This is a genomic window from Chryseobacterium sp. LAM-KRS1 (assembly GCF_013184525.1).
GTDB lineage: Bacteria > Bacteroidota > Bacteroidia > Flavobacteriales > Weeksellaceae > Chryseobacterium > Chryseobacterium proteolyticum.
In genome coordinates this window covers 575,484-633,154 of record NZ_JAAOIZ010000004.1, presented here as the reverse complement: position 1 = coordinate 633,154, position 57,671 = coordinate 575,484, and the positions used below count along the sequence as shown (strand labels likewise).

At 37.3% G+C, this 57,671-nt stretch carries 50 protein-coding genes (2 of these 50 cut by a window edge); 27 read left to right on the top strand and 23 right to left on the bottom strand.

The window, feature by feature from the left end:
- The 4 genes in view from G9C87_RS13990 to G9C87_RS13975 are tightly spaced (at most 29 nt apart) and all read left to right on the top strand, a layout consistent with a single transcriptional unit that may run on beyond the window.
- On the top strand, window positions 1-2,036 hold the 3' portion of the coding sequence (locus G9C87_RS13990) for a glycoside hydrolase family 38 C-terminal domain-containing protein (RefSeq protein WP_228457013.1). Its footprint begins 1,291 nt before the window's first position; 2,036 of the gene's 3,327 nt are visible here — the last part of the coding sequence; its start codon lies off the left edge, out of view; the stop codon is at window positions 2,034-2,036.
- Window positions 2,037-2,044: 8 nt separating this feature from the next.
- Window positions 2,045-2,968 (top strand): ROK family protein, encoded by a 924-nt coding sequence (locus tag G9C87_RS13985; RefSeq protein ID WP_172282163.1) that lies wholly within the window; start codon window positions 2,045-2,047, stop codon window positions 2,966-2,968.
- Between the two features lie 29 nt (window positions 2,969-2,997).
- Window positions 2,998-4,752 (top strand): class I mannose-6-phosphate isomerase, encoded by a 1,755-nt coding sequence (locus tag G9C87_RS13980; protein ID WP_172282161.1) that lies wholly within the window; start codon window positions 2,998-3,000, stop codon window positions 4,750-4,752.
- A gap of 6 nt (window positions 4,753-4,758) precedes the next feature.
- Window positions 4,759-6,102, top strand: a complete 1,344-nt coding sequence (locus G9C87_RS13975; RefSeq protein ID WP_172282159.1) for a sugar porter family MFS transporter — start codon at window positions 4,759-4,761, stop codon at window positions 6,100-6,102.
- 51 nt (window positions 6,103-6,153) lie between these two features.
- Here G9C87_RS13975 and G9C87_RS13970 read toward each other — a convergent pair whose 3' ends face one another.
- From G9C87_RS13970 to G9C87_RS13905, 14 genes are all read right to left on the bottom strand, one after another.
- Complete coding sequence (locus G9C87_RS13970) at window positions 6,154-8,265, bottom strand: glycoside hydrolase family 97 protein (RefSeq protein ID WP_172282157.1); 2,112 nt, start codon at window positions 8,263-8,265, stop codon at window positions 6,154-6,156.
- 75 nt (window positions 8,266-8,340) lie between these two features.
- Window positions 8,341-8,838: a phosphoheptose isomerase gene (locus G9C87_RS13965; protein ID WP_172282155.1), complete on the bottom strand. Its 498-nt coding sequence runs from the start codon at window positions 8,836-8,838 to the stop codon at window positions 8,341-8,343.
- A 34-nt stretch (window positions 8,839-8,872) separates the two neighbouring features.
- Complete coding sequence (locus tag G9C87_RS13960) at window positions 8,873-11,143, bottom strand: GH92 family glycosyl hydrolase (RefSeq protein ID WP_172282153.1); 2,271 nt, start codon at window positions 11,141-11,143, stop codon at window positions 8,873-8,875.
- A 12-nt stretch (window positions 11,144-11,155) separates the two neighbouring features.
- A complete protein-coding gene (locus tag G9C87_RS13955) occupies window positions 11,156-12,022 on the bottom strand; it encodes an ROK family protein (protein ID WP_172282151.1) in 867 nt (288 codons plus the stop codon).
- A gap of 185 nt (window positions 12,023-12,207) precedes the next feature.
- Window positions 12,208-14,595 (bottom strand): endo-beta-N-acetylglucosaminidase H, encoded by a 2,388-nt coding sequence (locus G9C87_RS13950; RefSeq protein ID WP_172282149.1) that lies wholly within the window; start codon window positions 14,593-14,595, stop codon window positions 12,208-12,210.
- Between the two features lie 55 nt (window positions 14,596-14,650).
- A complete protein-coding gene (locus G9C87_RS13945) occupies window positions 14,651-16,975 on the bottom strand; it encodes a glucosamine-6-phosphate isomerase (protein ID WP_172282147.1) in 2,325 nt (774 codons plus the stop codon).
- Between the two features lie 48 nt (window positions 16,976-17,023).
- Complete coding sequence (locus G9C87_RS13940) at window positions 17,024-18,451, bottom strand: glycoside hydrolase family 125 protein (RefSeq protein ID WP_172282145.1); 1,428 nt, start codon at window positions 18,449-18,451, stop codon at window positions 17,024-17,026.
- A 32-nt stretch (window positions 18,452-18,483) separates the two neighbouring features.
- Window positions 18,484-20,715 carry a GH92 family glycosyl hydrolase gene (locus G9C87_RS13935; protein ID WP_172282143.1) on the bottom strand — a complete coding sequence of 744 codons (2,232 nt, stop codon included), beginning with the start codon at window positions 20,713-20,715 and terminating at the stop codon, window positions 18,484-18,486.
- A 104-nt stretch (window positions 20,716-20,819) separates the two neighbouring features.
- A complete protein-coding gene (locus tag G9C87_RS13930) occupies window positions 20,820-21,791 on the bottom strand; it encodes a glycoside hydrolase family 130 protein (RefSeq protein ID WP_172282141.1) in 972 nt (323 codons plus the stop codon).
- A 42-nt stretch (window positions 21,792-21,833) separates the two neighbouring features.
- A complete protein-coding gene (locus tag G9C87_RS13925) occupies window positions 21,834-23,126 on the bottom strand; it encodes an MFS transporter (RefSeq protein ID WP_172282139.1) in 1,293 nt (430 codons plus the stop codon).
- Between the two features lie 169 nt (window positions 23,127-23,295).
- Complete coding sequence (locus G9C87_RS13920) at window positions 23,296-24,930, bottom strand: SusD/RagB family nutrient-binding outer membrane lipoprotein (protein ID WP_172282137.1); 1,635 nt, start codon at window positions 24,928-24,930, stop codon at window positions 23,296-23,298.
- A gap of 15 nt (window positions 24,931-24,945) precedes the next feature.
- On the bottom strand, window positions 24,946-27,906 hold the full coding sequence (locus tag G9C87_RS13915; RefSeq protein WP_172282135.1) for a SusC/RagA family TonB-linked outer membrane protein: 2,961 nt from the start codon (window positions 27,904-27,906) through the stop codon (window positions 24,946-24,948).
- Window positions 27,907-28,331: 425 nt separating this feature from the next.
- On the bottom strand, window positions 28,332-29,210 hold the full coding sequence (locus G9C87_RS13910; RefSeq protein ID WP_172282133.1) for an AraC family transcriptional regulator: 879 nt from the start codon (window positions 29,208-29,210) through the stop codon (window positions 28,332-28,334).
- A 243-nt stretch (window positions 29,211-29,453) separates the two neighbouring features.
- Entirely contained in the window at window positions 29,454-30,449 is a 996-nt protein-coding gene (locus tag G9C87_RS13905) for a glycosyl hydrolase family 18 protein (RefSeq protein ID WP_172282131.1), read from the bottom strand.
- A gap of 344 nt (window positions 30,450-30,793) precedes the next feature.
- Here G9C87_RS13905 and G9C87_RS13900 point away from each other — a divergent pair, with 344 nt between their 5' ends.
- The 7 genes from G9C87_RS13900 (at window position 30,794) to fabF (ending at window position 36,864) form a co-directional block, all read left to right on the top strand.
- The gene (locus tag G9C87_RS13900; protein WP_172282129.1) at window positions 30,794-31,666 is read left to right on the top strand and encodes a helix-turn-helix domain-containing protein; all 873 of its coding nucleotides are present in this window, start codon (window positions 30,794-30,796) and stop codon (window positions 31,664-31,666) included.
- An 89-nt stretch (window positions 31,667-31,755) separates the two neighbouring features.
- Entirely contained in the window at window positions 31,756-32,172 is a 417-nt protein-coding gene (locus G9C87_RS13895; RefSeq protein WP_172282127.1) for an OsmC family protein, read from the top strand.
- A 46-nt stretch (window positions 32,173-32,218) separates the two neighbouring features.
- Entirely contained in the window at window positions 32,219-33,199 is a 981-nt protein-coding gene (locus G9C87_RS13890) for an alpha/beta hydrolase (protein WP_172282125.1), read from the top strand.
- Window positions 33,200-33,299: 100 nt separating this feature from the next.
- A complete protein-coding gene (locus tag G9C87_RS13885) occupies window positions 33,300-33,905 on the top strand; it encodes a TetR/AcrR family transcriptional regulator (protein ID WP_172282123.1) in 606 nt (201 codons plus the stop codon).
- Window positions 33,906-33,916: 11 nt separating this feature from the next.
- The gene (locus G9C87_RS13880; protein WP_172282121.1) at window positions 33,917-35,185 is read left to right on the top strand and encodes an acetyl-CoA C-acetyltransferase; all 1,269 of its coding nucleotides are present in this window, start codon (window positions 33,917-33,919) and stop codon (window positions 35,183-35,185) included.
- Between the two features lie 9 nt (window positions 35,186-35,194).
- Entirely contained in the window at window positions 35,195-35,620 is a 426-nt protein-coding gene (locus G9C87_RS13875) for a PaaI family thioesterase (RefSeq protein ID WP_172282119.1), read from the top strand.
- 2 nt (window positions 35,621-35,622) lie between these two features.
- On the top strand, window positions 35,623-36,864 hold the full coding sequence (fabF, locus tag G9C87_RS13870) for a beta-ketoacyl-ACP synthase II (RefSeq protein WP_172282117.1): 1,242 nt from the start codon (window positions 35,623-35,625) through the stop codon (window positions 36,862-36,864).
- A 52-nt stretch (window positions 36,865-36,916) separates the two neighbouring features.
- Here the strand turns inward: fabF and G9C87_RS13865 are convergent, their stop codons facing one another.
- The 3 genes from G9C87_RS13865 to msrB form a co-directional block, all read right to left on the bottom strand.
- Complete coding sequence (locus tag G9C87_RS13865; RefSeq protein WP_172282115.1) at window positions 36,917-37,297, bottom strand: hypothetical protein; 381 nt, start codon at window positions 37,295-37,297, stop codon at window positions 36,917-36,919.
- Between the two features lie 55 nt (window positions 37,298-37,352).
- Complete coding sequence (locus G9C87_RS13860; RefSeq protein WP_172282113.1) at window positions 37,353-38,111, bottom strand: murein L,D-transpeptidase catalytic domain family protein; 759 nt, start codon at window positions 38,109-38,111, stop codon at window positions 37,353-37,355.
- 354 nt (window positions 38,112-38,465) lie between these two features.
- Window positions 38,466-38,909 carry a peptide-methionine (R)-S-oxide reductase MsrB gene (msrB, locus tag G9C87_RS13855; RefSeq protein WP_172282112.1) on the bottom strand — a complete coding sequence of 148 codons (444 nt, stop codon included), beginning with the start codon at window positions 38,907-38,909 and terminating at the stop codon, window positions 38,466-38,468.
- A gap of 105 nt (window positions 38,910-39,014) precedes the next feature.
- Between msrB and G9C87_RS13850 the strand changes: the two genes are divergently transcribed.
- Both G9C87_RS13850 and G9C87_RS13845 read left to right on the top strand, forming a co-directional pair.
- Complete coding sequence (locus G9C87_RS13850; protein WP_172282110.1) at window positions 39,015-40,259, top strand: DUF445 domain-containing protein; 1,245 nt, start codon at window positions 39,015-39,017, stop codon at window positions 40,257-40,259.
- A 29-nt stretch (window positions 40,260-40,288) separates the two neighbouring features.
- On the top strand, window positions 40,289-41,173 hold the full coding sequence (locus G9C87_RS13845) for a hypothetical protein (RefSeq protein ID WP_172282109.1): 885 nt from the start codon (window positions 40,289-40,291) through the stop codon (window positions 41,171-41,173).
- 43 nt (window positions 41,174-41,216) lie between these two features.
- On the opposite strand, the gene G9C87_RS13840 is transcribed toward G9C87_RS13845, so the two are convergent.
- From G9C87_RS13840 to G9C87_RS13830, 3 genes are all read right to left on the bottom strand, one after another.
- Complete coding sequence (locus G9C87_RS13840; protein WP_172282107.1) at window positions 41,217-42,239, bottom strand: quinone-dependent dihydroorotate dehydrogenase; 1,023 nt, start codon at window positions 42,237-42,239, stop codon at window positions 41,217-41,219.
- Between the two features lie 99 nt (window positions 42,240-42,338).
- Entirely contained in the window at window positions 42,339-43,034 is a 696-nt protein-coding gene (locus tag G9C87_RS13835) for a pseudouridine synthase (protein WP_172282105.1), read from the bottom strand.
- 74 nt (window positions 43,035-43,108) lie between these two features.
- Complete coding sequence (locus G9C87_RS13830; protein ID WP_172282103.1) at window positions 43,109-44,164, bottom strand: alpha/beta hydrolase; 1,056 nt, start codon at window positions 44,162-44,164, stop codon at window positions 43,109-43,111.
- Window positions 44,165-44,377: 213 nt separating this feature from the next.
- On the opposite strand from G9C87_RS13830, the gene G9C87_RS13825 reads away from it, so the two are divergent.
- From G9C87_RS13825 to G9C87_RS13765, 13 genes are all read left to right on the top strand, one after another.
- A complete protein-coding gene (locus tag G9C87_RS13825) occupies window positions 44,378-45,919 on the top strand; it encodes a glycine--tRNA ligase (RefSeq protein WP_172282101.1) in 1,542 nt (513 codons plus the stop codon).
- A gap of 83 nt (window positions 45,920-46,002) precedes the next feature.
- The gene (locus G9C87_RS13820) at window positions 46,003-47,130 is read left to right on the top strand and encodes a serine hydrolase domain-containing protein (RefSeq protein ID WP_172282099.1); all 1,128 of its coding nucleotides are present in this window, start codon (window positions 46,003-46,005) and stop codon (window positions 47,128-47,130) included.
- A gap of 7 nt (window positions 47,131-47,137) precedes the next feature.
- Complete coding sequence (locus G9C87_RS13815; protein WP_172282097.1) at window positions 47,138-47,752, top strand: YdeI/OmpD-associated family protein; 615 nt, start codon at window positions 47,138-47,140, stop codon at window positions 47,750-47,752.
- Between the two features lie 191 nt (window positions 47,753-47,943).
- On the top strand, window positions 47,944-48,444 hold the full coding sequence (locus tag G9C87_RS13810; protein ID WP_172282095.1) for a M15 family metallopeptidase: 501 nt from the start codon (window positions 47,944-47,946) through the stop codon (window positions 48,442-48,444).
- Between the two features lie 188 nt (window positions 48,445-48,632).
- A complete protein-coding gene (locus G9C87_RS13805) occupies window positions 48,633-49,670 on the top strand; it encodes a patatin-like phospholipase family protein (RefSeq protein ID WP_172282094.1) in 1,038 nt (345 codons plus the stop codon).
- A 307-nt stretch (window positions 49,671-49,977) separates the two neighbouring features.
- The gene (locus G9C87_RS13800) at window positions 49,978-50,550 is read left to right on the top strand and encodes a DUF2589 domain-containing protein (RefSeq protein ID WP_172282092.1); all 573 of its coding nucleotides are present in this window, start codon (window positions 49,978-49,980) and stop codon (window positions 50,548-50,550) included.
- Window positions 50,551-50,617: 67 nt separating this feature from the next.
- Complete coding sequence (locus G9C87_RS13795) at window positions 50,618-51,301, top strand: hypothetical protein (RefSeq protein WP_172282090.1); 684 nt, start codon at window positions 50,618-50,620, stop codon at window positions 51,299-51,301.
- Between the two features lies 1 nt (window position 51,302).
- Entirely contained in the window at window positions 51,303-51,860 is a 558-nt protein-coding gene (locus G9C87_RS13790; protein ID WP_172282088.1) for a hypothetical protein, read from the top strand.
- A gap of 190 nt (window positions 51,861-52,050) precedes the next feature.
- Window positions 52,051-52,224, top strand: a complete 174-nt coding sequence (locus G9C87_RS13785) for a hypothetical protein (protein WP_172282087.1) — start codon at window positions 52,051-52,053, stop codon at window positions 52,222-52,224.
- A gap of 271 nt (window positions 52,225-52,495) precedes the next feature.
- On the top strand, window positions 52,496-53,416 hold the full coding sequence (locus G9C87_RS13780) for a helix-turn-helix transcriptional regulator (protein WP_172282084.1): 921 nt from the start codon (window positions 52,496-52,498) through the stop codon (window positions 53,414-53,416).
- Window positions 53,417-53,472: 56 nt separating this feature from the next.
- On the top strand, window positions 53,473-54,102 hold the full coding sequence (locus G9C87_RS13775) for an energy transducer TonB (RefSeq protein WP_228457011.1): 630 nt from the start codon (window positions 53,473-53,475) through the stop codon (window positions 54,100-54,102).
- A complete protein-coding gene (locus tag G9C87_RS13770; RefSeq protein ID WP_172282082.1) occupies window positions 54,095-54,706 on the top strand; it encodes an energy transducer TonB in 612 nt (203 codons plus the stop codon). The genes G9C87_RS13775 and G9C87_RS13770 overlap by 8 nt, the downstream gene beginning before the upstream one ends.
- A 4-nt stretch (window positions 54,707-54,710) precedes the next feature.
- Window positions 54,711-55,142 carry a nucleoside deaminase gene (locus tag G9C87_RS13765; RefSeq protein ID WP_172282080.1) on the top strand — a complete coding sequence of 144 codons (432 nt, stop codon included), beginning with the start codon at window positions 54,711-54,713 and terminating at the stop codon, window positions 55,140-55,142.
- Between the two features lie 2 nt (window positions 55,143-55,144).
- On the opposite strand, the gene G9C87_RS13760 is transcribed toward G9C87_RS13765, so the two are convergent.
- The 3 genes from G9C87_RS13760 to G9C87_RS13750 are packed head-to-tail and all read right to left on the bottom strand — an operon-like array spanning window position 55,145 to window position 57,436.
- The gene (locus tag G9C87_RS13760) at window positions 55,145-56,101 is read right to left on the bottom strand and encodes a hypothetical protein (RefSeq protein ID WP_172282079.1); all 957 of its coding nucleotides are present in this window, start codon (window positions 56,099-56,101) and stop codon (window positions 55,145-55,147) included.
- A 46-nt stretch (window positions 56,102-56,147) separates the two neighbouring features.
- Window positions 56,148-56,660: a GNAT family N-acetyltransferase gene (locus G9C87_RS13755; protein ID WP_317168559.1), complete on the bottom strand. Its 513-nt coding sequence runs from the start codon at window positions 56,658-56,660 to the stop codon at window positions 56,148-56,150.
- Window positions 56,661-56,674: 14 nt separating this feature from the next.
- Complete coding sequence (locus G9C87_RS13750) at window positions 56,675-57,436, bottom strand: type III pantothenate kinase (protein ID WP_172282076.1); 762 nt, start codon at window positions 57,434-57,436, stop codon at window positions 56,675-56,677.
- 224 nt (window positions 57,437-57,660) lie between these two features.
- Here G9C87_RS13750 and G9C87_RS13745 point away from each other — a divergent pair, with 224 nt between their 5' ends.
- On the top strand, window positions 57,661-57,671 hold the 5' portion of the coding sequence (locus tag G9C87_RS13745; protein WP_172282075.1) for a bacteriocin-like protein. It continues 163 nt past the right edge of the window; the window shows 11 of its 174 coding nt (coding positions 1-11); the start codon lies at window positions 57,661-57,663; the stop codon falls past the right edge of the window.

The window sequence follows — 57,671 nt, the reverse complement described above, 5'->3', positions numbered from 1 at the left end:
GTGGCCCCAATTATCTTGGAAAAACCAACCCATATCTTGGAGACCGGGTCGGAAATTTTGTAAAAAACTGGGGTGATAAACCAGTATGGTGGCAATCGCCTTCGGGTAAAGAAAAAATATTATTCTGGACAGCCGGAAGAGGTTATTCTTCATGGCACGGCATCCATCCGGGTGGTGTATTTGAAAACGGGCAAAGAAAGATTGCCGAATATCTTGATGACCTTACCAAAACCAATTATCCTTATGATATGGTACAGTGGCGTTATAATATTGTTTCTGATAATGGTCCTATAGATCCTTCAATATCAAAGTTTGTAGATGAGTGGAATAAAAAATATATCTCGCCTAAAATCGTTCTCAGTACGAATGAAAAGATGTTTGAAGTTTTTGAAAAGAAATATGGAGATCAGCTTCCAATAGTAAAAGGAGATATCAGTCCGCATTGGGAAGACGGAGCAATGTCTACGGCCAGGGAAGAAGGGATTAACCGAAACAGCAGCCTTAAGCTACAACAGCTAACCACCCTTTACTCAATGCTCAATCCTACTCAATATAACAGCCAAAGTTTTTATGAAGCATGGAGAAATGTCATTTTATTTCATGAGCATACCTGGGGAGCCTTTAACAGTATTACTGCTCCTGACCTTCCGTTCGTTAAAGATCAATGGCAGGTAAAAAAGCAGTTTTCTACTGACGGAAGTTCTTTGGCTAACAAACTGGAAGCTGATTTACTAAAGCCTATAACCAATCCTGTATCCAAAACCATTGCAGTTTTCAACACCTCATCATGGTTACGAAGTGGTGCGGTAATTATTCCTGGAACATCATTGGGGAATGCCGTCCAGGATGCATCAGGTCATACAGCTCCTTTACAAAAGCTGCAGGACGGAACTATGGTATTCATCGCAAAAGATGTTCCTCCACTAGGGTCAGCAAACTACATTATCATTAAAGCAAAAGTATCTTCCGCAAAGCCTTTTTCTGTTACTAACAATAGTATTTCTAATGGAAAGGTTGCTGTGACCTGGGATCATAAGACTGGAAGCATTACCCAGTTTACCGATAACAACAATATTAATTACGCAGGAATTTTTAACAACCAAGGGTTAAACAGTTATTGGTATGTTCCTGGTTCTGATCCAAAGGAAGCTCAATCCAATATGAATGTGCAGGTAAAAGTATTAGAGAATGGACCTGTTATGAGCAAAATCTCTCTGATATCAGAAGCACCAGGTGCTAATAAACTGGAAAGAATTCTTACTTTGTTTGCGGATAGTGATGAAGTAGGATTGGAAAATATTGTGGATAAAAAACCTATACCTACCAAAGAATCGGTTCACTTTGGTTTTCCCTTCAATGCTGAGTTCAAGAATATAACAGTAGATGCAGGTTATGGTATCATGAGATATCTTACTGATCAGCTTCCCGGTTCCAACATGGATTATTGGTATAGCCGACGATGGATAGATGCTTCTTTTGGACAAAAGGGAATGCAATGGATGGTTTTAGAAGCACCCCTTATTGAAGCTACTGAGATGATCGACGAAAGAATGGTTATTGATAACAGCCACAAAAAATGGAAAGACAAAGGAACTCCCGGCACTACCAATTGGTTCAGCTATGCAATGAACAACTATTGGCACACCAACTATAAAGCAGATCAGGAAGGTCCTGTGCATTACCGCTATGCTCTACGTCCACATGGATCATTTGATTCGGTAGAAAATGAAAAGTATGCGTCTGCTTTTACGCAACCTCTTATTGCCGTTTCTGTCGATGAAAAATTCAAAGTTGGCGGAAGTCTTTTCAAAGTTGGCAATGACAAAATTGTTGTGACAAGTGTAACACCACAAGAAGATCACAGCTTTATTATAAGACTATACAATCCAGACGAGCGGGAACAGACAACAACATTTGCCTGGGAAAAGCTAAAACCATCTCAGCTCATTGATGTAAAAACTGGTAAAACAATAACACCTGACGAAAAACTTAGTTTATCAGGAATGGATGTTATTGAAATTAAACTTATTCCTTAATTAAAGTTATGTCGAAACCGGTTATTGCCATAGATATGGGAGGCACAAAGATTAAAATCGCCATTATGCAAGATGGCATTTTACTGGATTCCACCTCTATTGATGCCTATTCCGCAAATGGTCTCAGATCCAGGCTTCCTTATATCCGGGAAGCTGTAGAAAATTTATTAAAGCCGCAACAACTTTCTTTATCGGATCTGGGTGGATTAGGTATTGCTTCTCCCGGGATCGTAGACAGCCACCGGAAAAAAGTACTTTCTATCGATAAGAAATTTGGAGATGCTCCTGAAATCGATTTAGAGGAATGGAGCCAGAAGATGTTTAATCTTCCTTTTTTCATAGAGAATGATGCCAGGAGTGCGTTGGTAGGAGAATGGATATATGGTAATGCACAAAATCATGACAATGCAGTTCTCATGACACTGGGAACTGGAATAGGCAGTGCGGCTATCATAGAAGGAAAATTATTGAAGGGGAAACATTTTACGGCGGGTATTCTTGGAGGACATTCGGTGATCAATTATAAAGGAAATGTATGTAATTGTGGCAATAAAGGTTGTGTAGAAACGGAAGCTTCAACATGGAATCTCGCAAACATGCCTAAATCAGAAGATCTGCCAGCTTCTTCGGTAGTTGATTTTGAAATGATCTTTACTCTGGCTGAAGAAGGAAATACAAAAGCATTAGAGATCAGGAATCAGAGCCTTCAGGCATGGTCTGCATGTGCTGTTAATCTGATTCATGCTTATGACCCCGAAATACTGGTGCTTACAGGCGGGATTATGGGTAGCAGTTCTTCTATCATACCCTATTTACGGAACTATATTGAAACTTACGCATGGACACCCTGGGGAAAAGTTCATCTTACTGAAGGAAAATTCTCCGGCACAGCTGCCCTATTGGGCATAGCCCATCTCATCAACAACCAATAAAATAATATGACAGATAAACATTGCACAAGATGAAATCAAACTTTAATAAATTTCCCGTCATTGAAATCAAAGGCCACTCTTGTTTTTCAGGTTGGCAGAATATTACTGAACAAATAAAAGAAAGTAATCCTAGAGTTATCGCGATTGAGTGCTATCCAGGGGTTTATCTGGAAGAGGTCATCAGCTCATTGAAAGAGATACTAAATCCTGAATTGGTGATCAATACCATTCAGGCCATGAAACCGGAAAAAGAAATTGCAGCACTGGTACAGCCTTATGTAACGGATGATCCTGTATTTGGCTATATATCCTCCCTAAAACTGGAAGATTATTTTGATTTTAAAAAGATTAAAGATCTCAAAAGCCTTCTATCAGAAATCGGGGATTGTGCTGTGATCATAGGCCCTGGTGCCACTTTAATTGCAGACGAGGCAGACCTTTCCATGTATGCAGATATGCCTCGATGGGAAATACAAATGCGTTTCCGAAAAGATACAGCCTGCAATCTGGGCAGAACCAACTATACTGATTCTTTTGCATATCAATACAAACATGCTTATTTTGTAGACTGGCGCGTTAGTGACCATTATAAGAAACAAATATTGAATAAGTGTCAGTTTCTTCTGGATACGACCATACCACATCAACCTAAAATGATAAGTACTGTTGCTTTATTTGATGCATTTCAGCAAACGGTAAGCGCTCCTTTCAGGGTTGTCCCGTTTTTTGATCCCGGCCCATGGGGAGGCCAATGGCTAAAAGAGGTATGTGATCTGGACAGAAGTTTTCCGAATTACGCCTGGGGATTTGATTGTGTCCCTGAAGAGAATAGTCTCTTATTGGGTTTCGGAAACCAGGTTGTAGAAATACCTTCTTCCAATCTTGTTTTTTTCCAGCCAGAAGCTTTGCTGGGAAAAGAAGTATATGAGGGATTCGGGGATGAGTTTCCTATCCGTTTTGACTTTCTGGACACTATGGAAGGGGGTAATCTGAGTCTACAGGTACATCCACTTAAGGAATACATCAAAGAAAAGTTTGGGATGCCCTATACACAGGATGAAAGTTACTATATGCTGGATGCTAAAGAAGATGCTTTTGTCTATTTGGGGTTAAAAGAAAATATTGACCCTCAGCTTATGATGAAGGAGCTGGAAGCTGCGCAACATGATCAGGTTCCTTTTGACGCAGAGAAGTATGTACAAAAATGGCCGGTCCGCAAACATGATCATCTATCTATTCCTTCGGGCACTGTACATTGTTCGGGAGCGAATTCTGTGGTATTGGAAATCAGTGCAACTCCTTATATTTTTACTTTTAAATTATGGGATTGGGGGCGTATGGGACTGGATGGCAAACCGCGTCCCATATCATTGGCACATGGTAAAAATGTTATACAATGGGATCGAACCACTTCATGGACCAAAGAAAATATACTAAACCTTACAGAACCTATTGCTGAAGGAGATGGCTGGCGGGAAGAACGTACAGGTTTAGATGCATTATCATTTATTGAAACAAGAAGACATTGGTTCACTAAAAAAGTAGTTCATCATACCGGAGGTGTGGTAAATGTACTCAACCTTGTTGATGGAAGGGAAATTATTGTGGAAAGCCCAGAACATTTTTTTGAGCCTTATGTTATTCATTATGCTGAAACATTTATCGTTCCGGCTCATGTAGGACTGTATACCATAAGCCCATATGGAGAGAGTGAAGGAAAAGAATGTGTGACTATTAAAGCAAGCATACGTACTCAGATGATTTCTCAAAAAGTTATAAAATAAACATCTATGCAGCAAACGTTTCATTCTACAATCCTTAAGGCAACTCTTGTAGCATCAGTAGGCGGATTGTTATTCGGTTATGATACCGCTGTAATCTCCGGAGCCATTGGCTTTATGCGAACTTATTATCATTTATCCGATCTGATGACAGGCTGGGTAGCTTCATGTGCTCTGCTGGGCTGCATCATAGGTGCTGTGTATTCAGGAACATTAAGTGATCGTATCGGTCGTAAAAAAGTATTAATGCTTTCGGGTTTATTGTTTACTATTTCATCCATAGGAACATCACTGGCTCCTAATCTGTGGATATTTGTAGTATTCCGGATGATAGGAGGAATGGGTATCGGAATTGCTTCCATGCTCTCGCCGATGTATATTTCAGAAATGGCTCCTGCAGCTATAAGAGGACGTCTGATATCCATATTCCAACTGGGAATCGTGAGTGGTATTCTGGTTATCTATTTTGTGAATGCCTATATTGCCGGCATTCATAACGAAAGCTGGAATATTTCTACAGGATGGCGATGGATGTTTGGTTCGGGAATTATTCCTGCCATTATCTTTATTCTGTTGCTCTTCACTGTTCCTGAGAGCCCGCGTTGGCTGGCCGGACAAAAAAGAGAAACTGAGGCATTAGCAATTCTGGAAATCATTAATGATCCTACAACTGCACGGCAGGAGCTGGATTCCATCAAGGGGGCTTTAAAAGAGGAAAAATCTCTTTCTTTCAGTGCGCTTAAGGAGCCCAAATTAAAACGGGCATTGGCTATAGGTATCTTCCTTGCTATATTCTCACAAATTACCGGCATCAATGCAATTATGTATTATGCTCCTGAAATTTTCAAGGCAACGGGAGTCGGTTCAGACTCTGCATTCATGCAAACCGTTCTTGTGGGGATCATCAATGTTCTTTTTACTTTTGTAGCCATAAAATATGTAGACACATGGGGACGAAAAAAGTTACTGCTTCTTGGTATTTCCGGCATGGCTATTTGTTTATTTATTATTGGTTTTGCCTTTTTTAATGAACAAAAGGGGTATCTGATACTTATCGCGATCCTTGGATACATTGCTTGTTTTGCCATGTCCCTTGGTCCTCTTGCATTTGTGGTTATTGCAGAAATCTTTCCAACAAAGGCTCGAGCTACCGCTATGTCCGTGGCTACTTTCTTTCTATGGTCAGCCGTTTTTTTAGTTTCCCAAACTTTTCCGGTTCTTGTCGGAATTATTGGTAATGCTTTTACATTTTGGTTATACATGGCCATCGCTATCACAGCACTCTTGTTTGTCTGGAAAAAAGTACCTGAGACCAAAGGAAAAACCTTAGAGGAAATACATAATTCTCTATAAATGAAAAAGAGTGATTGAAATTCTTAATTTTGGGATTTCAATCACTCTTTATTATTTTACCGGCTTTATACTCATCGCAAATCCCCCACCGGGAGCCGCTTTGATTTTCAGCTTAGTATTGGTTCTCACTATTTGTCTGGAGATCTCATAACTTTTAGGATTGTTTTTCCAGCTGGCATTTTTACCGTCTTTATAAATTATCGCTTCAAATTTTTGGTTTTTAGGTAGAAATGACAAATCTACCGTTGCTTCTCTTGGATTTTCATCAGTAATACTTCCTACAAACCATTCATCTTTATTTTTAGCTTTCCTTGCAATGGTAATATAATCACCCGGCTCGGCCTCAAGAATATATGAAGAATCCCAATCTACTGCCACGTCTTTGATAAACTGAAAAGCATCAGGATATTTTTTGTAATTATCAATCAGATCTGCAGCCATCTGAAGCGGGCTGTACATTGTGACATAAAGTGCTAATTGCTTGGTAAGCGTTGTACTCAACTTCGCTTTATTAGTTCCATAAACCGAAAGATCTCCTTCGAATATCCCTGGTGTATAGTCCATCGGGCCTCCTATTAGCCTTGTAAATGGCAATATGGTGGTATGATCCGGACGGTTGCCATTGAAAGATTCAAATTCTGTTCCGCGTGCTGATTCCTGAGCAATCCAATTGGGGTAAGTCCTGTAAAGACCTGTTGGCCGCACTGCTTCATGTGAATCTACCATAATATGATATTTTGCAGCCATTTCAGCAACGTAGTTGTAATGGTTAACCATCCATTGGCTGTCATGATATTCACTCCGCGGGATAATAGGCCCTACATATCCCGTTTTTACGGCATCGTATCCATTGTCTTTCATAAACTGAAATGCGTCCATCAATTGTCTTTCATAATCTACCGCAGATGATGTTGTTTCGTGATGCATGATAATCTTTACATTTTTGCTTTTGGCATAAGCCTGCAGTTCTTTTACATCAAAATCGGGATAAGCTTTGGTAAAGCTATAAATATGTTCTTTTCTATAAGCCTGATTATCTTCCCATCCTTCATTCCATCCTTCCACTAAAACAGCATCAAAGCCGTTTTCTGAAGCAAAATCAATGTATTCTTTAACATGCTTGGTATTCGCGCCATGCCTTCCATTCGGCTTTAGGATTTTATAATCCGTTTGCCCGATCCGGATATCCTGATCGTCTGAATAAGCCCAGGTAGATCCACCTCCTGTAAAATATTCCCACCATACTCCAATGTATTTGGTCGGCTTGATCCATGAAGTATCCTCAATTTTGCTTGGCTCATTAAGATTAACAATCAGGTTGGAAGCCAAAATATCTCTTGCGTCACTGCTGATAATCAAAGTTCGCCATGGGCTTACAGAACCTGTTTGAACAAAACCCCTGTCTCCATTTTTATCAGGTGTCAGATTGGAAGAAAGAATAAAATTCTTCTCATCAAGATTGAGTGTCATTGCAGCAAAATTGGTAAGAGCTGCTTCATGAATATTAATATAAACTCCGTCTTTTGATTTCAGCATCAAAGGTGTTTGTACAGCAAGACTGGCACTTGGTGCTTTTGCTGCCAGAGGTTCTTTCCGTACCTCATCGATCAGCTTTGAAATTTCGGATAGATTTGATGTAGTAACCGGAAACTCATTCGTATCATAATCGGCAGGGATCCAAAATGCCTTATAATCTTTTCCTAAATTAAAGCTTGTTTTCTCACTGCTTATGGTAAAATGTCTTAAATCCTTTTGGACAGGAAACTCATACCGGAAACCTAAACCATCGTCAAATAGCCTGAATCTGATATCCAGTTTCCAGCCGGTTTTATCTTGAACTAAATGGACAAGCATTTCATTGTAATGATCAGCTACTTCCTTATTGGGTCCCCAAACCGGCTTCCAGGTTTTATTGGAAGATGAGTAATCAATCCCCTCTACTTTAAAATCGGAGAAATAGGAATAAGAGGGTTTTAAAACAAATCCTAACTGGCTTTCTTTTAAAACCGTTTTATCTTTATAATTTAATGAATAATATGGAGTTCCCTCTCCTTCTATTTTAAAGTTCAGTTTAAACTGATTATTGGGTGACGAGAGTATTTGTCCGTTCGTAACAATCGTGAACAACATACTCATACAAAAGTATATAGTCTTTATTTTCATTATAATAATCTTAAAAAACACTGTCCGCCATTCTCTGGGAAAATGGCGGACAGAGATCAATTATACTTACCGGAATTATCTTCCGAAATCATCCTGTACTCTTACAATATCATCTTCATCCGATGGATTTGATGCATCCGTATGCTGCCAGATCTCGGCTACAACACCCCAGCCATCCAGTCCGATCAATCGGTGTCTTTCTCCCTGTTGAAGTTTTACCTGATCCTTTGGCTTGTATTCCTGCAGTTCACCTTCTTCATCGGTATTACTTCTTTTTATACCTACTGTTCCTTCAACAACCTGCCAGATTTCTGCTCTCCTGTGGTGATACTGCCAGCTCAATCTTGCCTGTGGCGCCACCAGAAGAATTTTCGGACTTAATTTTCCTCCGATCTTCAGGCTTTCCACATCTATTCCGTCAAAATATTGATTCGCAAAATCCTGTGCCTGCGCTTCATCAATCACAAAAAATCCACCCCACGGTCTTGTATCATCTTTTGCAACAAGATTAAAGCTCTGAGCTCCTAGCATCTTTTCTACTTTATCAAATATTTCTTTCTTTTCCGCACTCATAATTATCGCTATTAAAGTTTATTGTTAAAATGATTTATTCTTTTGACATCGAATAAGGAAAGTCCTTTTCCTGTGATCCTCTATCTTTATTCGGCTGATTGCTCATCTTGAAATCCAGAACTGCACCTTGAAGAAGGTCTTTGTGACTCAACCAGTTTCTGGAGTAAGGCTGATTGTTTACATTCAGAGATTTTACGTAAAGATTCTCACTGCTATTCTCCGGAGCCTTTATTTCGATATTTTTACCGTTCTCCAGATGTACGGTAACTTCCTTAAACAATGGCGCCCCTAAAACATATTGATCCGTAGCGGGTGTTACCGGATAAAATCCTAATGCAGAAAAAACATACCATGCAGAAGTTTGCCCGTTATCCTCATCCCCACAATATCCGTCCGGTGTCGCCTGATAAAGTTTATCCATTACCTGCCTTGCCCAATATTGGGTTTTATATGGTGCTCCGGCATAATTATACAGGTAGACCATATGCTGTATAGGCTGGTTACCGTGGGCATACTGCCCCATATTCATGATCTGCATTTCCCTTATTTCATGGATCACACTTCCATAGTAGCTATCATCAAAAACAGGAGGAAGAGAAAACACCTCATCCAGTTTGGATTCGAATTTCTTTTTACCACCCATCAGCTTTGCAAGACCATCTATATCCTGGAAAACCGACCATGTGTAATGCCAGCTGTTTCCTTCGGTAAAGGCATCTCCCCATTTAAAAGGATTAAAAGGTGACTGAAATTTTCCGTCTTTATTTTTACCTCGCATAAGACCTGTTTCAGGATCGAACATATTCTTATAGTTGTAGGCTCTTTTTTTGTAGATATCAATTTCTGACGCTGGTTTCCCTAAAGCTTTTCCTAACTGATAAATTGAAAAGTCATCGTAAGCATATTCCAAAGTACGGGCTGCATTCTCATTAATTTTCACATCATATGGAACATATCCCAGGGTATTATAATATTCCACCCCTTTACGGCCGACAGCCTCAATAGGACCTTCATTATTTGCCCCGTGTTTTACGGCCTGCCATAAGGTTTCAATATCATATCCACGCAATCCTTTAATGTAAGCATCAGCAACAACGGAAGCAGAATTGTTCCCGATCATAATATCAGAATACCCAGGACTGCTCCACTCTGGCAGGAAACCTCCTTCTTTGTAAGCATTGGCAAGGCCTTCCTGCATCTCTACGTTGATGCTTGGATATACGAGATTCAGAAATGGGTATAATGCACGAAATGTATCCCAAAAACCGGTTCCGGCAAACATTTTCCCATCCAATATTTTACTGTTGTACGGACTCCAGTGCTTCACTTTATTCTGAGCATCGATCTCATATAATTTTTGTGGGAAAAATAAGGTTCTGTATAAAGAGGAATAAAAGGTTCTCATTTGCTGATCTGTTCCTCCCTTTACTTCAATCTTTCCAAGTGTCTTGTTCCATATCTCTTTCGCGTTATCTTTTACCTGCTCAAAACTGCGGCCGGCAATTTCCCTTTTAAGGTTAATTTCTGCCTGTTCGAAACTGATAAATGATGAAGCTACCTTTGCATAAACCGATTCTTTATTTTTTAACTTAAATCCAACTATAGCTCCTGTGTGATCGCTGGTAATTTCCAATTGATCATTTACCAACCGATCATCTTTCCATGTTGTCGTTACATCAAAGTCTTTATCAAACTGAACAATAAAATAGTTTTTAAAATTCTCATATTTTCCTCTGGCATACTTAGTCGTGTATCCTATGATTTTCCTTTGTTTCGGAAGAATTTTGATATAAGAACCTTTATTCAGCGCGTCAATTACAACATAAGCACTATCCGTTTTAGGGAAATCAAATTTGAAAAATGCTGCTCTTTCTGTGGGTGTAAACTCCGTAGTAACATTAATATCAGCGAGATAAACACTATAAAAATATGGTTTTGCAATTTCTGCTTTATGGCTGAACCAGCTGGCACGATCTTCTTCTTTAAACCTGAGTTTTCCGACACCCGGCATAATTGCAAATGCCCCATAATCATTCATCCATGGAGAGGGTTGATGTGTTTGTTTAAATCCTCTGATCTTATCCGCATCATATGTGTAAGCCCATCCATCACCCATTTTACCTGTTTGGGGAGTCCAGATATTCATTCCCCATGGAAGCCCTATCGCAGGATAAGTATTACCGTTAGACAATGATGGCTTAGATTGGGTTCCCATTAATGGATTTACATAATCTGCAGGAGATGGATTCTGACCAAAAACCAGCGCATTAAGCAGAAGAAAAAGAGTTGAAAATAAAAACTTCATTATATCATTTTATTAGTTGATTAAGGTCTTCTTCAAAGCATAGCTTGCAGCACCTAAGATGGCAGCGTCTTCAAAAATAGCCGAAATTTTAACAGGCAAGTTAATATTATTTTTTACTAAATTCTCACTAAATCTTTCTTCAAAATAAGGATATGCTTTCGCAATGTTTCCTCCTATTACAAGGACCTCCGGCCTGTAATCCCATACATATTTGACAATAAATTCCGAGAAAGAATCTGCATACTCCTGAAATATCCTGGATTGGATGTCTTTAGGCTTATCAAGTAATTCTTTGGTTCCTGAGATTTCGCTTCCTGTTAATTCCGCATATCGTTTAACAAACCATCGAGTGGCAAGATAATCTTCAGCTAAGGAATCTTTAAAAGGAGAATTCCACAAATCCTCATCTGTTGAAGTCTCACCATTGTAGAATGTTGTTCCTAATCCTGTTCCCAGCGTTATCCCAAATACACGGTTATATTCAGTAACGCAACCTCCGAAAACTTCGCCTTCCAGAAATGCGGCAGCGTCATTTACAAAGTGGATCTGTTCATTTAATATAGAAAGCCTGCTGGCCAGTTCTTCTTTGATATTTATTTGGTAGATATCGATAAATTTTCCCTGTTGCATCAGAGAAATTCCGTTTTTATAATCAAAAGGTCCCGGCATTGCAATGCCTATAAGGAGTTCTTCCCTGTTCAGATTTACTACAGCTTTCCCGATTGCAGAAACCCAGGCGGAAAAAATATCTTCCCGTCCGCCAAATGAGTCAACATGCTCCCTGATATAAGTGGAACCTATAATTTCATGCTTTTCAGGATCTACCTGAGCCATTGTAATATGCGATCCGCCAATGTCTATACCTAATGCATTTTGCATAATTCTCTTATTTTTTAATTCCAGTAGATATATCTGATCATCTAAAAACAGACAAACAAGAAAGCAAAATCATTATTATTCAATAATTCCTAAATTCATTTTTTAAATGTTCCTGCCACTTGTCTGCCTATCTTAGATTCCAAATTTAAATTCTAACTGTATAATTTTATTAATTTTTTAAAGACTTACTCCACTATTATTTTTCCTGAAAATATAATGCGGTCATTTTTTGATTCCACTTTATAAATATATGTTCCGGACGATAAAGCTTGAGTATTGATCGTTATTTTATCTTTATCTACACTCTGTTTTTTGATCAACTTCCCTGAAAGATCATATAGGGATACTTCACTAGCAGAACGATCATTAATTACAAAATGAATATCATTTCCCTTTTTAACAGGGTTTGGATAGACATTATTTCCTTTTTCAAGAACATTGTCTTTTGTTGATAATGAAATATTGCAAGGTACATCTGTTGTCCAGTTGGCATTTGACATATTAATAAGAGTCGCAAAATGTGTATTCGAAGTCGCGTCTAAAGCTCCGTTACCACTTCCCTCATCCATTTTCCAATTAGCCTCAAGCCCTGCACTATTAGAAGCTATATTACATTTGTCATTCATAATTTCCTGAGCCGTCAATGCTTTTTTCCACACCCGGAATTCATCAAGGAAACCGTTCAATGTTCTTGAATTATCATAATTTCTTGCCAGATAAAGAATTCCATTGGCTGTAAAGTTTCCGCTGGCTGCAGCACTTGCATCAAGAGTTCCGTTAATATAAATTTTCATCGCCGTTCCGTCATAAGTGGCAGCGATATGATACCACGTGTTGGTATTCAATCCAGTATTGCTGTTCAGCTTAATCTGAGATGAGCCGAAACTTAATATAAATTGTAATTTATTGTTTGTAAGACCGGCATCCCCAAATCTCAGAATGGCAGAATTATTATCTCCTACTTCAATCCCAATTACTGAAGAAATATTAGGGAAAGCAGTTTTAAACGCATTTACTTTCACCCATCCTTCAAAAGTGAGTGCATTCCCACTTAGATTAAACTGGCCGGCATTGAGATAATGACTACTGCCGTTAAAAGAAAGAGATCTTGGTCCAGGACTTTGAACCGGCGCAAAACCACTGTTAAATGAAGCCTCTGCAGAATATGCACTTACAGTAGATGCACTGCATACTCCCTGTACTTTCCAAACGTAATTTGTATTTTCAGTTAAATTTTGCAGATTATATGTATTGGTTGTAATATTCTGAATCGTTGTCCATGTTGTAGCGGCAGCTGTTTTATACTGTAAGGTATAAGAAGTTGCACTTCCGGCATTCCATGACAGCTTTGTTGTCGTTCCCAGGAAGTTTTCCGACTTAAGGCCTGCCGGAATTTCACATCCGCTTCCGGAATTAAATCTCGGAGCAAAAAGATATGTACTCTTCAGCGTAGAAGAACAATTGGACTGAATTCTCCAATCGTAATCTGTACTTAAAGCCAGGTTGTTTACATTGATATTATTTCCGGAGTAATTGGTTGCCAAATTAATCCACGTTGTTGAATTGGCTGCCTTATAATCTATATTGTAGGTTTGAGAACCGTTTGAAGTCCAGTTTAATTTAGCTGAAGTTCCTGCAACATTGGTCACCTCAAGTCCTAATGGTGGATCACATGATGCTCCCTGTGTCCAGGTATACAGCTGGCCACTAAGTTGTGTGTTCTCGTTATAGAGAATGTTAGATCCCGTACTCAGATAGCTGGCAGCATTGGTTCCTTTAAGATCATACCACATAAAAACTCCATAGTCGTCATTCTTTGTGCTCGTTGCTAAAGTAGAAAGTGTAGAAGCAGAAGTATTCTGGATCCAGGTTGCTGCCGCAGAAATTTTAGAATTGGCAAGAGGAGGTATTGAAGGAGCATTATAAGTGCCATAATAAGCGTTCCATCCGTAATTGATATAGTTTCCGGCATTATCTCCATTATAAGCTTGCCTTGTTGTTGCCGGGCCAATGTAATACCATGTAATTAATTTATCCGGCATGGCAGCTTTCAACTCCTGTAATAACATAACAAAAGAACTGTTATTCGGCTGTCCGGTAGCGTTATTTCCATAATCTGCATATTCGTCGTCAAGATCAACTCCATCCAGGCCATAGGTATATACGGTGTGGGCTATCTGCAAAGCAAAATCACGTGCCGCTTCCCGGGTCGGAAAGTTACAGATACCCGCCCCCTGATGATTCCCCAGGATATCTAATAATACTTTGATTCCTTTTTGCTGTAGAGGCCTTACATAAGTGTCGACATCGTTTAATACTTTTGTCACATTATTATTGTTGGAAATATAAGCCCGGCTTTTGGAAACATCATAATTGATGTTGGCCGCGAAGATAATAGCAACGTCAAAAAGTTGTTTGTTACTGTTTTGCAAAGTATATGACCCTGCGTTCAGAATATTGCTGTTATTAACCTCCACATAGCATATCCCCAAAGGATTAAGCTGTGCCCGTAATAAAGATGTTGCCTGCCCTATTAATAAGACCAATGCAATAAGAATAGATTTTCCTTTCATAGTATAATTATTTCGTTTTTGACCTGGTTTATAAATCCGGAGGTATAACAATGGGTCAGAAGGCTCCTTCCGTTGACTTCTCCAGCTCCCTCGCAGATTGAAGGAATTCTTCTACATTCATTTCTTTAAAGAATAATAATCCGTGGGTTGCCCTCAGCCTCGGACTCTCGTTATCATAAAAATATGGTTTCCCTAATACCAGCTGAACCGCTTTGAGCTGTTCTACCCAGGTTTGTATTGACAGATGGCTGAACTTCCCATTGTAACGGTAACTTGGAAAGGATGCATCTACCTGGCTCAGATAGCTGTTGGTAAAGCTCTCATCCATTGTGCTCATGGCATTAAGTGATACGGGGAATATATGGCTGACGTCTGCAGCATTAAACTGATACCATACATTTCTGTAACCCCAGATTTTAAGACCGGAAAGATCTTTTTCTTTGCCCCATTCTCTTACCGCTTCAGCGATAGCCTGCAAAACTTTGTAATGAGTATCAGGGCCGCTTCCTTCAGGGTCAAAAGCTAAACTTATAACTGTAGGGTTAATTTCCTTTAACTGTTGTAAAATAGGAAGAACATCCCGTTCTCTTTTTGGTTTTTCCGTAAAAATGGCTCCCGTATAAAAGCCGAGCCTCAGATGGCTTACGTTTTTTGTTCTCACCCCAAAATGTGCCCATACAAGCTCTTCCTCATATTCACGGATCATCCCTTTTAAAATCTGAATTTTCGGTTCAGGGTTTTGTCCGTCATAGCTGGAGTTAACCGTGTCTATGATCTCCCTGATCTTTTCGCGTAATCCAGACTTGCTTTTCAGATTCCAGAGCTCGACAATATTCCTTACCATTCTATGAGAAACAGCTCTCGCCCGCTCTTCTTCATTTCCGGAGGCAATATTGATCAGATAATGATATACATCTTTATCTTTTTTATTTTTATATCCGTTTTCAAAAAAATCGGGATAATTGAGCATTTCAACTTCTTCTCTTCCGATAAAAGAAAGCGTATCGCGAAGGATTTTTATTAAAAACTTATTGGTAACAGCAGTAAATCCGGAGGTAAGAACTGAATAGTGAGAAGAATTGGTCTCATTACGGGACTGATAATGAATATATGGTAATAATCCTAAAGAAATATCATCATGATGGGGTCCGGTATGATAAAAGACTTCATTGCTGAGCGGTTTTGTTCCTGTTTTTATTTTATTTTCAATGGACGCAATAACTTGCTGTACCGTAGTATTGCTTACATCCGGAATTAGTTTTGTATAATCATCCCCTTTCAGATCATCCAACGAAAGATGTTCTGCATATTTGTTTAGCTTTTGGGTCAGAGACATTACAGCTCTATCGGTCTTTTCCTGGGACCAGCTTCCAGAATGATAATAGTTATCAATATAGTCTTTCAGCATACTTGCCGCACCTTGTGTAAGATAAAACCGTCCGTTAGAAAGTTGGGAAAGGACAGAAGCCGGATATAAATTGGAAGGAGGAAGTTCCATTGCATCTTTGATCATAGGAGCCTTCGCTTCACCTGCTGCAAAAATAATAGCAACAGCATCTTTGTTATAAATAATGGTTTCAAGACCTATGGTGATCACAAGACGCTCTTTTGAAATTTCAATTCCTCCCAGATCTCCCGCAGCAACTGCCTGCGTCTCAAAATTAGTCGAAGTCAGCCTTGTCGTAGAATAAGGATCCGAACCTTTGATATTAAAAGCAATGTGTCCGTCTGGACCAATACCCCCTAGGAAAAAGCCAATTCCTCCCAATTGACGGATTTTTTGTTCATATCCTGAACACCAGTTATCAATGAGGAAAATAGATTCTTTTTGTAATTTTTCAAGAGGGTTCAGGGCTTCACGATATCTTAGTTCAAGATTTACTTTGCTGTCCGGGAAAACTTCTTCAAAACTTTTACCTTCCGCCAAAGGGATTTCATCACAATTAATAAGTAAAGCATTTTCTTTTTTAAGCCCAAACCCTTCAATGTAATATTTGTTTACATAATGATAAAAACTATTAGCTTGTGAAGATTTTATGGGATAAAACTCATCAATTTGGACAAAATGAAGATCAGCCAGCGATGGTTTATCAGCAAATAACAACTGATGCTTTTCCCTTAGCCTTACTACATTTTCTTCCTCCCAATGATCGAGAATATACTTTGTCCAGTAAATAAAATATTCCGGAGTCTTTCCTGTTGGCAGACTGATAACTCCTTTTGGATTCTTGTGAACCCACTCCAGAAACCGGAATGCCGAAAGCATCCCAAGCTTCGGAAAGTTATCTACGACGATGTAGGGAACGTTTACCTTATTGCTTCTTGGAACATCATTCAAAAAGGTAAGCTCTACGGGGGTAAAAATTTTAGTATTTTCCATCTTTTAATTTTTTTTATTTGTGTTGAATTTGATTATTAAATTTTGAATTTATCCCAGCAGTTCCGGATTTTCATTATAGGTTTTCCATAACAATTCTCCGAATAATGTATTGGACCAGGCAAACCATTCTCTGGTAAATTTCTTATCATTATCTTTATGGAAGGACTCATGCATAAAACCTGTTCCTCCATGCGTTTTTTGTAAAGTGTCTATGCACCAGCGGATCTCGCTTTTATCTTTGGTTGTTAGTGCTTTCATAATGATACTCATCGGCCAGATCATATCCAAACCAATATGAGGACCCCCGATTCCTTCTGCCAGCTTACCCTTGAAAAAGAAAGGATTATCTTGTGACCATACATATTTCCGGGTATTAAGATAAACAGGATCATCAGCTTTTACAGCATCCAGATAAGGCAATCCCAACAAGCTTGGACAATTGGCATCATCCATTAGGTTATAGCTACCAAAACCATTCGTTTCAAAAGCATATATTTTTCCATACTGCGGATGGTCATAGATTCCATATTTCTTTATGGCAGCATCTACCTCATCAGCAAGACTCGTTAATTGTTTAGCCAGTTCCTTTTCATTTTTGATCTGGGAAACCATTTCTGCTGCCTGACGTAAACTTACCACAGCAAATAAATTAGAAGGTATAAGGAATGCATAAATGGTAGCATCATCACTTGGTCGGAACATGGAGCTGATAAGACCAACAGGTTTTGTAGGATATCCATATCCTCCCATTGGGATTCCATCGGTAGCCCAGGCTGTTGTCCTTTCAAACTGATAAGGTCCTAAACCTGTTTTTCTCTGCTGTTCAATAAAAGTTTTCAGAGTCAGCTTAATTCCTTGCAGCCAGTTATTATCAAAAGGTTTTGTATCTCCGGTCGTTTTCCAGAAATGATACGCAAGGCGGATTGGATAGCAGAGTGAATCTATTTCCCATTTTCTTTCGTGGATACCTGGTTTCATATCCGTATGATCGTACTCTTTCCATTTACTTATCTTTTGATCATCATTATAAAATGCATTCGCATAAGGATCCTTCAGAATAAACTGGGTCTGTTTATGGATTACTCCTGATATCAATTTGTGCAGCTTTTCATCTTTTTTTGAAAACTGCAAGTAAGGAAAAACCTGTGCAGAACTGTCACGAAGCCACATGGCATCTATATCTCCAGTGATAACATAAGTATCCGGTGTTCCGTTGTTTTCTGTATAGAAAACCGTTGTATCTAATGTATTGGGAAAGCAGTTTTCAAAAAGCCAGGTCAATTCTTTATTTTTCACTTTCTTTTTAAAGGCTGAGATAGCATTTTCTACCGCTTCACTGGTAAAATGCCTTTTATCTTTAGGAACACGGACAACAGGGAATTCTTCTACGCCTAGCCCTTTTGCAAAAGCATTCTGCGCAAATAATAATCCGGCTCCTGCCAGTGCACTTGTTTTAATAAATTTTCTCCTTTCCATTGATACTTATATTTCGTTATTGTTTATTAATTCTATTTTACGGGCTTACTTCCCATCACAAATTTCAGTTCGCCCCCATTCATAATATCACTGTGATTCAATTCCCAGCTTTTAAATTCTTTACCATTCAAAAACATTTTCTGAACGTAAATATTTTTATCCGATATTTTCTCTGCAATCACAGTAAATGTTTTTCCGTTCTCCAGCTTTAATGAAGCTTTTGGGAATTGTGGTGCTCCGATCGCATACACAGGTTTTCCCGGAGTAACGGGATAAAAACCTAAAGAAGAGAAAATATACCATGCAGACATCTGTCCGCAATCTTCATTATTTACAATCCCGTCCGGCTTTGCTGCGTACATATTGTCACGGATAAATTTGATCATTTTCTGGGTTTTGTAGGGAGCTCCTGCATAATTGTAAAGATAAGGAACATGGTGTCCCGGTTCATCTCCAAATCCAAGAGATCCGATAAATCCTGAAATATCAACATGTTGTTCCCCTTCCATTTTAAGGGTTTCTGTAAATGTTCTATCTAATTTTTCTTCAAATCCTTTTTTTCCACCATACAGATTCATCATTTCATCGATCTGGTGAGGAGCAAAGAAATCATATGCCCAGATGTTTCCTGATACCCAGTGCGGCTGAAGCTTTTTCCAGTCGTTTAAAGGGAAGTCAGCCAGAAATTGTCCATTTTTTTGCTTAGGCCAGAAGTGATTATTTTCTTTATTGAAAGTATTAAGAAAATTCATTGAGCGTTTTTTATAAACTTCTGCATCTTCTTTTTTGCCTAATTTTTCAGCCAATTGCTGGATGCACCAATCATCATAGGCATATTCCAGGGTGGCGGATACAGAAGCTCCGTTTTCTGAAGGAGTATAACCTAATTTAATGTAATCGTTAAGACCTCCACCGCCGTCGCTGCTGCTCATTTTATCCGTTAAGGAAGCATCTTTCATCGCAGCGAACGCCTTCTCATAATCAATTCCCGGTACACCTTTAGAAATAGCATCCCAAATAACCGAAACACTATGGTAGCCCAACATACAGAAATTGTCATATCCACAAAGTTCCCAGATTGGCATGTGATCCTTGCGATCTGTATACCTGCTGATCAATGAGTTTGCAAATTCTTTGGTGTGTTTCTGATCCATAATGGTAAGCAGCGGATGTGTTGCTCTGAAGCCATCCCAATAAGAATATGTGCTATAATTGGTGAACCATTTGGTATTCATATTTTCCTGGGCAGCCACATAATCTCCATTGGTATCCATATAAAGATTCGGAGCAATAAAAGTATGGTAAACACCAGTATAAAATATTTTTCTCTGGTCATCGGTTCCTCCTGTAATCTGGAATCTGTTGATCAGGTCTCTCCATGTTTTTTGGGCAGTTTCTTTAGCTTGAGCAAAATCAACATTCTTTGCTTCTGCATCAAAATTCTCCTGTGCTCCTTCTGTACTTACCGGGGATAAAGAGACTTTTACTTCAATGCTTTCATTTTCCTGTGTAGAAAATCTTACAAAAGCCTTTGCATCTTTAGCCAGCGCAAACCTTTCATTTTCTATTATTTTACCTTCAGAATAGGTTCCGTATGATTTAAACGGTTTTGAAAACTCCATTACAAAATAAGCAAATCTTTTACCACCCCAGCCATTACTATAGCAATAACCGGAAATCTTATTGTTTCCCTGGATTCTTACCAGTGTATGATAAATATTTCCGAAGATTTTGTTGGTAGGATCTATGATTACATTAGCCTCTTCGCTTTTTGGAAATGTATATTTATGAAACCCTACCCGTGGAGAAGCCGTCAGTTCAGCTTTTATTCCATAGCTGTCAAGCATTACAGAATAATACCCCGGAGCAGCAGTTTCTCTTTCATGACTGAATTTGGAACGGTAACCGCTATCAGGATTTTCTTCTGAACCTGGCAGCATCTTTATTTTTCCCGTTGTTGGCATCACTAAGATATCTCCGAGATCGGCCCAGCCTGTTCCACTAAGGTGATTATGGCTGAACCCCATAATCGTTTTACTGCTGTAATGATACCCTGAACACCAGTCCCAGTCACCACTTTTGGTATTCTGATCCGGACTCAGCTGTATCATCCCGAAAGGTGTTGTAGCTCCCGGAAACGTATGCCCGTGCCCTCCGGTTCCGATAAACGGATCTACCCATGAAAGCACATCGTCTCTACGTTGGGCGTTAACAGATTGAACAAACAGGACAACAAAAAAATAAATAAACAGTTCCTTTTTCATAACGGAGAGATCTTGAACATTTTTAAGACTACACAAAAAAATGAAAATTTTATTTTAAAAGCGAGAAAATGACGCTTTTCCTTATGGTTTTAATCTTATCTAATTTAAAGAGAATTTTTTTTCATGAAATCAATGATTTCTGAAATATATCCGAATGCAATGGAAACCACCGTATCAGCAGCTCCATAGTATACCGTAACTTTGTCTCCTTCTGATAATGCCGCACAAGGAAAAATCACATTCGGAACATCTCCCGTAAGCTCATATAGCTCTGCGGGAGCCAATAGATAAGGTTTTGTTCTGTACAATACTTTTGAAGGATTTTCAAGGTCAAGCAATGCAGCCCCCATGGAATAGCGGAAACCATTACATGTATTGATTACCCCATGATAAAACAGCAACCATCCTTCTTCCGTTCTTATCGGAACCGGGCCGCCTCCGATCTTGGTACATTGCCATGCACTTTCTTCAAATGGAGCTACTTTCATTACGCAACGATGCTCTCCCCAATATTTCATATCAGGACTATAGCTGATATAGATATCTCCGAAAGGCGTATGTCCGTTATCACTGGGACGGCTCAACATCGCATATTTTCCATCAATCTTTTCAGGGAAAAGAACTCCATTTCTGTTAAAAGGCAAAAAGGCATTTTCACACTGGAAAAATTCTTTAAAATCAAAGGTATACCCTATTCCGATCGTAGGTCCGTTATATCCGTTACACCATGTGATCCAGTAACGATCTTCTATAAAAGTGACACGCGGATCATATTTATAATCAGATTCGATCATTTCTGTATTTCCTGCTTTCATTTCAATTGGATCGTGGTTGATATCCCAATTGATGCCATCCTTACTGAAACCAGCAAAAATATTCATTTGTACAGATTTGTTATCACATCTGAAAACACCCGCAAATCCATCTTCAAAAGGGACTACCGCGCTATTGAATATACTGTTCGATGTTGGTATTGCATATCTGTTGATAATTGGATTTTCAGAGAAACGCCACATTATATCGTGACGATCTGCCGGACGATCCTGCCAAGGGATCATTGCTGATTGAGATGTCATAAAGTATTTTTTACTTTTATTTAAAATTATTTAATAATAGAATTATTGTTCTTTTTGTTTTTCCGGATAAGGAAACGGTGCAACTAAAGTGACCAAAAATGCCGGAATCGTAGCGATCAAAACCCATACGAAAAATATTTTGTATCCTATCCAGTCACTGATCATTCCACTGAACATGCCGGGAATCATAACTCCGAGATTCATGATCCCTGTTGCAAATGCATAATGGGCTGTTTTATGTTTACCCGGTGCAATCTGCTGCATCATATACAACATAAGTCCCACGAAACCGAACCCGTAACCAAAGTATTCCACAACAACTGCGACACTTACAGGAAGCAATGTATCAGGCTGATAGTGAGCCAATAAAGCATACACAACAAATGGAATATTAAATGCGCAGCATAACCAGATCAGTGATCTTTTAAGGCCCCGGGCTGAAATAAAGTATCCAGCCAGCACCGACCCTAAAATAAATGCTGCAGAACCATAGGTCCCGTAAATAAGCCCTATATCAGAAGTAGATAACCCCAAGCCTCCGGAGGTTCTTGGTGCTTTGAAAAATAAGGGCGCAATTTTGATAGCAAATCCCTCTGCAAAACGGTATAAAATAATAAATAATACCGACCAGAGTATATTTCGTTTTTTGAAAAAAGAAGTGATGACTTCCAGAAGTTCCTGTCGGACATTGCCGGCCGTTTTTCCGTTCTTCTGCTTTTCAAGCTTGTTTTCGTTGGGTAAAACAGAATAATGATAGACAGCAAGAATAAAAAATAGCAGGGCGTATACTCCCATAATGATCATCCAGGCATGCGTAACGCCTTTGGTTTTTTCCAAAACGCCTGCAAAATAAACGAGGACTCCACTGCTGATAATTTTGGCCAGATTATAAAATGCACCTTGCCATCCTATATATTTTGCCTGTTCTTTATTGGTAAGAAAATTAATATAAGTTCCGTCCGCTGCGATATCATGTGTTGCTCCGCAAAAGGCGACTACAGCAAAGAGGGCAATGCTGTACTTAAAAAAATCTGGCATAGGCAGACTTAACGCAATTAGCGCAAAAAGAATTCCTATGGCAAACTGGGTAAAAACTACAAAGAACTTTTTTGTCTTATAAATTTCAAGGAAAGGGCTCCACAATGGTTTTAATGTCCATGAAAATAAAATGAGAGCTGTCCAGAAAGCAATCTTTGAGTCCGAAACACCCATATCCTTATACATAATTCCCGAAACAGCATTAATGGTTACAAAAGGTACTCCCATTGCAAAATATAATGACGAGATCCATAAGATGGGTTGTATAGAACGGGTTCCGGAAGTGTTTTTTACCATATTAAATTATAGATGTAAAAAAGAGGACATCTCAAAAGTTTCACGCCGGCATAAACGAAACATTGTGAGAAATAAAAAATACTGTACATTTTTACACCGGAATGAAAAGCATGAATCCATGCTTTTCATTTGAGACGGCCTCTGTGCTATTTTAATTATTGAGTTACAATTATGGCTTCTTATCCCACCAAAGTTTTGTTCCTCCAGTGTCTGCTCCTCCTAAATATTGTAATGCCTGAGGATAATTGAATAAAGAATTCTTGGTATCTACCGTAAAAGGAATTCTGCGAATCATCGCATCTGTACTGATTAACCCTCCACTATCATTTTGTCTTACTTTGAAAAGGATCGGATAACCGGTTCTTCTTTGTTCTGCCCAGGCCTCAGGTCCGTTCGGATAAAGGGCAAGCCATTTTTGAGTAATGATTCTTTCCAATTTCCTTTCATTAGAATCTGCATTGTTCCATGCAATGGTAATGGTGCTCAGCTCAGGATGTCCTACCCCAATATTATTCGCCGCATTTTTCGGATCAACATAAGGTGCTTCTGTAGCTGTTGTATTGGCAAGATAGGTAGCAACACTTGCACTTTTCCCCCACTCTCCAAATGATTGTTGAACACCTGTCTCGTAATCTGCCTGGATTGCTCCTGCTCCAGCATACCCTCTCAATGCAGCTTCCGCTTTAAGGAACCATGTTTCAGCTGCGGTAAACAGTTTCATTTTACCATCTGTTGCAGAAAAATAATCTCCGGCTGCTGATTTTGCCTGTGGCTGAGAAAAACCACCATACGTAGATTTTCCGTTCAATAAATCGATACCTTGTCGTATTCCTATGTATTTACCATTGATCTGTGGATTGCTGTCTGTTGCAGGAATAGCATAGGCAGGAAGCCTTGGATCATTATATCCGTTCATATAAGCCATTAATGGCGCTCCTATAAGACAGTCTCCCCACGAATAAATGATAAAGCTCAATTCTGATTGACCCACACTGATCAAAGCATTATCTTCATTTTCAGTGATCAATCCTGCCGGTGACGCAAGTGCTTCTTCAGCATATTGTTTTGATTTTGCAGGATCTGCATAACTCATACGCATTGCTAACCTCAGCTTCAATGAGTTGGCCAGCTTTGCCCATTTACCCATATTTCCCTGGTATACTAGGTCTGCTCTTTTCAATGCAGCTTTATCTTCTACATTTTGTGTGGATGGACTGTTGTTTATTGTTTGCAGATCATTTATAGCAGATGTTAGATCAATAATAAATTGATTATATGCGCTTTGTTGAGAATCAAAATCTGTAGTTCCATTCGCATTTGGCGTATCATATTTACTATATACTACCGGACCATGGTTATCAGAAACTCGTGCGGCAGTAATAACTCTCAATATCTTTCTAACAGCAAATGTTCCTGTAAAATCAATTCCTGGATAGTAATTTTTAGCAGCTTTATTCATGAGAATAGAATTATTAAAAATATCCTGTTGTCTTGCAATAATCCTGTTGTTCCATCCATCCATCATATAATAGGTCGTATTATTTTTTCCCCCATTAAATTGAGATGCCGTACTAAACATTCCACTGAACATATCAGCACTCAAATTGGGATACAGTTGATAGTCTGCTTGAAGCCCTCTCTGCATAGTTACTAAAGGATCTACAACCGCTTTAAAATCTGCATAAAAATTTTCAGGTCCTCCTAACTTTTCCTGATTATATTGATCAAGTTCACTGGTACATCCGGAAGCAGAAGCTAATACTATTGCACCTAGTACCCATGTTTTTATATTAATGATTTTCATTGTCGTATTGTAAAATTAGAAGTTAGCTTTTAATGATAATCCTATAGATCTGGTGATTGGTAAACCAAATGAATCTACTCCTACTCCACCCGGTGTATTTCCTGATACCTGTTCAGGATCAAACGGCGCTTTTTTATAGAAGAAAAACAGGTTAGTCCCTACCAGGCTTAGTGTTGCACTTTTCATATATTTTGAATTCACGTCAAAGGTATATGAGATCGATGCCTGGCGTAAACGTACTGTGGTCGCACTATACATATAGGCTTCGTCAATTCCTGTATTATTTTCAATTCCTCCCACGGCCTTGTAATAGGCTTTTGGATCAGTTTTGCCATTATAAGCTTGCCCTGCATTAGGCGTTCCCGGTGCATACACAGAATTTGGAATAGATACTCCACCGGCATCACGAGCATCCGCAGAAGCTTTGCTTACACCATATACATCATTTGCTTTTTCAGTAAGTGATAATACCTGTCCTCCGAATTTTCCATCAACAAGGAAGGAAATACCTAACTTACCTATATTAAAGCTGTTATTAAAACCTAAAATAAATTTAGGATTCGGATTGCCTAAGTATCCAAGGCTCCCTGTAGTCGCCAATGGAATGCCATCTTTATCAACCAAAATACGTCCCTGTGCATCTCTTTGGTATTTAATTCCATAAATATCACCAAACGATCCACCTAATTTCATTTTTGTATAATTTCCACCACCTGTTAATGAAAACAGTTGGTCTTGCGGAATATTCAGGCTTGAAGGAAAAAGCTCAACAATCTTGTTCTTGTTTACAGATCCATTCAATGTAGTAGTCCAGTCAAATTTTCCTGTATTGAAAACTTTGTAAGATAATGAAGATTCAAAACCAGTATTTTGTATTTTCCCTGCATTGATATAATAGGAGCCAGTAGGAATACCTCCTAAATTAGATGAAATCGTGGTTTCCAACAACTGGTTGGTTGCATTAGAATTATAATACGTTATATCAAAATTTAATCTGTTTTTCAACAACCTCAACTCTGTACCCGCTTCAAATGTCTTATTAAGCTCAGGTTTTGGAAATAGTTCTTTAAAATTAGGATCGGTAACAAACGTGCTCCTCGGGTATACAATTGTTCCGGCATCCACTCCATAAGCATATCCTGTTTTATACTCATCCATTATATTTGATAAAGTTGGTGGTAATCCTAAACCAACTGTAGCATAAGATGCTCTAATTTTCCAGAAATTAATAGCCTCCGGAAGCTTGAATATTGAAGATAATATAGCATTCGCACCAACAGATTCATAATCAAATCCATTTCTACCAGTTAAAGCCAACGTGGAATCCCAGTCATTTCTGAATGTCATATCAACGTACAACATATTTTTGTATCCAATAGATGCACTGGCAAAAACTGATTGTACCTGCTTTTTTGTGTTATAATAAATATAATGATATCCATCTCCAGGAGCTCTGTTTCCAGGCCACAGCAGGTTATTCAAAGCAAATAAATTAGGAGTTACTAGATAAGAATTATCAATTTGCGTTACTTTGTTCCGTGTTGTATTAATGCTTCCTCCTACTGTAAAATCCAAAGAAATGTCCTCACTCAACTTAGGATTACCTACCAATAAAACATCTCCATAGGTAGAAGAGTTCTCATACACATTTTTAAGCAATCTTCCATTAGCTCCATTGGCTAACAATGCAGGGTCAGAATAGATAGAAATATTTCTTTGGGTATCAGAGTTATTCCAACTGTAATTTCCACGGACTCTTGCGGTCAACCACGGGTTGATCTGATAAGATAAAGCAATAGCACTGTATGTATTTTTATTGTTTACCGTAACCTTATCCCTGTTTAAGATCCAATATGGATTCTGTGTAGCGGGATTTCCTTTAAAGGATCCGTCAGGTTTTACTTCCCACCAATTTTGTCCTGGAAGTAAACGACTTTTATCAATGTACGAATAATTGTCAGGTCCATATTGATCAAAATCTACCCCTCTCGGTAGCCAGTATAAACTCGTTAATGGAGAGAAAGATACTCCTGGAGATTGTCTGTTTACACTATTCTGTATAGAACCAATAAAGTTAGCATCCAACGTCAACTTATCATCCAGAAATTTACTTGAGTTTCTAAAAGAGATATTATACTGATCAAAATTAGACAATGGAACAACACCTTTATTAGTCGTATTTCCAAGAGAAAAATAGTTCGTAGATTTCTCTGTTCCTGATTGAAAAGATAGGCTATTAACCCAAGTTGTTCCAGTTTGCAAAAAGTCTTTCAGATAATCTTTAGAAGAACCTTTTGCCCCCCAACTCTGTACAGAAGCTCCTGGAGCATCACCTGATACAGAAGGATCATAAGACAGGTAACTATGTTGGAGCTTAGGAAGACTATATGCCCGATCCACTGTGAAACTACTACTATACGTGATAGAACTTCTTCCTACACGTCCTTTTTTAGTCGTAATCAATATTGCCCCATTCCCCCCAGCGTAACCATAAAGCGCTGAAGCAGATGCTCCTTTCAGGAAGTTGATACTTTCAATATCATCCGGGTTGATGGAACTTAGCACATCTCCTGTATCAGGCATACTTGAATACTGGCTAATTTCAGGAGCTTTTCCGGCGTCATTGATAATAGGAATTCCATCAATTACATACAATGGCTGGCTATTAGATACAGATTTATTTCCTCTCATTATCACTCTTACGGAGCTCCCCACACCATTGGTTCTGTTGATCTGCACATTGGAAACTTTTCCGCTGATGGAATTTAAAAGATTGGGTGTCTTTACCGCCGTCAGCTCATCTCCGCCAATTTGCTGGCTTGAATAGGTAAGCGAGCGTGCTTGCTTTTTGATCCCCAAAGATGTCACAACAACCTCTTCGATGTCGGCTGTTTTAGTTGAATCGGCAGGCTTTTTTACTTGTGCATATCCAAACACAGAAAAAGCTAATAAAACCGGTACGGCAGTTTTTCTCATAGGTAGATTAAATAGTGTTTAATTTAGAATCAATACTTTACAGCTTGTTTTTATTTATAAAGCAAGCCCACTTTATTTTGCTTAACATTTATGTATCATAAATAGTAAACAATTAAAGTTTCGTTAAAATTTAATTCATATTGACAAATCTAATTTTTGTGCACAATCAGATATAATACTATTTTGTCATAAAACGATATTATTTTTTCTACACTTTTCTTCTTAGCCTTTTTTTGACCTGAAATACAATACATTACAACATTTTAGAGAATTTATAAAATCATGTTTTTTTCCTATTTTTTATAGCCAAAATGTGATATATGCATAATTTTTTTCGTGATTTCTGTCATTTTATGACCATAAAAAGAAAATCCAAACCCCAAAATCCGGGCCCGGGAATATAAAATGCTCTTAAAATAAAAATATCATTCTATTTTCTTTACTCCCTTGAACTGTTCTCTGAATTCTGTAGGTGTTGTTTTTTTGAGCGATTTAAAGACCTTATTAAAATTGGCAATATTATTGAAACCTGCTTCAAATGCAATTTCAGATATGGTAAGATTCTTTTCCATCAGCCACCGTGCGGCATAACTGATCCTGATCTCATTAAGGTAATTCACAAAAGTTTTGCCCGTCCTTTTTTTAATGAACCTGTTGAACGTAACATTGCTCATATTGACCAGAGAAGCAGCGCCTTCAAGAGTAAGTTTATTTTCAAAATTCTTATGCACAAAATCATGGATGATCTTCATTTTATCACTATCCACAAATGTTTCCAGCTCAATACTGTAAGAGGATAATAATGTTTTGTTTTCAGCTGTTGCCAGTTCATTCAGGATTTTCATGATCTCAATAAAAGATTCAAAACTATTCATCTTCGAAAGATTAAGAAAAGACTCTTTCAGCTTTTCAGCCGTCTCCTTCGAAAACAGGATGCCTCTTATAGACTCTTTGATAAGATTGCTGATCGGTTTGAGAATATTCTTCTGCATCAGGGATTGGTTGAAAAAATCCTGATTAAATTGTACTACAATTTCATATGTTTTTTTGTTCTTACATCGGTAATTTGCCCAACAGTGAGGAAGATTAGGGCCAACCAGCACCAATTCAATATCTCCGATCTCTCCGGTATGGTCCCCTACCATCCGACGGTATCCCTTCCCTTTGTAGATAAAGTTAATTTCAATTTCCGGGTGGTAATGATACGGGAAATCAAATGAGGTTTTTATCCGGTCAAATACAAGAAAACTGTCCTCGGGAGATAACGGAGTTATTTCTCTCAAAATATTTTCTAATCCGCTCATGTGTTTACAATAGTTAAATTACTGAATTATGGGCATTTATAATAGAAATGTAAGATAAGGAACCTTACATCCGGTTGTTTTTATAATTTGATTGACTAAAGTACACTTATTTTAGTAAAAGATAATGACTGACACTTCTTAACTTGTTTTGATCCATCTCTAATAAGAAAAATAAAGCCGGATCCAATAATTAGAAGCGGCCATATCACTAGGTAAACTAATTATTACCTCATCTTTCCAAGTTTACTGGTTTAGCTGATTGATGCTGGTAATCATTTCTCTATAAATTTTATAGTCCTGTTTTTTATCAAAATTGAATCCATAAGCACCATATCCTCCTGCCTTAGCTTGATATTTCGTAGAATTGTAATACTTTTTTAACCTCAAAGGTCCCTGGCTATCATTACTATAAGAATAAGAAGATTCAAAGTCAGCAGAAATCAACAGGATATTCTTCTTTGGAAAACCGGCTTGTATGTAGCCATCGATTTTATTATCACTGGATGCTTCACTTCCCCAATAATCCTGGATATAAATAAGATCGATCTTTGAAAGGGTTGCACTAGACACCCCTAATTCTGATAATCCTACATTCGTATCAATGATGAGTAGCTTTCCTGAGTTTGATCCCGGTCCAAAATATTTAGCAAAGGCCTTAATATAAAGTTCCCAATCTCCGGCATTAAAACCTGCATCCGTATAGCCTGGCTCCAGATCCAGATCAACCCCATCAATCCTCCATTTCGTCAAAGAATCTGAGACCTTTTTTGCGTAAGCATCATAATCTTCAGGGGTGTTTTTAAATTTTGCGGTTTTTCGTTCATCCTTATAATTTTCGAAGATTTCATTTGCGAACTGGGTCTGAATAACAACAGTTCCTCTTTTCTTAAGGAATTGTACATCACTGATGAGCTCTGTTAATGTTTTTGCATCCTCTCCTGTAGCTCCGGGAATCCTATCTCCTCTCTTTAAATTACTTAAGCCCAAAAAACGATGAAAAAGGTTGACAATATCCACACCATCCGGAATATCCCTCAAGTTGTAGTAATCAGGTATCACTCCTCCTCTCGTCAATCCATTAAAATATCCTGTTACCTTAAATTTTTTACTGTTGATAATTTCAATCGGAGTTTTTTCCTTTGGAATTGTTCCTTCACTATCATCCTGGCAGGATATGAAACCGAAGCACATAAAAATTAAAATCATATGTACGTAAGCAAGCCCCTTTTGTTTTCTCATCTTAATATTTTTTGCGGTTTTTTCTATATAAACATGTCAGATCTCTTTTTCTTAAATATCATTCATTATAAACAACAGATAATTAAAATTTATTTAAGATTTAATTCATATTAACAAATCTAAATTTTGAAGAGTGACCGGGATAATACTATTTTATCATTAAGCAATACTATTTTACAACCATAAAAACTCTATAAAGCAACAGGTTACAAATCCCGATCATATCAAAGTTTTTTATTGACAGAGAGATTCAAAAGTGACTTTTATTGTAATCAAAGATCTGTTTCAGGGATTTAATACATCTGCACCCAGCTTTTTTGTATCTTTATTCTTAAAGTATACCAATGCTGCGACAAAGTTTTATTTTTGAAGACTCCTATAAAAAATTTGGATTCGATGTTTTTTCTGAAGAAAATCTTGGCATTTTAAAGGAAAATAAATTGACTTCCGAGATCAAAATCTTCTTTATTCCTCCGGGATATGAACTGAGTGTGGATTTTAACCATTACAAAACTACAGTTCCAACCCTGTTTTTTTTAACCAATCAATATTTGGATATAAAGAAGGGAAATGCTGATGAATCCATATTATTACATTACAACAGAGATTTCTATTGTATTCAGATTCATGATAAGGAAGTGGCCTGCGACGGGATCCTTTTCCATAATATATTTGAAATTCCAAAGGTAGAGCTGAATCCAGAGGAGGTTGTAATTATCAGAAATTTGCTAAAAAATATAAAGGATGAACTTGAATGGAAGCAATCCTCTAACGAAGAAATGATAAGGACCTATTTGAAACAGATCATCATTCATTCTACCAGAAAGTGGAAAAAACAAAACCTGGAAACGGAAAGGGTAAGCATCCCGAATAATGATCTCGATGTATTCAGGGATTTCAGCAGAAACCTTGAAATTCATTTCAGACAAAAACACAATGTGGCCGACTATGCCGAGTTATTGCATATTGCGCCGAAAACATTGACCCACAAGTTTAAAAACCTAAACCTGGAATCTCCCAATCAACTCATTATCAACAGAATTTTGCTGGAGGCAAAAAGACTATTGTTCTATACGGATAAACCGGTAAAAGAAATAGCTTATGATCTTGGCTATGAGGACCCCGCGTACTTTAACAGATTATTCACCAATAAGGTAGGCAGCACACCGGCTCATTTTAAGAAAAATTACTCTTCGGGAAAAAAGTACAATACTTAAGCCTTTTTATCTATTGAAACCAACCTTGACGTGACATACCTTTGTCATATCAAAAAACAAATTAAATATTAACTAAAAAACAAAACATTATGAAACGTAACGCAACAGCCGTTTGGAATGGCAACATCAAAGAAGGAAACGGACACCTAACAACTCAAAGCACCACATTAAATGAAACTCAGTATTCTTTCAACAGCAGATTTGCCGATGGTGTAGGAACAAATCCTGAGGAATTATTGGCGGCTGCCCATGCAGGATGCTTTACCATGAAATTAAGCGCTGAATTATCACAGGCCGGATTTACCCCTGAGGAACTTAAAACAACCTCTGTTATTACTCTTGATCCAAGTATTGGAAAAATTACTAAATCTGAATTGACTTTAACCGCAAAAGTTCCAGGACTTTCAGAAGAAGACTTTCAAAAATATGCTAAAATTGCTGAAGAAGGATGCCCGGTAAGTGCCGCTTTCAATTTTGAAATTACACTCAACGCAACTTTAGCATAATCAACCTACTATTATAACCAATTACCAACCTTAAAAACCCAAAATTATGTCACACAATGTTCAACCCGCAGAAAATGATCCCCATATTTTAAAAGATATCCGCGTTTTTCTTAAGGATCTTAACAGTGGAGGCGGAAAACCAATTGAAGAAATGTCTCCTGAAGATGCAAGCCAGGTTCTTGTAGGAGCACAAGCCTCTGTAAACTTTGATTATTCGGATATTGAAGAATTTGAAAAAAAGATTACCCAGGACGGAATTTCATTAAATATTCATATTGTAAAACCCAAAGGAGCAAACGATAACCTTCCTGTATTTATGTTTTTCCATGGAGGGGGATGGGTATTAGGAGATTTCCCTACTCATAAAAGATTAGTACGAGATTTGGTTGTAAAAAGTGGAGCCGTCGCTGTATTCCCTGATTACACTCCATCTCCGGAAGCTCAGTATCCAACTGCTATTAATCAGGCCTATGCAGCTACAAAATGGGTTTCCGAAAATGGCAAAGAAATCGGAGTGGATGGCTCTAAGCTGGCTGTTGCAGGAAACAGCGTAGGTGGAAATATGGCTGCTGTAGTTGCTCTGATGGCAAAGGATAAAAATGGTCCGGAACTTCAATACCAGGTTTTATTGTGGCCGGTTACTGACTCAGATTTTACAAGAGAATCTTATGAAAAGTATGCGCAGGAAAGATTCTTAACAACTCCGTTAATGAAATGGATGTGGGACAATTATACTACAGATCTTGAAAAAAGAAAAGAAAAATATGCTTCTCCAAATAAGGCATCTCTTGAAGAGTTAAAAGGATTACCTCCTGCATTGATCCAGATAGCTGAGAATGATATTCTTCATGACGAAGGGGTAGCGTATGGAAGAAAGCTTGATGAAGCCGGTGTTCCTACTACACTTGCAGTGTATAAAGGTTTTATCCATGATTATGGATTATTAAATCCTATAGCTCATATTCCGGCAATTCAGGAATCTCTTGCCCAGGCAGCTTCCACAATAAAAGAAGCTCTCTTTAAATAAAATATCTTAAGTCTGGACTAATATTCAAGTTCAGACTTAGTTTTTATTCCAAATATACCATTTGGTATATTTTCGTATATTTGTATATAATTTCATGATTATGTCAAAAGCAGAAAAGACCAAACAGTTCATTATTGAGACTACGGCTCCCTTATTTAATAAGAAAGGTTATCTCTCAACGACGCTTTCGGACATTACGGAAGCAACAGGACTAACAAAGGGCAGTATTTACGGAAATTTTGAAAACAAAGATGAAGTAGCTCTTGAAGCTTACAAGTATAACTCAACTTTTCTGAGTAGAAGCATGTCCAGATCACTAGGAGAAGACTTTCCTCTGGCTGTGGATAAATTAAAAGCTATTGTCAATTTTTACCGTAAAAGCTGGAAGGATGTTTTCCTTAATGGAGGATGCCCGTTGATGAATGCCGCTACAGAGTCTGATGACACTTTTCCTATCCTGAAAAATCAGGTTACTCTATCTTTTCAGGCATGGATCAAAAAAATTTCAGCAGCTATTCAGGAAGGCCAGCAAAGCGGAGAATTCAATGAAAAAGTAAATGCAGATGAAATGGCCTCGTTATTCATTATGCTTATTGAAGGCGGTATACTTCTTTCCAAAACAACAGGTCATGAAACGTATCTGAACCTTGCTTTAGATAGGATCCTTTTAATCATAGACCAGGAACTCAATATTATTCCATCATAAATTTTTATCATATGGAAACAAAAAAAGTGGCCATCGTAGGATACAACAGAATTCCTTTTGCCAGAATGAACACTGCTTATGCAGATAAAGGGAATCAGGATTTGCTGCTTTCTGCTTTAAACGGACTGATTGACCGTTATCAGCTCACAGGAAAACTACTTGGTGAAGTTGCAGGCGGAGCAGTTATTAAGCACATATCCGAAAGTAACCTCATCAGAGAAACAGTAATGAATACATCTCTGGATCCGGCAACTCCGGCATGTGATCTTCAGCAAGCATGTGATACAGGAATCGAAGCAGCTATATATATTGGGAATAAAATCGCCCTTGGACAAATAGAAAGCGGTATCGCCTGCGGAGTAGAAGCTATGAGCAATATCCCCTTCGAATCGTCCCCCAAATTGAGAAAGGCTCTTTTAAAAGCAAATAAAGAAAAATCAGCTTTTGGAAAGCTGAAACATCTCTTAAGCCCGTCATTGAAAGACTGGATGCCTATTCCATACAAGGGACAGGAACCTAAAACAGGATTGGTAATGGGTGAACATACTGAAATTACCGCAAAATATTATCAGATATCACGTGAAGACCAGGATCAGCTGGCTTTCAAAAGTCACCAAAATATGGCTAAGGCTTACGAGGAAGGATTCTTCAATGATATGATCACACCCGCATTTGGTTTAGAGAAGGATAATAATTTACGCCTTGATACAAGCCTTGAAAAACTGGCTCAGTTAAAACCCGCATTTGATAAACAAAACGGAACACTCACTGCAGGAAATTCTACTCCATTTACAGATGGGGCCTCTGCTGTCTTATTGGCCAGTGAGGAATGGGCTAAGGCCAACAATCTTCCCATCCTGGCCTATATTACCTTTTCCGAAATAGCAGGAATAGAATATGTGGAAAACAGACAAAATTTACTTCTTGCACCGGTTTTTGCCGCAGACAGAATGTTGAAAAAAGCAGGAATGAACCTTGAAGATTTTGATTATTACGAAATCCACGAAGCTTTTGCAGCACAAATTTTGGCAACAATTAAGATCTGGGAGAATGATGACTTCGCCAAAAAATTCGGATTAGAAAAAGCTTTGGGAAAAATAGACAGAAATAAGCTGAATGTAAAAGGCGGAAGCCTTGCAGCTGCTCACCCGTTTGCCGCAACCGGAGGCAGAATTATCGCTACACTGGCTAAGCTTTTAAACCAAAAAGGAAGCGGGAAAGGTTTTATTTCTATTTGTGCAGCAAGAGGGCAAGGTGTCACCATGATTATAGAAAAGTAAAAGTATTATATGGATCGATTAGAACAATTAAGACAATTTATTGGAAAAGAATTTGATCAGTCCCCTTCTCCATTTATGAAATGGCTGAATCCTATTGTAATTTCTGTAGAGGAAGGAAATCTGGAGTTTCAATATACCGTTCGCCCGGAATGGCTGAATCCAATCGGTAATCTTCATGGCGGAGTAACCGCGGCTATTGTGGATGACATCATCGGTGCTACGATGTTTTCCTTAAATGAAAATTCTTTCATTACAACCATAAATAATGTCATCGATTATTTTTCAACTGCGAAAGAAAATGATAATATTGTAGCCGAAACTAAAATCATTAAAAGGGGGAAGCAATTTGTAAATGCCCAATGCGAGATATGGAACGCAGATAAAACAAGACTCATTGCTAGAGGAACCTCCAATTTATTTAAAATCAGTAACTAAGTATGAAAAGAGTTGTCATTACAGGACTGGGTGCAGTTACACCCTTGGGAAACAATGTCGCAGATTTCTGGCAAAACAGTATTAATGGAGTAAGCGGAGCGGCTTTAATCAAGCATTTTAATGCTGAAAAATTTAAAGTTCATTTTGCTTGTGAGGTAAAAGATTTCGACCCTAAAAAATATTTGAACCATAATGAAATAAAAAGAAGTGATCTCTTCACTCAGTATGCAATGTATGCCTCTGCTGAAGCAATTGAAGATTCAGGATTGGATTTTGAGACGATGGATCCTTTTGATACAGGTGTTATCTGGGGAACAGGACAGGGAGGTATGCTAACCTTCGAAAATGAAGTCGCAGAATATTATGGTGGTGAGGGCATACCGCGTTTCAATCCGTTCTTCGTTCCAAAATTCATTGCCAACATGGCTTCAGGAATGATTTCTATGAAATACGGACTGCAGGGAATCAACTATACGACAGTTTCCGCGTGTGCCACCGGAAATACAGCTTTAATGGATGCTTTTAATTATATCCGTTTGGGTAAAGCAAAAGTAATCATCAGCGGAGGTTCAGAGGCTGGTATTACTCCAGCTTCCGTGGGCGGATTCTCCGGCATGAAAGCAATGTCTACGCGAAACGACGATTTTGCTACAGCAAGCCGTCCTTATGATGTAGACAGAGATGGTTTTGTAATCGGTGAAGGAGCAGGATCATTGGTCCTTGAAGAATATGAACATGCCAAAAGCAGAGGAGCAAAAATCTATGCCGAACTGGTAGGTGCTGCCATGACAGCAGATGCTTATCACATGACCGCTCCGCATCCTGAAGGAGCAGGTGCTATAAAAGCTATGCAGCTATCTCTTAACGAAGCCGGAATTAATGCAGAAGACATCGATTATATCAATCCCCACGCGACCTCAACGCCTTTAGGAGATCTTATTGAATTAAAAGCGATCAACAGCCTTTTCAAAGGAAGTAAAAAACTTGATATAAGTGGTACAAAATCAATGACAGGACACTTATTAGGGGCAGCGGGTGCTGCGGAAGCCATACTTTCAATTAAAGCAATTGAGAACGGAATCATTCCTCCAACCATTAATCTTCACGAGATAGATCCTGCCATCCCTAAAGATGTCAATATCGTATTTAATGAGGCTAAAGAAAAAGATATTACGTATGCTTTAAGTAATGCTTTCGGATTCGGTGGACATAATGCGACCTTGATTTTCAAGAAGTTTAGCTAAGGAATTAGTTTAATAAAAATAAAAAAGCAGTCAAAATTGACTGCTTTCTATTTTATTCTGATTCAGGAATAAAAAAATCATCTCCCCCCTCTTCAATTGGAATATAAAGTCTTTCCCATTTTTCTCCTTCCACTATTTCCCAACTATGTCCAACTCCATCAGTATCCTCTGCTATAAGAATTATTCCCGGTTCAATTAGAAATGTAGAACCATCACTAACCTTAAATAAAATATTTCCTTTTAATGTGATCACATACTGTCTCCGTGGAGCCGGATGTGTATGTTTTTCCCATTCTTCTGTTATCGTACTAATCCAAAAAGTCCTGGTATTCATGGGCTTCAAAGTGGGTATTTTACCTTTCTCAAACCTGCTTGTCTGATCCGGATTACTCGATAACCTGAAAGCAGGAATATACTCACCTGTAGATTTCATACGACCTTTTAGTTTATGTTCAAATCGTCTTTATGCTTATTGATAACAATTCTTATTAAGACTTTAACCACTCTGAGGAAGAAAGATAATTTTGATCCGGATAATAAATAAACAGACAATTTCTTCCTTTTATGGTATTAATAATTGGAGCCGTAAGGTCTTTCGGAATGGCAGGACATCCCCAGCTTCTCCCGATTCTTTTATGCATTGCTGCAAATTCTTCACTTACATAATTTGCTCCGTGCATTACAATCGCTCTTCTGTAAGCCGCATCATTAAATCCTTTATCCATCCCAAGCAACCTTAGAGAATATCCGTTATCTCCGTTATAGGTAGCATCAGTAATATAGAATCCCATACTGCTTTGAAGCGAGCTTTCATTATTTGAAAAATTGGTTGCAAACTCCTCTCCTGTATTTTTACCATGGGCAACCAAAGAATTAAACAATACTTTCTTTTCCTGTGTATCAATTACCCATAGCCTGTTGGTATTGGAGGACATCGAAAAATCGCAGACTGTCAGTAAGTGTGAATCCTGGCTCAGTAATCCTGCTTTTTTTAAATTTTCAAATCCTGTTAAGGCTTTAAAGAACACCTCTTCATTAAGTTCATGTCCTGGTTCGAATGCAATTGATTTATATAATTCTTCTGACGAAGATACCGCATTGGTTGTCTTCTCAGATTTCGTGTCAGCTACTCTTTCAATTTTTTCTGTGCCAATGGTTTCACTTCTTAAATTCGTTTTCTCCGGAGAAATGTAAAATGAAGTTGTAACCATGTATGCAAAGCCCAAGAGGCTATATAATCCTTTCATTCAATAACTATGTAAAATATAAATTAGTGGGGCAAAATTATAAAAACATAATTACGCGACAGGAAAAACAAACCGAAGTTTAACGCTATTTAAGAAACTTTAACTTCCTGATTCTGTGAATTAAAGCCGTTATTTCAACGCATTTCGGGTCAATTCCTGTCGCATTGATTTTATGCGATACTGCGATTTTACGGGTTTTGCTATAACATGAAAAAATACTTCGCAAGGAATTCCTGCATATAAATCTTCAATAATTTAATATTCTGCAATAGGCATCTTTATATTAAGAAAATTCTTACTTACTGTAGATTCATTGAAAATAGTAAAGATCAGATAGAACTATTCATCGAAAATCTAGTTTTTAGAATCCGGGACAAATTCCAGACTTACAGAATTCATACAATAACGTAGTCCTGTTGGTTTGGGACCATCATCAAAAACATGTCCCAAATGCGAATCACAACGTTTACAAAGCACCTCTACTCTTTCCATTCCATAAGTTGTATCTCTTTTATAATAAACTCCTTCTTTATCCGCTTCAAAAAAGCTGGGCCATCCGCAACTGCTTGCAAACTTTGAGGTAGAGCGAAATAAATGGTTTCCGCAAACGGCACAATAATATTCACCTGTTTCATCGAACTCATTATATTTTCCCGTGAAAGCTCTTTCAGTAGCAGCTTCTCTTGATACGGCGTACAAATCGGGAGCCAGGATTTTCTTCCATTCTTCATTGGGAACTTCCAGTTTTGTGGTATCTGTTCTTGAATAGTATGGATTGTTTTTTGCTTCGTTTTCCATAGATGTAATTTTGATGGGTTATGATTCTGCGAATATGATTGCAGAAAAACAATTAGTATTAATGAAATTAAAAATTTCATAACCAAATTTACTAAATTTGATCATATGAATGATGAAGCCAAAAGAAAACAACTAAGAAAATACAAAGCATTTGCGACAGGATTATTTGTACTGATGGCAATTATTTTTGTCATTACAACAGTCCTTCAAAAGACAAATCCTTCACATTGGATAGGATACGTCCGCGCATTCTCCGAGGCTGCAATGGTGGGAGCCCTAGCCGATTGGTTTGCCGTAACCGCTTTATTCCGACATCCACTGGGGCTTCCTATTCCACATACCAACCTGATTGAAAACAGCAAAGAAAGACTCGGAGATAATCTCGGAAGTTTTGTAGTGACCAATTTCCTTTCACCACAGAACATACGCCCTTACATTCAGAAACTTAAAATATCCAATTTCGTAGGCGAATGGCTTACCAAAGAAAAAAACCAGGAAATTTTAATTAAAAATCTATCCGATATTGTTCTGGATATCCTCAATAAGCTTGACGATTCAGTGGTCAGTGATTTTATTACCAAAAAAGTCTCCGAAATGTCCAATGGGATAAAGCTTAATGTGATTATTGGAAACGGAATTAATTATTTGCTGGATAAAAATGACCATCAGCGGATTATAACCAATCTATCAAAACAAATCAAAGAATACATCATTGAAAATGATGAGATGATCGAGGAGCGTGTAAAAAAAGGAAGCTATTCTTTTATCCCTTCATTTGTTGACAGTAAAATTGCAGAAAAAATTGCCAATGGATTATCCGATTTCTTTAAAGAAGTGGAGGAAGATCCTCAACATGAAATCAGATCATTAATCTCAAAGAAGATCTATGAATTTTCATCGGATTTGAAAGAAGACCCTAAATGGGAAGGTGAGTTTAAGAACATTAAAAATGAGATCCTTAAAAACGATAAACTCAGCCAGTATTCGAATGACATCTGGTCTTCCATTAAAAACACTTTAACAAAAGAACTTCAGGAAGATCACTCTTCTTTAAAAAATTATATCTCCAAAAATTTAAATGAGTTTTCAGAGAACTTAAAAACTGACGAAAAACTTCAAAACAAAATAGATCACTGGGTACGCGTTACTGCCTATAAATATATTCTGAGAAACACTCACCAATTTGGAAACCTCATCAGCTCCACTGTCGGAAACTGGAAAGGCAAAGAATTAAGTGAGAAAATGGAGCTTGAGGTGGGTAAAGACCTACAGTTTATCCGCGTAAATGGTACATTAGTGGGTGGATTGGTTGGATTGATCATTTATACAATTGCTCATTTCTTTATTTAATACAACTAAAAACTAACCATAAAAACCGCATGAAAAACCTATTTTTATTACTCCTGTGTTCCATAGGCTTCTACTCCCTCGCTCAAAAAATAGAACTCAAAGTAGTTACTGATTCTTCCCAGATCTTTAAAGGGGAAGTTGCAGGAATTCCTGTTACGATGCAATTGCATTATAGGGGTATCGTGGATTGCAGCCAATATCAGCACTTTGTAGACGGCTGGTATTTCTACGATAAATATCAGAAAAAAATTTCGCTAACCGGTATTTACGATTATGGAAACCTATACCTCTATAATTTTGGAAATAAGCAAAAACAGAGTTCAAAAATATTGGGAGAAAAAATCACATCACCTCAATGGATTGAAAAAGCTGACAGTATTGCTAAGACGCTGAACCCCAAAGAAAGCTTCATTTTTAAAAATGATCGGTCCAATAAAGAAGTCCAAGGTAAATTTATTTTAGGAAATAAAGCACAATCTGCAAGTTTGTTTACCAAAAACAACATGATCTACAGATTTAATAATTATCTGATCCTGCCCAATAATAAAAAAATAAACACCTATGATTTTATAGATTCTTACGGAGGTAATGAACTGGTATCATACGTTTCAGATCAATCGGGAAACAGGATTCTGTTATATTTTGAGCATACGTCCAATTTCAATGCCTGCGGAATGTGTGGTGCCAGTGAAGGAGAAAAGGGCTATAGGGTATTATACTTTACCAGCGACTGGAACTATAAAAAACACGAAGATTTTCTTACAGAAAGTTGTATCAATAATATTTACGATACTGTAGTAACCAAAACTAAAGATTCTAAAGTTTTAAAGTTCGCTATTAAAAAGACAACAACAAGCCCTGCTTATACCTTGGTTGTAGATCGTAACAATGCTTCAGTTACAAAATCAAAATAGATGCAAGGCCTTCCATTACTGATCAGATTTGGAATATGCTTCCTTATCTAGGTAATCTTGAAGCCCTTTTTAAAAGTTCTTTGTTGATCTCATTGATCAATTCCGGACCCTCATAAATAAATCCTGTATAAAGCTGGATAAGGCTTGCTCCTGCATCAAGCTTCTCAATTGCATCTTTTGCAGAATGGATTCCTCCCACTCCGATAATCGGAAATGCTCTACCACTCTTTTCAGAAAGAAAACGGATCACTTCTGTAGATCTTTTAGTTAGTGGTTTTCCTGATAATCCTCCGGTTTCAGATTTATTCTCGGAATTAAGATTCTCGCGGGAAAGTGTAGTATTGGTTGCTATAACTCCCGCTATTTTAGTATCTTTTACAATATCGATAATGTCCAACAACTGATCATCGGATAGATCAGGTGCTATTTTTAGAAGGATTGGTTTTGGATTGGCTTTTCCGTTATTCATTTGTTGCAAAGTTCCCAAAAGCTGAGTCAAAGGTTCTTTATCCTGAAGTTCCCGAAGGTTGGGTGTATTAGGCGAGCTTACATTAACAACAAAATAGTCTACATACGGGAAAAGTTTCTCAAAACAAATTTTGTAATCATTTACCGCTTCTTCATTAGGAGTTACTTTATTTTTCCCGATATTCCCCCCGATCAGTACATTTTTATTTTTCTTAAGCCTTTCAACAGCAGCATCTACTCCTTCATTATTGAAGCCCATCCTATTGATAATGGCTGAATCTTCTTTTAAGCGAAAAAGTCTTTTCTTGTCATTTCCCGGTTGGCCTTTGGGTGTAAGTGTTCCGATTTCCACAAAACCAAAACCAAGATCAGCGAGTTCTTCAAAAAGCACTGCATTCTTATCAAAACCGGCTGCCAAGCCTACCGGATTTTTAAATTTCAAGCCAAAAACTTCTCTTTCAAGACGTTTATCTTCAATTGGTTTAGGAAAAAATAGTTTGGTAAGAAATCCAAAATTCTTAAGCATTGAAAATGTTAAATGATGAACTTCCTCGGGATCAAATTTGAACAGAATGGGTCTGATGATACTTTTGTACATTGAAAAAAAGTTTGACAAAAATACTCAAATTAAAATTAATGGTCGTATTAACTTTTGATATTTTATCAAAATGAAATTGAAACGACAAAATATGAGAGGTTAAGAATACGAGCTCAAATCGAAATTGAGAATGCCTCCTACTCTTTTAAACTCATCGTCTACTGTTGCATTTACCGTAATCCTTTCATTAGAAACCGGATGATTAAAAACCAATTGATGGGCATGAAGCGTCATTTTGTTGATGCCAAATGTCTGAAGCCACAACTTGTTTTGTTTATTGCATCCATGCTTACGACAGCCTAAAATAGGATGCAGAATATGCTTAAAGTGTTTTCTCAGCTGATGAAACCGCCCCGTTTCTGGAATGGCTTCAACTAAACAATATCTTGACGTCTGATGTTTTAAAAAAGGCAATTCTATTTCTGAAGTCTGTAAACGATGATAATACGTAACCGCTTTTTGCTTTACCTCGTCTTCATTAACTAAATCATAATCAATGGTTTCTTCTTCCTTTGCCCAACCACGAAGAATTGCGATGTATTTCTTTTCCACCTCCCGTGATGCAAACTGGTCACTCATTGTTCGCAAAGTTTCTTTATCTAAAGTAAACAGCAAAACTCCTGAAGTTTTTCTATCAAGGCGATGCACCGGATAAACTTTTTGACCAATCTGCTTTCTCAGTTCCTGAATAGCATAAGTATCCGCTTCCCCGGAGTAAAAGGACTTATGCACCAGTAAACCGCTCGGTTTGTTGATGGCAATAAGATGTTCGTCGCGATAAAGAATTTCTAACATGGAGCAAAAATAGAGGATTCTTATCTATTTACTCTTAACTGCTACGGAAATACTATGGAAAATTTTATAGTATATTATTCCTCAAACTTCAAATGCATATTGAAAAAAGGTAACATTTGATTTTCAATTCGTCCATTTTCTTTGCTAACCTCACTTCCATGTGTTCCGATATATTCTTCGGCTTCATGCTTTATTTTTAATATTTCAAGATTTTTGCTTAAACTCATACAGCTTGGTGGAATATGCTTCAGCTCATCATTTCGGCCCCAATCGAATTTTATCGCCTTCAGTTTTTTGATGTTTTCATATTGTGTGAAAACCAGCTCTGAAGTAGAATTTTTCTTGAGTTCGTCCAGGATAGGAGCGTCTATTTTCAGATCATCTCCCTGAAAAGAAAATGGGAGATCAGCAAAGAAAGGAGGCTTATTCACATTTCCGTTATAAGCTCTGGCAATGGCAAAAATAATATTGGTTCTTGAGTTTTCAGGTTTTGAAAGATCCTTGACTTCTTTAATATTCTGTACGTTTTTATAAGATTCAATTTCTGTCAAAGCAAAATACCTGGCATCCAGAATTCCCGGAGATAAAGCGTATACAGATGAAAAAACATCCGGATGAAGAAATGCATTTCGAAGCGCTCCGTTTCCACCCATAGAATGTCCTGAAATTCCGCGACTGTCTTTACTGGAAATCGTTCTATAATTTTTATCAATAAAATCCACCAGTTCAAGAGAAGTGAAATCGGACCAGTTTCCGGAAGATTTCGAATTGGCATAGAAGCTTCCCTTAAAAACCGTACTTTCATCAGGCATAACAATAATTACAGGTTTTATCTTTTTTGCTTCGATTGCGCGATCGATAATATGATTGATTCTATCACTGCCTACCAAAAGACTGTCATTCCAAAAAAAACCGTGTAAATAATATATAACAGGATACCTTTTTAAAGATTTTTCATAATCCGGAGGAAGATAAACTGAAATTCTCCGCTTAGGGTTTTCACCCGCTTTGTTATGAAGTGTTTTTGCGGTAATGAAAGTTGTCACCACTTTTCCTTCAGGTATTTTCTGGGCAGAAAACAGATGAACAGACAAAATAAAAGCCAAAAATATAAAACTGATTTTTCTCATCGTAAAATCTTTAATCAAAACAAATTTCGACAAATTGTCTCAAAATAAGACAATAAAAACAATCATATTCATATTTTCTTTCCAAAAAGATAGATTCTTAGTTCGCTAAAAATCAAAAGAGAAAGAAAATTTCTTTTTTAGCCGCTTTTTTTGTTGAATTTCATGATTTTGGAATCCAAATTCATATTTTTGCAAATCAGACGTAAAAAAATTATGGCAAAGCAAGAAGATGTTTTCAAGAAAGTGATTTCTCACGCTAAAGAATATGGTTTTATTTTCCCTTCCAGTGAGATCTATGACGGTTTATCCGCTGTTTATGATTATGGGCAGAACGGAGCTGAACTGAAAAATAATATCAAACAATATTGGTGGAAAGCGATGGTACAGCTTAACGAAAATATTGTAGGTATTGATTCAGCCATCCTGATGCACCCTACTACTTGGAAAGCTTCGGGCCACGTGGATGCATTTAATGATCCGTTGATTGATAACAAGGATTCTAAGAAACGTTTCAGAGCAGACGTTTTAGTTGAAGATTATTGTGCTAAAATTGAAGATAAAGAGAACAAAGAAATAGAAAAGGCAGCGAAAAGATTCGGTGATGCTTTTGATAAAGATCAGTTTGTTGCTACAAATCCAAAAATTCTGGAGTACAGGGCAAAAAGAGAGGCTATCCTTTCCAGGTTGGCAAAGTCCCTTGAAAATGAAGATCTTGCTGATGTAAAAGCTTTAATTGAAGAGCTTGAAATTGCAGATCCTGATACAGGTTCCAAAAACTGGACGGAAGTAAGACAATTCAATCTGATGTTCGGAACAAAACTGGGAGCTTCTGCAGATTCTGCAATGGATCTTTATCTTAGACCAGAAACAGCTCAGGGTATTTTCGTTAACTTCTTAAACGTACAAAAAACATCACGTCATAAACTTCCTTTTGGTATTGCCCAGATCGGAAAAGCCTTCAGAAATGAGATTGTGGCAAGACAGTTTATTTTCAGAATGCGTGAATTCGAACAAATGGAGATGCAATTTTTTGTAGCACCGGGAACTGAACTTGAATTCTACGAACAATGGAAGCAAAAACGTCTGAATTGGCACCGTGCACTAGGTCTAGGTGATGAAAATTACAGATTTCATGATCATGAAAAATTAGCGCATTACGCGAACGCTGCAGCAGATATCGAATTTAATTTCCCTTTTGGTTTCAAAGAACTGGAAGGTATTCACTCAAGAACCGATTTCGACCTCAAAGCCCACGAAGAGTATTCAGGAAGAAAGCTTCAGTTCTTCGATCCTGAAAGAAATGAAAACTATGTTCCTTATGTTGTGGAAACTTCAGTTGGTTTAGACAGATTGTTCCTTTCAATCTTCTCTCACTGCCTGAGAGACGAAGTACTGGAAGACGGTTCGGAAAGAACGGTATTATCTTTACCTCCTGCGTTGGCGCCTATCAAAGCTGCTATCTTGCCATTAATGAAGAAAGATGGATTGGCTGAATATGCAGAAAATATATTCAATGATCTGAAATACGATTTCAATCTATTCTACGAAGAGAAAGATGCGATCGGAAAACGATACAGAAGACAGGACGCTATTGGTACTCCTTATTGTATAACAATAGATCACGATTCTCTTACGGATCATACGGTAACCATCAGAGACAGGGATACAATGAAACAGGAAAGGGTTCCTGTAGCAGACCTGAGAAGGATCATTGATGAGAAAACCAACTTCAGAAATTTACTTTCTAAAATATAAATACAGAGCCTTGATTTTTCAGGGCTTTTTTTATTGCTATCCCCTAATTTATTTTAAATTTGTTTAAGACAGATCTTAAACAAATGCTAAAATATATTATCGGCGGAGCTGCTGCAGGTGTAGCTTTTGCTTACCTTTTCGGATATGATTATTTATTCAGTGGAATTGCCAAAACTTATCTGAAAGGTAAATCAAGTGCCAACATTGACGACGGAAAACTGTTTCCCAGCAATATTATTTCGACAGAGTCTCCAAAGCTTTGGGAAGAAGATCCTGCTTATAACAAAAGCTCTTTACCTAAAACAATCGTTGAAAACCTCATCCAATCCAATACAGCCTCTTTTTTAGTGATTAAAAATGGGAAATTGCTTCATGAGCAATACTGGAATGGCTATAACCAGCTTTCTAAAACAAATTCTTTTTCTATGGCAAAAGCAGTGACTGTAATGCTCCTGGGAAAGGCTCTTGAAGAAGGTAAAATAAAAAGTATTGATGAAAAATTCTCCAGCTTTTTCGAAGATTTTAAAAACAAGGAATTAGGTAATCAGCTAACTCTTAAAAACCTGGCCCAAATGGAATCTGGCCTGGATTGGGACGAAGATTATAAAAATCCTTTCCGCCCTAATGCAAAAGCCTATTACGGAAGGAGTCTCTTAAAAGCTACTTTTTCAAAAAGATTTAAAGCAGAACCCGGGACACGGTTTGAGTATCAAAGTGGTTCTACTCAGCTATTGGGATTTGCCATAAAGAAATCAATAAACCAAACACTCGCAAGCTACTTATCTGAAAAATTCTGGACTCCTTTAGGCATGGAGCAAAATGCCGAATGGAGTGTAGATAATAGCCGAATGGAAAAGACATATTGCTGTATTCATTCCAATTCCAGGGATTTTGCAAAGCTCGGACAGCTATTCCTGGATGATGGCAAGGTAGATGGTATCAAGGTTCTTAATTCTGATTTTATTGAGCTGATGAGAACCCCTACAAAAAAATCCGAATACATCTATGGGATGGGGCTCTGGATTAATCATGACAATCCTATTAAACACTATTATTTTCTTGGACTTCAAGGTCAGTATATCATTATGGTACCAGATCACAACATGGTTATTGTAAGAACAGGAAGCTATGAGAATTCCCCTAAAAATGACAGAGGAAGACCAGACCAGGTAAGATTTCTTGTGAATGAAACAGTAAAATTATTTAATTAAAAGGATCATGAAAAAATATAGCGCACAGGTTGATGAATATATCGAAAAATCCCCCGATTTTGCAAAACCCATCTTACGCTACCTTCGGGAAACGGTTCATGAGTTTTGCCCTGATGCAGAAGAGGCGATCAAATGGAAATTTCCTACTTTTATGTACAAAGGCAAAATACTTTGTTCCATTACTTCATTCAAACAATATTGCAGCCTTGGATTTTGGCTTCACGGGGAAATGAAAACCATTGCAGAATTGGAAACGACAGCTGAGAAAACTTCGATGTTTAGCTTAGGTAAGATTACTAAAATAGAAGAACTCCCTTCAAAAGCTCTCTTGAAAAAAGCCATTCTTGAGGCTATGGAACTAACAGATATGGGAGTAACCATGAAAAAAACACCTCCAATAAAAACAGAAACTGAAATTCCCGATTATTTCAATAAAGCTTTACAGCAAAATAAAAATGCTTTAAAAGTATTTGAATCAAAATCTCCATCTTTTAGAAAAGAGTATATCAATTGGATTACCGAAGCAAAAACTGAAGCTACAAGAAATAAAAGGATAGAACAAGCTCTTGAATGGATAGAAGAAGGTAAAGGAAGAAATTGGAAATATGAGAAAAAATCCTAAATCATTATCTTTTATCTTATTTACGCATCTAAAAAATCATCTCTCAGTCACTGGCAGAGATGGAAACAGGCTATAAACTCCCTGTATTGCAAAACTTAATTCCACACCCGTTGAATTCATTCTAATATACGTCAAGTTTTGGCGCTATCCATATCTACTTTTGTTTTCTAAAAAGACTAAATTTTGTAATTATGGATAAAGTGACCTTAGAAAGAATAGAAAAACTTCACCCTCTGGTAAGAGCGGAAGTAAAGCAAATCATTAAAGAATGTGACGAAGCCCTCACCGGAAGAGCAAAAGTAAGAATTACGCAAGGTTTACGGTCCTTTGAAGAACAGGAAAAGCTCTATGCAATAGGACGAATTACCTCCGGAAAAAAAGTGACCAATGCCAAAGCCGGACAAAGTATCCACAATTATGGTTTGGCGGTGGATATTTGTTTGATGATAGATGGGAAAACAGCAAGCTGGGACACTGCAAAAGACTGGGATAATGACGGAATAGCAGACTGGTATGAATGTGTCAAAATTTTCGCGAAGCACGGCTGGGATTGGGGAGGAAACTGGAAAACGTTTAAAGACCTTCCTCACTTCGAAAAAAAGAATTTTCCAACCCAAAAAGGGCTTGTAAAAACCACCTGGAAAACCCTTTCTAAAATGGCAAGGGACAAAGCCGGATATATTATTTTTTAATCTTTTTTATTGAAAATAATTATAATACGACAAGTTCTGTCGCTTTCTCCGCCTATCTTTACTTTACAAGAAAACAACAAAAGCAAACAAAGTCTGCATGATAAAAAAAATTGTTTTATCCCGAAGAATGACCCATGGTTTTGAATATTAAAGATTGTAAGTGTTCTATTAACAATTAATATCAACAAATGAAAAAGACAACCATTCTTTCTTTAGACGGCGGCGGAATAAGAGGCATTATCACCTGTATTATTTTACGCTATATAGAAGAGCAGCTCCAATATTATGATAAGCCCAATGCAAAACTTGGAGATTATTTTGATTTGGTAGCAGGAAGCAGCACGGGAGGACTAATCGCTTCAATTATTTTATGTCCCGATGAACATCGAAAAGCAAAATACTCTATTCAAAAAGGGTTAGAGCTGTATGCTGAAAAGGGGGGTAACATATTCCAGGTTTCTTTTTGGGAGAAACTTGTAAACCCTTTTGGATTGATTAATGAGAAGATTTCTCAGGAAGCACTTGAGAAAAATCTGAATGATTTTTTTGGACATCTTGAGTTAAAGGAATTGATAAAACCATGTTTAATTACGAGCTATGATATAGAAAACAGAAGAGCTAAACTTTTTAATTCATGGGAAGCCAGCCTAAGTACTGATAATTTTTATGTAAAAGATGTTTGCAGGGCAACTTCGGCGGCACCCACCTATTTTAGTCCGGTCCAGATAAAATCGATGTACGGACAGCTTTTCAACCTTATCGACGGAGGGATGTTCGCCAATAATCCTGCACTTTGTGCGTATGCCGAAGCAAGAAAAATTCCTTTTGCCGAAGTATTGAAAAATCATCAGAAAGCCAACCACCCCACTGTTAATGATATGATCATCGTATCAATAGGGACCGGGATTGAATCCCGAAGTTATTCTTTCAAAAAACTGGAAAAAGCAGGAAAAATCGGCTGGGTAACTCCTATAATTGACATTCTGATGTCTGCGAATGCAGAAACCGTAGATTATCAGTTATGTCAGATGTTTCAGACATTAGGGTTAAGAAATCAAAAAAATTATTATCGTATCAATCCTTCATTAAAGAATGCATCTCCGGCTATGGATAACGTAAGACGTTCGAATATTGAAAATCTGATCCAGGCTGGATTGAGCTATATTGATGATAACAGAGAAACATTAAATCAAATTGTACAGAAGCTCATTAAAAACAAAATATAAGCTTTTAAGCTTATATGATGCGATAATAAGCTTTAAAGCTTATATAGATAAATATTTGTTCTCAACAGAAATATTTTATAACACGACGAGTTTTGACGCCACAACTAATTATCTTTGAAATAACAAAATAACCAGGGAAACTAAAGCTAACAATCTGCTTCAACCCTCAAATATCCCTATTAATTTTAATCCGTTTTTAGTTTCAGTTTATGAAAACTGAGCCAGGATATGTATTACCTATAGAATATTAGTCTGCTAGCACTACTATATATTATTAACCAATTAATAACCTTAACAATTTTAAATTATGGCAAATTTAGTACAAGAATTAAACAGTTTGGATTTCAGTGTTTATATCGGAGGACCGATGCAAGCAGCCATTAAAGCTCAACATGATGCCTCTATTTCACAAGTGGATTTCATCAAAGAAGTCGGGTTCTATCCGGAAGGACACCCTAAAGCAAAAGAGCTAAGATATGTAGATTTCAAATATAAGAAATCCGTACCTGGTGCAAATGATACGGTGACACAATCTGAAGTTACCTTACAGGTGCCTTTTCTTTCCATGCTTACGATTCCGGCTTTGAGAATCGATGAAATGACCATTGATTTTAACGCAAAATTAAATTCAGTAGAGACACAGTCTGCTTCAAGTGAGTTTTCCGGAAGTGCATCCATAAGTGCAAAAATCTGGAAAGTAAAATTCAACGCTTCAGCTGCTTATAAGAAGACCACTTCAAGTACTTCTACCACAGAAAAAACATATACGTTGGGAGTACATGTAAAAGCTGTAAATGATGAACTACCTGCCGGTCTTGCAAAGATTATGGACATGCTGGAAGATGCTATTGTAGCTAATGCTGCTGCACCAACTGCTTAATCTCATTTATTCAGATGGCTGCCCGGGCAGCCATCTCTTTTAAACTTTTAAATATAAAAAACTTATCATGCCAAAATTGAATCAATATTTGGGAGGAATTGTTTCTGAAATTGCTTCTGCCAGAAAAATGGCAGACCTCCAAACAGTACAGATTGCAAAAGAATACGCACAAGACGACCTACTGAAACATTTTTCCATTCCAAGAATGAAAGTCGGAACTGTAGATCTTACAATACCTTTCGCTACGGCAGGCAATTCGCCCATCATGGCCTTTAGAGATTTTGCTTACGACGAGATTATTAAAATAGCTAAGACCAATTATAATCCTTCCGATATTAAAAGCGATCAAAGCCTGAGGGCTTTTCTGGTGGATCTTGAAGTTTATTATAATGATGCTATCAAAAAAATACAAGACGATAATACTTCTATCATTACCGATTCACAAATACAATATTTTGATCCAATTCCCAAATATACACTGGAATTCTGTCAGTCGTTGCCCAATTTCAGCTGGAGGCAAACAGACCCTCAGTTTTTCCAGCAGAGTATCCTGAACAGAGTTGTTCGGGAAGCAAGGAAAATCATAGAAAAGATCGACGATTACGAAATTATTGTGGAAGCAAGTAGACTGATGGAACTGGATGCCAAATGCCTGATCTATGCTAAAATGAGTGTAAGTGAAGCAGGAATGGAATGGTCCAGATATGAAGACATTAACGGAAATATTATAGAAACCTTAATTCCTGAATAATATGGTAAAGAAATCACAATTCATTCTGGTTTCCCAGTTAAAGGATAATCTTCAGGAGTTTCCTGTGATCGTTACTGCATTAGAAAAAAAGGAACCTTTCTTTATTGAAAAAACATTATCATGGCTAAAGTCTGTAGAAGAGATTTTTTCCCATAATAATATCAGTGAGGTTTCTGAAATTGCAGGATTCAGAAGTAAAATTCTGGCAGCTAAATACAGTGATGAAAGAGGTTTTAACACAAAGAAAAACCAGATAAAAATTGCAGCCAACCTTCTGTATGATGTACAAAACTGTGTAATTCAGGTTTTAGCACCTCACGAAGGGAAAATGAATGAGTGTAGGGACATCACAAAACAGATACTTACCATAACAGCACAAAAAAAAGGACTGCAGTATACCAGGGAAATAGACTTCAATGATTTTGTTCAAAAAGTGTGGTGGTATATCCTTTCCGATGCGGACCTAAAACCCGGAGGAATCAAACTTAAATCAATGCTTTCAGAGATGGACATTAGTATGCTGATTGCCGATGAAATAGACCTTGAAGATTTCTCCTAATCTAAAAAATAGCTCAATTTTTTTGAGTTATTTTTTTTAATACGTCAAGTTTTGTCGTCCCCTCTTTCTACTTTTGAATCATAGACCAAGGCACAAAAAAACAATCTTTAAAAACTTTCAAAAGCCATTGAATTCAACATTAATTAATGCTGAACAGCCTAAAATATGTTCAATCTTTAAAACACACGACATGGAAACACCAAATCACAATCCAGATATAATTTTTGATACCGATCTCTACACTATAGAGTGGAGTGACATCGAAAATGTGGAGATAGATTATGAAAACTATCTCAATGATATTGAGCTCTTTTTCAAAGAAGATTTTGAGAATGAGATCCTCGAAGACGATATTTATTTATAAACCTTGTTAGTTATGAAGTTCCGTTGCTATCTGATAATCTCACAGCTCCATAATACCTTTTAAACACCAATCATCATTATTGGATAGCCGGAACTTTTTACCTTTTTAGCGTTCAGAAAGAAATGATTCCAGAAACTCATTTAAAAAAACAAAAATACGACATATTTTGTCGCATTAAGAGCATATATTTGTATTATAAAACTTTAACCGTGAAACGCTTGCGTTCCATTTGAAATAACTGACTGGAAAGCTTTAAATAAAATTAGCCCGAATGAAAAAAGATTTTTACTTAACAAGATATGCTCTGATTATTAAAAAATTAGAAAGTGCTCCTGCGACCTATTCTCAGCTGGAAGATTATCTTTTAAATTCTTTTGAATTTCAGGACGCTGATATTAAGAGTTACTCCATCCGTACTCTTCAGAGGGATATCCGTGAGATATCTGATCTTTTTAACCTTTCTATCCATAATAAGAAGAAAGGTGATAACCGTTATTATATAGAAAGCCGTCCAACGATGGAAGTGGATGAGTATAACCAGAAACTCCTGGAATCCTTTCAGGTAAGTAATGCTTTAAATGTTCATCCGGATTTTTCAGGATACATCTTTTTTGAATCCCGAAAACCAACGGGTGTAGAGCATTTCTATGATCTTTTCTTTGCCATTCGTAATAAACGTGTCGTTTCTTTTGAACATTACAATTACAAAAATAAAGTTATGACATCAAGAAAAGTACACCCTTTAGCATTAAAAGAATCTAAAGGCAGATGGTATCTCATTGCTATAGATACCAATGATAAAGCACTTAAATCGTTTGGACTGGACCGGATCAATTACCTGGATGTAAGTAAGACCAAATTCCGGGAAAAATATCGTTATAACTTCCGCGAATATTTTAAAAATGCATTCGGGGTTATGAATTTAACAGAACAAAAACCTCAGAAAATCACATTGAAATGCTCACGTCATCAGGGAGAATATATCAAAAGTTTTCCGCTTCACCAATCTCAAAATGAGATTAAAGAAACTCCTGAAGATATATACTTTGAGTTCTTTTTGCATCCTACTTATGATTTTATGCAGGAAATCCTTTCTTACGGAAAAGAGGTAAAAGTCCTTGAACCTAAATCTTTAGTTGATGAAATCCGCAATCATCTGAAAGAATCATTAAACAGCTATCTGGAAGACTAAAAAAGGTTCATTTTGAATTAAGTTTTTTTGACTATTTTTACATAAATATCCATAATTTGAAATCTTTATTACTGTTATTATGCTGTTTTTGTTCTGCAATATTCTTCTCTCAGCAACGGGAAGAGTTTAAGCAGGTAAAAAACTATTATAATCAGCATCGCAGTATGCTGAACACCGAGTTCAGAAAAAAGTTTGATGCTGAAACCGGTAATTTTCAAAAAGCAGCCATTAAGCAGGATTTTATTTTTTTCATGAAAAAAATGGATAGTATAGAAAATGTTGCGTTAATCGGAGCTCTATTAAGAGTAAAAAATACTGAAGACCTCAGCAGAATCCGGTTGGAAAACAGAATGGCAATCCCCGAAAAGGCCCCGGAAATCTTTCCCATTACAGACAAGTCAGCAGATTATCCTGGCGGTATTAATGCTCTGAGGCAAGAGGTCGCCCATTTGTTCTATATTGATGGAGTCTTCTCAGAAGAGAAAACAGTAAAAGCCAATGTTGCTTTTATCGTGGAGAAGGATGGCACTATCAGCAATGTAGAAGCACAGGGCGATAATTTCACTTTTAATCGCCAGGCCCAGATTGCATTATATTCTCTTTCAGAAAAATTTTCTCCAGCAATCATCAACGGTGATCCCGTTAGATATCGTTTTAAACTTCCACTAACTATGACTATTGAATAACGTGAAGAAGTACTGTACTTTTTATCTAATTTTATTATTCTCTTTTTATTATTCTCAGCAGACAGAAGGACTTCGAATAATTAAAAATAAATACGCTTCTGAATTTGAAAAAATAGAAAATGCATCCCAAAGTTCTATTATCCAAAAACTATCTAAGAAACAGTTGAATGAATTTATAGTAAAAAAGAATGCTGCTATTTCAGTCTTAGAACTTAAAAGAAATAATGAGTATTTAGAGGAGCTTACGAGGATGAAACTTTATGAATCTACTCATAAATCTGATATCCCTTCTGTTAAAAAGTTAGACGAAAAGCGAGAGATTGTGGCAGAATATTCTAAAGGAATCAATCAGTTTAAACAGGAAATTTTAGATAATTTTTATGCTGGCACTATTAATGCGGATGGAAAAATCAGTTGTATAGTAAATTTTATTTTTGACAAAGATGGGTCCATTGTTGAAGTAAAAGGAGTCGGTGATAACGAGGATTTTAATAAACAAGCTGAACTTGCGGTATATTTGTCTGATGGCACATGGGAACCAGCAAGGATTGATGGTTACACTGTAAGATACAGGATGCGTCTTCCCCTAACAATTCAATTTTAATTATATGTTTACTGACGAATACTTTATGAAGATGGCTTTCCAGGAAGCAGAGCTGGCTTTCGAAAAAGATGAGGTTCCGATCGGCTGTGTAGTCGTTTCCAATAACCGTGTTATTGCACGGGCACATAATTTAACCGAAACCCTTAATGATGTAACGGCTCATGCAGAAATGCAGGCGATTACTTCTGCAGCAAATTTTTTAGGAGGAAAATACCTGATCAATTGCACATTGTATGTTACTTTAGAGCCTTGTGTCATGTGTTCAGGGGCACTGGCCTGGTCACAAATATCCAAGATAGTTATTGGCGCAAGAGACGAGCAAAGAGGCTTTATCAATAAACACCTCAGCCTCCACCCCAAAACTGAAGTAGTTACAGGAATTATGGAACACGAATGTTCGGCAATCGTTAAAGAGTTTTTCAGATCAAAGAGATAAGATTAATCCTTGCAGGTAATATTAAAAATACTCTTTTCAATTTTCTTATATGATTTTTGTTGTGGTTTAAGTTCCATTCTATGATATTTATACATTGTATCAAGATTATGGTATTCATCATCTTCTGACGCTCCCTGGGGGTGTTTTGCCGTATAGACCTCTTTGGAAGCATCGTAGTTATAGTTGTAATTAAGATAGGACTCCTCATCAAAGTCCTCCTGCATTGATCTTTCTCCAGGCCCATATGCCTCAATATTATAAGCCAGATTACTGATGATAGATTCTTTTGAAAAGCCGGATACCCCTCCATTAATAAACGTTTCCATTTCTTTCAGTTCTGCAGGCTGAAGATCTTTTCTGAGAGAAGAAGGACGATCCTCACTTCTGAAATATAATCTTCCTTCTTTAAATTTTGCCGTAAACGGTTTTTGCCTTACAGCAGATGAATAATACATAACAATAAAATTATTATACCTTTTATTTTCTGCTACATAGTGCAAGTCTTTAGCCTGATCAAACAAAGCCACAGAAAGGATAATATCTTTAAAATTACTACCAAATTCTTTTACCATTGGATAAGAGAAACAGTTAGCGTCATCATTTAATACAGGCTGAATACCCTGTTCTGAATTTCCCATATAAATTTTGGTATCCCTCTCAAAGTTATCAAACATAACTTTAGTTCCTTTTTGGCCGGCATCATATCTTCCGTACACATCAAAAGGATATTTAGGTGTAGAAGGGATAAAAGAAATGAGATTATCATTATCCATACTCCATGTTCCAAGAATAACCTGCCCAAATGTAGCCATCACAAAGCGGTGGTTTTCCAAAAGTATCCAATTATAGCCTCCGTCATCAGGATTTCCAGAATCCACGTGATAAGATCCGGAAACTTTGGTCTGTGCAGTAGAAAAGATAATACTGTTGAGCAGAAATAAGATAATCAGCTTTTTCATGGTATAAGTTGGTGAAGTTAAAACCTAAACCTAAGATACTGAAAAACTATTTGTTCCTAAAAATGGAATACATGGGAATGTCAAAGTACTTCCCGTCTTTTTTAAGATGCTGTTTTAGTATGGCCTCCTGCTCCATTCCTATTTTTTGCATAATCCTTCCGGATGACGGATTGTGGAAAAAATGAGTGGCAAAAATCTTGTTAAATCCAAGCTCTTTAAATCCAAACTCAACCACTGCAGAAGCCGCTTCTGTTACGTATCCTTTATTCCAGAACGGGACAGCAAGCCAATAGCCCAATTCAGCTTTATCATCTCCTCTGTCGTGAAGTCCTATAGCTCCAATAATCCTATGTTCTTTATTTCGGATCGCAAAAGTGAACCCTGATTTATTTTCAAAAGCTTCTTTTGAAATTTTCAACCAGAATTCAGCATCCTTTTCAGTGTAAGGATAAGGAATATTAGAGGTGAGCTCTGAAAAAACTTTATCCTGAAGGTATTCGACAATTAAAGGAATATCACCTTCTTCCAGCTGTGAAAGAATCAGTCTTTTTGTTTCCATTACAGGAAATTTTTTCATGATTGATCTTTACCTAAAAAATAAAGTCCTTTTAAAGTATGAAGTCTGTCCGTAATATGTATTTTATTCGTTAAAGGTTTATACACATGAGAAACACCACCGGTCGCAATGACGAAACAATCATCATTCACCTCTTCATTAATACGATCTATAAATCCTTCCACCATTCCCAGGAAACCATAAACCATTCCGCTCTGCATACAGGTTACAGTATCAAGCCCTAAAACAGATTTTGGTTTTTTAAGTTCTATTTCCGGCAATTGGGCAGTCTGGCTGATGAGAGAGTTTAGCGAGGTAACAATTCCCGGCGCAATAATCACACCCAGCGTTTCACCGGTCTCAGTAACACAACTTGCTGTAAGTGCGGTACCGAAATCTATAATAATCTTCTTACGGCCAGGGTACATATTATGTGCTGCTACCAAATTGGCATAGATATCTGTTCCCATTTGTTTGGATTTTGCCTGAACCCCGGAAGGAGTATTTCTATCAACAATGACAGGGGAAATTCCGTGTATTTTTTTAATGGCAGAGCTCATTACTTTAGTAAGCTGAGGAACTACTGAACCAATAATCACATTTTGTATTGCGCCCGGTTCAATCTTATAGGTCTGATACAACATCAGCATCTGGACATACAATTCATCAGCGGTTCTGTAAGGCTTTGTATTAATCACCCATGAAATATCACAGTTGTCATCATCAAAAAGACCAAATCTTATATTGCTGTTTCCAATATTTATAACAATAGAGTTCATTTATTTTAACTAAATGGGTTTGAAAATGAATGTAAAAATAAGGCTTTATGGTGAAAAGTTCTATGAAACTACTTATTAATTTAAAATCAGTGTTTGCAAATCATTTCATTTATTAAGTCTGCCGCTACACTTATAAAAATAAAGAAGACACTTATCAATTCATTCTATCGGGCATGTAGGTTTTAAGGTACATTTGAAATATCAACTCATTTAAAACCACTACTATGAAAAACTT

Coding starts and splice junctions, on each gene's coding strand:
- G9C87_RS13985 (WP_172282163.1), top strand. CDS start 2,045: ATGTCGAAACCGGTTATTGCCATAGATATGGGAGGCACAAAGATTAAA.
- G9C87_RS13980 (WP_172282161.1), top strand. CDS start 2,998: ATGAAATCAAACTTTAATAAATTTCCCGTCATTGAAATCAAAGGCCAC.
- G9C87_RS13975 (WP_172282159.1), top strand. CDS start 4,759: ATGCAGCAAACGTTTCATTCTACAATCCTTAAGGCAACTCTTGTAGCA.
- G9C87_RS13970 (WP_172282157.1), bottom strand. CDS start 8,265: ATGAAAATAAAGACTATATACTTTTGTATGAGTATGTTGTTCACGATT.
- G9C87_RS13965 (WP_172282155.1), bottom strand. CDS start 8,838: ATGAGTGCGGAAAAGAAAGAAATATTTGATAAAGTAGAAAAGATGCTA.
- G9C87_RS13960 (WP_172282153.1), bottom strand. CDS start 11,143: ATGAAGTTTTTATTTTCAACTCTTTTTCTTCTGCTTAATGCGCTGGTT.
- G9C87_RS13955 (WP_172282151.1), bottom strand. CDS start 12,022: ATGCAAAATGCATTAGGTATAGACATTGGCGGATCGCATATTACAATG.
- G9C87_RS13950 (WP_172282149.1), bottom strand. CDS start 14,595: ATGAAAGGAAAATCTATTCTTATTGCATTGGTCTTATTAATAGGGCAG.
- G9C87_RS13945 (WP_172282147.1), bottom strand. CDS start 16,975: ATGGAAAATACTAAAATTTTTACCCCCGTAGAGCTTACCTTTTTGAAT.
- G9C87_RS13940 (WP_172282145.1), bottom strand. CDS start 18,451: ATGGAAAGGAGAAAATTTATTAAAACAAGTGCACTGGCAGGAGCCGGA.
- G9C87_RS13935 (WP_172282143.1), bottom strand. CDS start 20,715: ATGAAAAAGGAACTGTTTATTTATTTTTTTGTTGTCCTGTTTGTTCAA.
- G9C87_RS13930 (WP_172282141.1), bottom strand. CDS start 21,791: ATGACATCTCAATCAGCAATGATCCCTTGGCAGGATCGTCCGGCAGAT.
- G9C87_RS13925 (WP_172282139.1), bottom strand. CDS start 23,126: ATGGTAAAAAACACTTCCGGAACCCGTTCTATACAACCCATCTTATGG.
- G9C87_RS13920 (WP_172282137.1), bottom strand. CDS start 24,930: ATGAAAATCATTAATATAAAAACATGGGTACTAGGTGCAATAGTATTA.
- G9C87_RS13915 (WP_172282135.1), bottom strand. CDS start 27,906: ATGAGAAAAACTGCCGTACCGGTTTTATTAGCTTTTTCTGTGTTTGGA.
- G9C87_RS13910 (WP_172282133.1), bottom strand. CDS start 29,210: ATGAGCGGATTAGAAAATATTTTGAGAGAAATAACTCCGTTATCTCCC.
- G9C87_RS13905 (WP_172282131.1), bottom strand. CDS start 30,449: ATGAGAAAACAAAAGGGGCTTGCTTACGTACATATGATTTTAATTTTT.
- G9C87_RS13900 (WP_172282129.1), top strand. CDS start 30,794: ATGCTGCGACAAAGTTTTATTTTTGAAGACTCCTATAAAAAATTTGGA.
- G9C87_RS13895 (WP_172282127.1), top strand. CDS start 31,756: ATGAAACGTAACGCAACAGCCGTTTGGAATGGCAACATCAAAGAAGGA.
- G9C87_RS13890 (WP_172282125.1), top strand. CDS start 32,219: ATGTCACACAATGTTCAACCCGCAGAAAATGATCCCCATATTTTAAAA.
- G9C87_RS13885 (WP_172282123.1), top strand. CDS start 33,300: ATGTCAAAAGCAGAAAAGACCAAACAGTTCATTATTGAGACTACGGCT.
- G9C87_RS13880 (WP_172282121.1), top strand. CDS start 33,917: ATGGAAACAAAAAAAGTGGCCATCGTAGGATACAACAGAATTCCTTTT.
- G9C87_RS13875 (WP_172282119.1), top strand. CDS start 35,195: ATGGATCGATTAGAACAATTAAGACAATTTATTGGAAAAGAATTTGAT.
- fabF (WP_172282117.1), top strand. CDS start 35,623: ATGAAAAGAGTTGTCATTACAGGACTGGGTGCAGTTACACCCTTGGGA.
- G9C87_RS13865 (WP_172282115.1), bottom strand. CDS start 37,297: ATGAAATCTACAGGTGAGTATATTCCTGCTTTCAGGTTATCGAGTAAT.
- G9C87_RS13860 (WP_172282113.1), bottom strand. CDS start 38,111: ATGAAAGGATTATATAGCCTCTTGGGCTTTGCATACATGGTTACAACT.
- msrB (WP_172282112.1), bottom strand. CDS start 38,909: ATGGAAAACGAAGCAAAAAACAATCCATACTATTCAAGAACAGATACC.
- G9C87_RS13850 (WP_172282110.1), top strand. CDS start 39,015: ATGAATGATGAAGCCAAAAGAAAACAACTAAGAAAATACAAAGCATTT.
- G9C87_RS13845 (WP_172282109.1), top strand. CDS start 40,289: ATGAAAAACCTATTTTTATTACTCCTGTGTTCCATAGGCTTCTACTCC.
- G9C87_RS13840 (WP_172282107.1), bottom strand. CDS start 42,239: ATGTACAAAAGTATCATCAGACCCATTCTGTTCAAATTTGATCCCGAG.
- G9C87_RS13835 (WP_172282105.1), bottom strand. CDS start 43,034: ATGTTAGAAATTCTTTATCGCGACGAACATCTTATTGCCATCAACAAA.
- G9C87_RS13830 (WP_172282103.1), bottom strand. CDS start 44,164: ATGAGAAAAATCAGTTTTATATTTTTGGCTTTTATTTTGTCTGTTCAT.
- G9C87_RS13825 (WP_172282101.1), top strand. CDS start 44,378: ATGGCAAAGCAAGAAGATGTTTTCAAGAAAGTGATTTCTCACGCTAAA.
- G9C87_RS13820 (WP_172282099.1), top strand. CDS start 46,003: ATGCTAAAATATATTATCGGCGGAGCTGCTGCAGGTGTAGCTTTTGCT.
- G9C87_RS13815 (WP_172282097.1), top strand. CDS start 47,138: ATGAAAAAATATAGCGCACAGGTTGATGAATATATCGAAAAATCCCCC.
- G9C87_RS13810 (WP_172282095.1), top strand. CDS start 47,944: ATGGATAAAGTGACCTTAGAAAGAATAGAAAAACTTCACCCTCTGGTA.
- G9C87_RS13805 (WP_172282094.1), top strand. CDS start 48,633: ATGAAAAAGACAACCATTCTTTCTTTAGACGGCGGCGGAATAAGAGGC.
- G9C87_RS13800 (WP_172282092.1), top strand. CDS start 49,978: ATGGCAAATTTAGTACAAGAATTAAACAGTTTGGATTTCAGTGTTTAT.
- G9C87_RS13795 (WP_172282090.1), top strand. CDS start 50,618: ATGCCAAAATTGAATCAATATTTGGGAGGAATTGTTTCTGAAATTGCT.
- G9C87_RS13790 (WP_172282088.1), top strand. CDS start 51,303: ATGGTAAAGAAATCACAATTCATTCTGGTTTCCCAGTTAAAGGATAAT.
- G9C87_RS13785 (WP_172282087.1), top strand. CDS start 52,051: ATGGAAACACCAAATCACAATCCAGATATAATTTTTGATACCGATCTC.
- G9C87_RS13780 (WP_172282084.1), top strand. CDS start 52,496: ATGAAAAAAGATTTTTACTTAACAAGATATGCTCTGATTATTAAAAAA.
- G9C87_RS13765 (WP_172282080.1), top strand. CDS start 54,711: ATGTTTACTGACGAATACTTTATGAAGATGGCTTTCCAGGAAGCAGAG.
- G9C87_RS13760 (WP_172282079.1), bottom strand. CDS start 56,101: ATGAAAAAGCTGATTATCTTATTTCTGCTCAACAGTATTATCTTTTCT.
- G9C87_RS13755 (WP_317168559.1), bottom strand. CDS start 56,660: ATGGAAACAAAAAGACTGATTCTTTCACAGCTGGAAGAAGGTGATATT.
- G9C87_RS13750 (WP_172282076.1), bottom strand. CDS start 57,436: ATGAACTCTATTGTTATAAATATTGGAAACAGCAATATAAGATTTGGT.